The organism is Nocardia sp. NPDC049737 (assembly GCF_040674755.1).
GTDB lineage: Bacteria > Actinomycetota > Actinomycetes > Mycobacteriales > Mycobacteriaceae > Nocardia.
Genome location: NZ_JBFANH010000002.1, coordinates 1 through 55,022, shown reverse-complemented (window position 1 = coordinate 55,022; position 55,022 = coordinate 1). Strand labels below are relative to the sequence as shown.

Genomic DNA, 55,022 nt, shown 5'->3' with positions numbered 1-55,022 from the left:
ATCGCGACCCGTTCACCGGGCCGGATACCGGATCGCGCCAGTGCCCGGGCGATGCGCCACGACAACTGTTGCACCTGCGCATAGGTCAACGTGTGCCCGTTCATGGTCAGGCAGGGCGCAGTGGCGCCGAGCGAGGCGCCCTTGTCGAGATAGTCGGTCAAACGCACGGCAATCCTCTATGGAAGCTGTTGTGGAAATGGCTAATTCGGGCCACGGGGGGCAAATTCCCCCGCGGCCCGAGGCCCTGATCAGCGGTGCACGTTCAGTACCGGTTCACCGACCAGCCCGAAACCGCGCAGCACCCCCAACAGCTCCCGATGGCCGAAGGCCTGGCACGCCGATGCGAACCCGGTTCGCATCGGTGCGGTCTGCAGCAGCGCGTTCGCGGCGAACGCCTGCAGCACACCGGTCTGCTTGTAGTTGCAATTCCCGTGGATCACGCAGTGGGCACGCCCCAGCGGTCCGGACGCGTGCACGGAATCGAGCGAGGTGTTGATGCGCGGATTCTCCCGCGGCGGCATCTCGTCGCGAACCAGTGCGGCCTGTTCGGCAAGGACACGGTATTTCTCCTGCACCGGAAGGTCTTTTACCTGTTCGACGACCGCCTGCACGATCTGCGGCACGCCCTGCATCAACGGCCGATTGAATACACCGCCGAGCACCTTCACATTCGCGACCCGCGGATCGCGTTTGAACCACACCGGATGGGAGGTGCCGCCCCAGGGCAATGCGAGCCCGATCTCATGCTGACCGGGCACGACCACATCGTAGAGTCCACCGTCCGCGGGCCACTCCACATACTGGTTCTGTTCGAGGTAGTAGGCCTTGGACAGTGCGGCATTGACCAGGATCGTCTTCGTGGACGCGACCGTCGGGAATCCCTTCCAGAAGACCTGGATATCGAGGGTGTCCAGACCGGGTGTTTCCAAGCAGATGTTCGCGGCGATCTCACCGGTGGTGTACATCTGCGCGACGCCCGGCGCGAGCAGCAGCCCTCGCGCGGCCATCTCGGCGCCGTATTGCTCATCGCAGTCGATCAGCCAATCCTGTTCGCCGGTGGTGTCGAGGTAGTGGGTCCCCGCGGCCACGCAGGCCTGCACCACCTCGTGGCCGTACTGCGCGAACGGCCCGACGGTATTGCAGACAACCGCGGCGCCACGAAACAGCTCGCTCAAGGGTGCGACCTCGTGCGCGACCTCGACAACCTCATGCGCCACGGTGTCGATGCCGGGAATCTTGTCGATCGCCTCCTGCAGCCGGGTCTTGTCCCGGCCCGCGGCAACGAACGGAATATTGAATTCGCGGAGGTACTCACAGACCAGTCGGCCGGTGTATCCGGATGCGCCGTAGACGACGACGGGCTTATCGGTGCTCATGGGATCTCGAACCTTTCGTTGTCATCGGTGCTCACATGCCCATGCCGCCATCGACCGGCAGACCAGCACCGGTGATGAAGCGCGCGGCATCGGAGGCGAGGAACACCACCGCGTCGGCCATATCGGTGACCTCGCCCAGCCGCCCCTGCGGTGTCTGTTCGATGACCGCGCCGACAGCCGCTTCGGCACTGGGGAACAAGCCGATCCGAGCGACATCGTCGGCCAGCCGGGCACCCATCTCGGTCGGCACGAGTCCCGGGTACACGCAGTTCACGCGCACGCCGTAGCCGAGTTTCCCGGACTCCATCGCCGCGACCCTGGTGAGCCGATCCACTGCGGACTTGGTCGCCGAGTACACCGATATGCCGGGAAAGGCGATGGTCGCGGCGACCGAGGCGATATTCACGATGGCGCCGCCGCGGCCCGCCGCGCCGCCGGGGCGCATCGCGCGCAACGCGTGCTTGATGCCCAGCGCGGTGCCGAGCACATTCACCTCGAGCATCCGGCGCACTTCTTCCGGGTCGAGATCGACTATGAGGCTGGTGATTTCGACACCGGCGTTGTTCACCACGATGTCCAGACCGCCGAGCGTGGCGACGGTATCGGTGACCGCCTGGGCCCAGTGCGCGTCGTCGGTGATATCGAGCGGCACGAATTCAGCCGTCGCGCCGCTGGCCCGCAACGCCTCAACCGTGTCTTTGCCCAGATCCTCGCGCACATCGCCGATCGCGACCGCCGCTCCGGCGCGGGCCAGCGCCTCGGCCATACCCGCGCCGAGCCCTCGCGCACCACCGGTTACCAGGGCCGTGCGCCCGGTCAGGTCGTACCCACTCATCCGCCCACCTCTTCCTCGAGATCGTCCATTCGGCTTTCGCATTCGACTGATCGGATGCGACGTGGATCACAGTGTGCGCCCATCCTTGACAACCGTCAAGAATTTTTTTGACAGTCGTCAAGCTTTTCTTGCACGACCGTCAAACCAGCTGGTCGCCCGTTCCCGATACCGCGATACACTGGGCGAATTCACATGAGCGGTGACGGAGAGAAGCCACGATGACCGAAATCGTCGAGTCCAGGCGGGCTCGCATCGCGCGCCGGCAGGTCGACAAGTTCGGCGAGCGGCGCGCACAGCTGGCCGCCGCCGCGCTGCATACCCTCGCCGAACTCGGCTACGCCCGGACCAGCCTGCGCGAGATCGCGCAGAAATCCGAGTTCACCCACGGGGTGCTGCACTACTACTTCAACGACAAGGTCGAACTGATCACCCACGCGGTGCGGCAGTACGAGCAGGTGTGCGTCACCCGTTACGACGACATCGTCGCCGCCGCGACAACGGCCGAGCAGCTCCGGCACGACTTCGGCGCCGCGATGGCGGCCACGCTGGACGCCGACGCGCTACTGCACCGGCTCTGGTACGACTTGCGCAACCAGAGTCTGTTCGAGGAGTCCTTCCGCGATGACGTGCTCGAAATCGACGGCCATCGCGAGGAGATGATCCGCAACGTCGTCGACCGCTTCGCCGAACTGTCGGGTCGACCGCTCCTGGTCCCCTCCGCCACGGCCTACGCCATCTTCGACGGTTTATTCCAACAGGCGCTGCTGCGCAAACTCGCCGGACACGGCGATGCCGTCGACATGCTCGCCATCGAAGCCGCCGCCCTGCTCGACGTGGTGATCGGACAGCGCAAGCCCTAGCCAACCTCCGGAATTGCACTGTTGCACAGCCATTTACGGCCGCACATAAGGCGCTGTCCGCGCGACGCGTCCGTTACGTCATTCGTTTACGGGGGGTCAAGGCGCACCGGGGATGATCAGGTCCACATGGTCGCGTGTGTGTTCGGTGGCGAAATGGGCGTCTTCGGCGGCCATCCACTGCTCCCACAAGGGCAGGGTGTGCGCGCCGTCGCGTTCGAGACCGCGCGCCAGGCGCACCGCGCGCGGGGTGTCGATCCATACCGCGAGCGATAGCCGATCGCGGACGACAGCGCGAGCCGAGGAGACACCTTCGAGAATGAGCACTCCCCCGGGCCTGACATCGTGCCATTCGGCCAAATCCCGCTTGTTCCAGTCGTATCGCTGATATCGACCGACTCGGCCCTGGGCGATCGGCACCAGCACCTGCTGTTCGAGCCGCGGCCACCAGGGGAGTTCGTTGTTTCCGGCCGCGAAGTCGTCGGCGTGTACCACCTGGGCATCGCACAGTGCCGCCAAAGACGCTGCGAACGTTGACTTTCCAGCTCCAGCCGGCCCGTCCACCGCTACCAGGCGGGTCGAACCGAGTCGCGGCGCGAGAACGGCGACCCGACCCGCGATCTTCTCGACCACCGGACTCCTACCCAGCGGCACAGGCCGACCGGTCGGTCACAGCTCGTGGACGAGTTGCACCAGGGCGCTCAGCACGCCCGGATCGGTATCGGGCAGCACACCGTGTCCGAGGTTGAAGATGTGACCCGCCGCACCCATGGTGATCGCCTCGTCCGCCTCGTGCGCTATGCGCCGCGCTTCAGCCTCGACGGCGGCGGATCCGGCGAATAGCACGGCGGGATCCAGGTTGCCCTGCAACGCTTTTCCGGGTCCAACCCGGCGCACCGCCTCGGTCAGCGGCACCCGCCAATCGACGCCGACGACATCGGCGCCCGCCTCCCCCATCGCACCGAGCAACTCACCGGTCCCGACCCCGAAGTGGATCCGCGGGACACCGGCCTCGGCGACCTCCGCGAACACCCGCTCCGAATGCGGCAGCACAAATTCGCGATAGTCGGCCAGCGAGAGCGCACCGGCCCAGGAATCGAACAATTGCACCGCGTCCACACCGGCGGCCAACTGCGCCTGCAGGAAGGCGATGGTGATATCGGTGAGAACGCCGAGCAACTCGTGCCAGGTCGCCGGGTCGGCGTGCATCATCGCCTTGGTGCGCTCGTGGTTCTTACTCGGCCCACCCTCGACCAGATACGACGCGAGCGTGAACGGCGCACCGGCGAATCCGATCAGCGGCGTGTCGCCGAGCGCGTCGGTCAGCAGCCGCACCCCGTCGGTCACGGCGCCCACCTCTTCGGGCCGCAGCCGCGGCAGTGCGAGCACATCCGCGATGGTGCGCACCGGCGCGGCGATCACCGGTCCGACGCCAGCCACGATATCGAGATCGATACCGGCGGCCTTCAGCGGAACGACGATGTCGGAGAACAAGATCGCCGCATCGACACCGTGGCGCCGGATCGGCTGCATGGTGATCTCACACACCAGCTCCGGATCGAAGCACGACTCCAGCATGCCGATGCCCTTGCGCAGTTCGCGGTACTCGGGCAGCGACCGTCCGGCCTGCCGCATGAACCACACCGGACGACGGCTCGGTGCGGCGCCGGTGGCGGCGGCCAGGAACGGGGCATCGGTCAACCGGCGACGGGTATGAGTGCTCATCACCGCCTATCGTATGCGGCCCGCAAGGCCATCTAGCGGCGCGCCTCCGACTGCGCCGGGCACGCAAGGTCTACCGTCGCTTCCGTGACACCGCTCGACTTCCGCGACGGAGCCGCACCGACCGAAGGACCCAACGGCGAGCCAGCTCAATTTCGCGCCGCGGTCGATGCGATGGGCACCGCAACCGTGCATCCTCGAATCGAGCTGGCACCGATCCGACCGCCACAACGCCTGGCACCGTTTTCCTACGCACTAGGCGCGGAAGTCAAACACCCCGAAACGAATGTGGTGCCGGTCGATTCCGAGGGCGATGCCTTCGGCAGGCTGATCCTGCTGCACGATCCCGATGGCGCCGAGGCCTGGCACGGCATCTTCCGCTTGGTCGCCTACATCCAGGCCGATATCGATGCCGCATTGGCCACCGACCCACTGCTGCCGGAGGTCGCCTGGAGCTGGCTGGTCGACGCGCTCGAAACCCGCGGTGAGCCGTTCACCGCGCTCGGCGGTACCGTCACCTCCACCAGTTCGGTGCGCTACGGCGATATCGCCGGACCCCCGCGCGCACACCAGTTGGAGCTGCGCGCCTCCTGGACCGCGATGACCACCGATATGCGTCCGCATGTGGAAGGCTTCTGCGAAGTGCTGGCCTACGCGGCCGGTTTGCCGCCCGCCGGAATCACTCATCTGCGACCGGAGTCGTATACCAGCAACGACCACACCTGATCGCCACGTAAAGTTCAGGTTTATGTCGTTAGCAGACGAGTCCGAGCAAAGCAACACGCCACCAGAAAGCACGGCAGAGCCGCTGCTCATGCCAGCTGACGGTGTACCGCCCGTGCTCGTCACCGCCGATGAGGTCGCCGATGCCGCCGCGCGGCTCGCAGCGGGGACCGGTCCGCTGGCCGTCGATGCCGAACGCGCCTCCGGTTTCCGGTATTCGGCGCGCGCATACCTGATCCAATTGCGGCGGGCGGGTGCGGGCACCTTCCTGATCGATCCGATTCCGGTCACCGACGCGCTCGAACCGCTGGCTGCCGCGATCAACGATCTGGAATGGGTACTGCATTCGGCGGACCAGGATCTGCCCGGGCTCGCCGAACTCGGTCTGCGGCCCGCGCGCCTGTTCGACACCGAATTGGGGGGCAGGCTGGCCGGATTCGAGCGCGTCGGACTGGCGGCCATGGTGGAGCGACTGCTCGGCCGGGCGCTGCGCAAGGGTCACGGCGCGGCCGACTGGTCGACCCGGCCGCTGCCCGACGATTGGCTGAACTACGCGGCACTCGATGTCGAATTGCTGCTCGAGCTGCGCGACGAGGTGGCCGCCTCGCTCGAGGCCCAGCACAAGACCGACTGGGCCACACAGGAATTCGAACACGTCCGGATCACCGAACCCGGCACGCCCAAGGCCGACCGCTGGCGGCGCACCTCCGGCATCCACACCCTGCGCCGCACCCGCCAACTGGCCATTGTGCGCGAACTGTGGACCACCAGGGATACCCTCGCGCGTACCCGCGATGTCGCACCCGCCCGCATTCTCCCGGATGCCGCGATCATCGCCGCCGCGAATGCCGAACCGCGCACCATCGCCCAACTGCGCACCCTGCCGGTCTTCGGCGGACCACGCCAACGCCGCTATTCCCGCGACTGGCTCGCCGCCGTCGACCGCGGCCGCACCCTTCCCGACACCGATCTACCACCCCTGACCCAACCGTTCGAGGGTCCGCCGCCGGTCAACCGATGGGAGCGCCGCGATCCGGCCGCCGCCGCACGACTGCTTCGAGCGCGCGCGGCAATGGGTGAACTGTCCACCGAGTACGCGATTCCAGTCGAAAATCTGGTCTCCCCCGACCTGGTGCGCCGCTTGTGCTGGGACGGACTCCCCGATTACGACCGTGTCGGCGATCCGGACGACCTATCCGCTGCGATCGACGGGTTCCTCAAGTCGGGCGGCGCCCGGCCTTGGCAGCGCGAGCTCGCAGTCCCCCGGCTCGCCGCCGCCCTTACCCCGACCCCCGAGTAGGCCAACGACTTAGTTGGTGGCGGGCCATCATCGAGGCGATTCAGCTCGCCAGGCGCTGACAACGCCCGTGTCCCTCACCTCGAACGCCGCGTCGCCCGGTGCACGCGGAGCGTCGTCGACGCGCGAGTCGAAGGATTACCCCCCAGGCGTGCGCTCCAGGCGCGCGCGGCGCTCCTCTACACGTCGATCGCCCGGGCTGAGCGGCGACCGAACTCTGCTCTCAGGACGAGGTCGAGGCGGCAGTCTCGACGGTCTGCTTGAAGACCTGCAGGCCGTGCTCCATGGACGCCCCGAATGCGTCGGCGAGTTCGTGCGGCAGGGTGTCGTGGATCCAGACGAAGCGGCTGCCGTCGGCGTGCGGGAAAACCTGCATGGACGAGTTGTCGTGCGCCGGGGTGACGCTCCCGCCGACGATGGAGAACACGATCCGGCGTTCGGTTTCGTCGAGTGCGATGAACCGTTCGTGCAGCACCGTGCCGTTCGCGAAGGTGACGACGCGCAGGTCCGGATCATCGAGGGTGCTGTCGGTGACGAAGCCGGGCGCCATTCGGATCGGGCCCTGTGCGAAGTCGCCGATGATCTTCCACAACTCCTCCGCAGGCGCCTCGACGATGATCTCCCGCTCGACCGATCCCATGACTGATCCTCCTGTGCCGGAGCGGAGTCCCGCTCGGATAACTACTGTTCGATAAACGGTAGTTATGTAACTAGCCATCGTCAATGGACGGTTATTATGGATTTCATGTCCGACATGGTCGATGCCGCACCTGCGGCGCTCGCTCGTCTGGTGGAATTCGTCAACACCCGCCGCGCGGACGGCGACACCATCGGGACACCCGAAGAATTGACGAGTTGGCTACACGCCCACGAATTGCTGCCAATAGGCGCGGCCGACACGGCCGCACAAGAGCGAGCCGTCCGTGTCCGCGAGGGGCTGCGTGCCCTGCTCGCCACGAACAATGCCGAACCTGTCACCAGCCCGCGCCCGGACGGCCTGAACCCGAGGGCCCGCGCCGAACTGGCCGCCCTCACCGCGACGCTACCGCTGAGTTTGGACGTGACCAGCACCCCACCCCGCCTCGTCCCCAACACCGACGACGTGGTCGACCACGCCCTGACCACCCTGCTCGCCGACGTCGCCACCGCCGTCGCGGCGGGCACCTGGTCACGCCTCAAGACCTGCCGAGAACCGAGCTGCCGCTGGGCCTTCTACGACCATTCCCGCAACCGCGGCCGTACCTGGTGCTCCATGGACGTCTGCGGCAATCGCGTGAAAGTCCGTGCATCCCATCGCCGTAACGCCACGCGTTAGTCGCCCGCGCACAGACGCAGACAGACAATCGCCGATGAAATGGCGACCAGAGCGTGCCGAAACGGAACGGCACCGAGGACCCGTCGTGCGATCCCGCAATCACCAGCCGAAGCACCGAATCATGCCGCCCGGCCCCAGGCCCCGGGCGGCGTGCGCGCTCAGCGTGCGTCGAGCCAGCCCGAGATGCGGCGGGCGATATCGGGAGCCGTCAGACCGAGCTCCTCGTGCACCTCATTGCGCGACGCATGGTCGAGGAAGTGCTGCGGCACACCGAGATCACGGGTAGGCACATCCAAACCCGCACCGCGCAACCGAGCGGAAACGGTGGACCCGATCCCGCCGTGCAGTCCGCCGTCTTCCAAAGTCACCACGAGACGGTAGTTTTCGGCGAGCTTGACGACGGTATCGGAAACCGGCAGCACCCAACGCGGATCGATGACAGTGACCGAAATACCTTCCGGTTCCAATAAATCCGCGATCGCGACCGCGGTCGACGCGAAGGGCCCGACCGCGACCAGCAGCACATCGCCGCGCTGAGCTCGAGCAGAGCCGCCCTCGCGCTCGGGCAGCCGCAGCACATCGACCCCATCGAGCCGCTCGACGGCCGAAATATCCTCGGCCACACTGCCCTTCGGGAAGCGGATGGCGGTCGGCCCGTCGCTCACCGCGAGCGCCTCGGCCAACTCCTCACGCAACGTCGCCGCATCACGCGGGGCCGCGACGCGCATGCCGGGAATGATGCCGAGCACCGACAGATCCCACATACCATTGTGCGAGGCACCGTCCGGACCGGTGATCCCGGCACGATCGAGCACCACGGTAACCGGCTGCTTCAGCAGCGCGACATCCATCAGCAACTGGTCGAACGCACGGTTGAGGAATGTCGAGTAGATCGCCACCACCGGATGCATGCCACCGAGAGCGAGTCCGGCCGCCGAGGCCATCGCGTGCTGTTCGGCGATGCCGACATCGAACATCCGTTCCGGGAAGCGCTCCCCGAATGCCGCTAGACCGGTCGGTCCGGGCATGGCCGCGGTGATCGCGACGATATCGTCGCGCTTCTCCGCCTGCGCGATCAGCTCCTCCGAGAACACCGACGTCCACCCGAGCGCCTTCGGGCCGCCCAGCGGGCGTCCGGTCAGCGGGTCGATCGGATCGCAGGCGTGCATCTGATCGGCGACGTGGTTCTCGGCGTGCGAGTAGCCGCGCCCCTTCTGCGTCACCACATGCACGACCACGGGCCCGCCGAAATCCTTCGCCCGACGCAGCGCCGCCTCCAACGCGACGGTGTCGTGACCGTCCACCGGTCCGACATACTTCAGCCCGAGATCACTGAACAGCTCCTGCGGGCTCACCGCATCCTTGATCCCGGCCTTCACCGCATGCACCATCGAGTACGCGGATTCACCGACGCGCGGAATGCTCTTGAGGATCCGCTTACCCGCATCCAACGCGTGCTCATAGGCGGGCTGGGTGCGCAGCGCGGTCAACCGGTCGGCGAGACCGCCGATGGTCGGGGCGTAGGAGCGCCCGTTGTCGTTGACCACCACGACGACGGGCCGGTCCGGTGCGGCGGCGATATTGTTCAGCGCCTCCCAGCACATACCTCCGGTGAGCGCGCCGTCGCCGACCACCGCGACCACATGCCGGTTCTGCCCGGTCAGCGCGAAGGCCTTCGCCAGACCGTCGGCATAGGACAGCGAGGCCGAGGCGTGCGAGGACTCGACCCAGTCGTGGGCGCTCTCGGACCGGCTCGGGTAGCCGGACAACCCACCCTGCTTGCGCAGCGTGTCGAACTGATCCTTGCGACCGGTCAGGATCTTGTGCACGTAGGCCTGATGCCCGGTGTCGAAGATCAACGGATCGGCCGGCGAGTCGAAGATCCGGTGTAGTGCGATCGTCAGCTCGACCACGCCGAGATTGGGGCCGAGGTGCCCGCCGGTGACGGCGACCTTCTGCACCAGGAACTGGCGAATCTCCTCTGCCAGTTCACCCAATTCGGCAACGGCTAGCCGTCGCAGGTCTTCGGGCGTATCGACCCGGGAAAGCACTCCCACCTGAACTCGCTCCCTCCGGAAAGCGCATCTGATCCGATCAGTCTACGGAGCCGCGCCAGTGGCTCCGCACGACATTGCCCCGCCACCAGCCGACTTCGCGCGGAAGTGTGAGCCTCCACACGAATCGCCAGCCCATCCGCAGACACGCTCGGGCGGACGAGTTCGCCTGTCACCTTAGAGCGTATCCGAGGACGCGGGACGGAATCGTGTGGCACAGTCGGTCACCCGGGGTTCGCCGTTGCTGTCGGTGGCCGGTGTCACACTCGCCGGTGATGAGCCGCCACACCACGTTCCGGTACTGCCCCGACTCTGTGCGTGTCTGCCGGAACGATTCGACGTGCTCACCCAGCAGGCACCGCAACTGGAACTCGCTGTGCTCGAGCGCCTCGCCGCGGGTGCGTATGCGCAGATGGATGCGGCGGTACGCGCGAGCGCCGTGCGCGGCGGCGGCTATCGACCGGTTTCACCCGTCCCGAGGGACATTTCCGAAGCATCGACCGTTGCATCTGCAACCGAGGAAGTCAGGAGAGCGCCGTGAGCAAGAAGAAGTCCGACGACACCGCTGGCATGGTCACCACCTTCGGATCCGGCAGCGCCCGCGCTACTGCGGATCTGATGCGCGTCACGATCTCCATCGAGACCCGGGCCAGCAAGGTCGCGCTCGCCTACGGCCAGGCCGGCGAGCGCGTCGCCGCCGTCACCGATTCACTGCGCTCCGATGGCGTTCCCGGCACCGATATCGCCACCAGCGGACTGTCGGTGCGCACCGAAACCGTCTGGCTCGAAGGCGGCGGCTCCAAGATCACCGGTTACGTCGCGACCACCGACCTCACCGTCGTGCTGCGTGAAATCGGCGAAACGGCTGATCCGGGCCCCGCCACGATCATCGCCAACTGTGTCGAGGCCGGTGGTGACGATGTCCGTCTCGGCGGCCTCAATCTCGGTTTCGCCGATCAGGAGAACCTGCTCATCCGGGCCCGCGATGCCGCATGGGACAACGCGCTCGCCAAGGCCGAGCAGTATGCGGGCCGCGCACGGCGCAGCCTCGGCGCGGTTCTCGAAATCACCGAGAACGCCACCGCTACCCCGCCCACCACACCCCGACTCATGGCCATGTCGGCCCCGATGAACGAGTCGTACGGCGGCGCTCCCGTTCCGGTCGAACTCGGCGAATCCGAAATCTCGGCGACCATCCGCGCGACCTGGCAGCTCGACTGATTGCAGCTAACCTAACGCTTGCTTGGGTATAGTGAGGACCTCATCGCGTCTGATTAGGGGTCCCGCATGTCGTTCGTGCTCATCGAGAAACCGCGACCGCAGGTCGCGCTGGTCACACTCAACCGGCCGGAACGGATGAACGCGATGGCCTTCGATGTGATGATCCCGCTGCGCGAGGCCCTCGAAGCGGTCAGCGCCGATAACGAGGTACGAGTCGTGGTGCTCACCGGCGCGGGCGACGGCTTCTGCTCCGGCGCGGATCTGCAGAACGCGGGCCGGATTCCCAATACCGAGGGCCTGACCAAGACGAGCGTCGCGCGGCGCTCGATGGATCTGCTCAACGATGTGATGATCACGCTGCGACGAATGAACCAACCGGTCATCGGCGCGATCAACGGCGCGGCGATCGGCGGCGGATTCTGTCTCAGCGTCGCCGCCGATATCCGAATCGCGGGCGAGGACGCCTACTTTCGTGCGGCGGGCATCAATAACGGCCTCACCTCAGCGGAATTGGGCATCAGCTATCTGCTGCCGCGCGCTATCGGCGCATCCCGTGCCTTCGAAATCATGCTGTCCGGGCGAGATGTCGACGCGGTCGAGGCCGAACGCATCGGTCTCGTCTCGCGCGTCGTGCCCACCGCCGAACTTCTCGACACCTGCTATGACCTGGCCGAGCGGATCATCAGTTTCAGCCGGGTCGGCACCGAGCTCACCAAACGCATGCTGTGGAGCGGTATGGAGGCAGGCGGTTTCGAATCCCATATGCAGCACGAGGGCATGTCCCAGCTCTATGTCCGCCTCACCACCGAGAATTTCGACGAGGCCATCCGGGCGCGGCGCGACCGTCGGCCACCGGTGTACGAAGACTGACCTTCACGAGCGCCGATCGATGCCCTTGACCAGCAGCGTCACCGTATCCGAGCCCGCATGTCGGTCCTTCGAGATCTCCTGGTACTCAGGGGAATCCGCCCACTCACGAAACGACGGCTCGTCCGGGAACGACATCAGCACGACCTTCTCGCGATCCGAATCGCCCTCGATCACCTGCGGGGATTCGTCGGAGGCAAGCAGGGTGCCGGAGTAGCGGGTGAACACCTCGAGGAAGCGTGCACGGTAGCGATCGTAGGCGGCGCGATCGGTGAACGTCAGCTGTGCGACGACGTACACGGTCATGGTGCGACTCTAAGCCGCGCGCGTTACAGGTCTCAACGCTCCAATAGGGCGAGGCATTCGACATGATGGGTGGCGGGGAACGCATCGAAGGCGCGCAGATCGGCGAGGTGGTAGCCCGCCGATTGGTAGAGGCCGAGGTCGCGGGCGAATGAGGCCGGATCGCAACCGATGTGGATGATGCGCGACGGGCCGCTGGTGGTCACGGCGGTGACGACCTCCTTGCCCGCGCCCGCGCGAGGTGGATCCAGGACGACCACCTCCGGGGCGGCGCTGCTGGCATGTTCGGCCAGCCAGTGTTCGACGCGCTGGGCGCGCAGGTCCAACCAGGACAGATCGCGCAGCGCGGCATTGCCGTCGGCGACCGCGGACCGCGTCGATTCCACCGCGAGCACCGAACCGGTCCGACCGACCTGTCCGGCCAACCGGGCCGCGAAAACCCCGACGCCGCTGTACAGATCCCACGCCCGCTCCCCGGGACCGAGCCCGGCCCACCCGGCGACCACATCCGAATAACATTGCGCCGCACCACGATGCGCCTGCCAGAACCCGGTCGCCGCCAGCTCCCACCGACGCCCGGCCACGTATTCGACCGTCCGACCGCTACCTCCCATCACCCACTCGTCCCGGGCCGCATGCGTCGCCGCCCGCCGCGCCGCCGCCCGCCGCCGTTCGTCGCCGAGTCCACGTGCACCGGCACGCGGCCCAGGTCCCCGCTCGGCGGTACGACGTTTCCCCGCGCGCCGATCTGTCTCCCGCCTGCCACGCCGATCCTCACCGCGCGCCGAGGGCCGTTCACCCCCATGCTCAGCTGGTCCCGCAACCGCCGACGGAGCCAACTCGACGATGTGCCGCATCCCGTCGCCGTCCACCGCGACCACCAGATCCGCACCGGGCGTCCACATTCGGTCCGCGATACCGTCCATCGCGCCCGAAACCGGTTGGGGGCAGCGCAGATCGGCGATCACCTCGGTACTGCGATACCCGTGCACTCCGGCTCGGCCCGCGGCGTCGACGGCCAGCCGGACGCGGCTGCGCCAACCGCCGGTGGCGTCGGCCGTATATCCGGCGATCGGCTCCACGGTGATATCGCGTTCGATTCCGGCGATGCGGCGCAACTGCTCCGCGACCACCGCCGCCTTCAGCGCCCGCTGCGCGGCGGGGGTGGCGAAGGAAAAATCGCAGCAGCCCGCGCCACCGGGACCGGAGACGGGGCAGGTAGCGGGGACGCGATCCGGGGATGCCTGCAGAATCTCGATCACATCGGCCCGGCAGAACGAACCCCCGCGATCCTCGGTGACCCGCACTCGAACCAGTTCATCAGGCAGCCCGTGTCGTACGAACACAACCCGGCCCTCGTGCCGGGCGACACAGAACCCGCCGTGCCCGGGTGGTCCGAGCCGGACCTCGAAGGTGTTCGAACGCCAGTCGGTCACCCTCGGTCCTCGTACCCACGCCGCACCGCACCCGGGGCGTTCACCACGCCCGCCTGCCTGGCCTTCGCGGACGACGTCAACTGCCACGGCACACTCGTCACCATGACTCCGGGCTCGAACAGCAATCGGCCCTTGAGCCGCAACGCGCTCTGGTTGTGCAGAATCTGCTCCCACCAGTGTCCGACAACGTATTCCGGAATGAATACGGTCACCACATCGCGCGGCGAATCGCGCCGCACCCGCTTGACGTAATCCAATACCGGCTTGGTGATTTCGCGATAGGGCGATTCGATCACCTTGAGCGGCACCGTGATATCGCTGCGCTCCCATTCCCGCACCAGCGACCTGGTATCGGCCTCGTCGACGTTCACCGTCACCGCCTCCAAGGTATCGGGGCGGGTCGCGCGCGCGTAGGCCAGCGCCCGGCGCGTCGGCAGATGCAGTTTGGACACCAGCACAATCGAATGCGACCGACTCGGCAGCACGCCGTCCCACTCCTGCTCATCGAGTTCGCGGGAAACCGAATCATAGTGCCGCCGAATGAGTTTCATCACAATAAAGATCGACACCATGGTGCAGATCGCGATCCAGGCACCGGCGAAGAACTTGGTGATCAACACGATGACCAGCACCGTCCCGGTGGCGCTGAGCCCGATCGCGTTGATCACTCGGGACCGCTTCATCCGCGCCCGCTGCGCGGGATCGGTTTCGGTGCGCAACAGCCGGGTCCAGTGTCGCAGCATGCCGGTCTGGCTGAGCACGAACGAGACGAACACCCCGACGATGTAGAGCTGGATGAGCTTGGTCACCTCGGCACCGAACACCACGACGAATGCGACGGCCGCGCCCGAGAGGAACAGAATGCCGTTGCTGAACGCCAACCGGTCGCCGCGAGTATGCAACTGCCGCGGCAGGTAACGATCCTGCGCCAGAATCGAACCCAGCACCGGGAAGCCGTTGAACGCGGTATTCGCCGCGAGCACGAGGATCAGCGCGGTCACCGTGGTGATGAAGAAGAAGCCGAGCGGGAAGCCGTGGAATACGGTCTCTGCCAGCTGTGCGATCAGCGTCTTCTGGTGGTAGTCCGCGGGCGCGCCGATCAACTCGGATTCGTTGTGCGCGTACACGATCCCGATCTTCTGGGCCAGCACGATAATGCCCAGCAGCAGTGCGATCGCGATGCTGCCGAGCATCAGCAGCGTGGTCGCGGCATTGCGCGACTTGGGTTTCCGGAATGCGGGCACGCCATTGCTGATCGCCTCCACGCCGGTCAGCGCGGCACAGCCGGAGGAGAACGCCCGCGCGATCAGGAATGTGAACGCGAGTCCGTATAGGTGCTCGTCCTCGGCATTGAGCTGGAAGCCGGCCGATTCGGCGCGCAGGTCGTCGCCGAGTACGAAGATGCGGAACAGGCCCCAGCCGAGCATCGCGAACATGCCGACGATGAAGGCGTAGGTCGGAATCGCGAAGGCAACACCCGATTCCCGGATGCCGCGCAGATTGATCGATGTCAGCACCACGATGGCGACCACCGCGAACAACACCTTGTGCGTGGCGACGAACGGAATCGCCGACCCGATATTCGACGCCGCCGAGGAGATCGATACCGCCACCGTGAGCACATAATCGACCAGCAGCGCACTGCCGACGGTAAGCCCGGCATTGGGCCCGAGATTGGTGGTGGCGACCTCGTAGTCACCGCCGCCGGAGGGATAGGCGTGCACATTCTGCCGATAGCTGGCCACCACCACCGCCATCACGAATGCGACGGCCAGACCCACCCAGGGCGCATAGACGTAGGCAGAAATACCTGCCACCGAAAGGACGAGGAAGATTTCCTCCGGAGCGTAGGCCACCGAGGACATCGCATCGGAGGCGAACACCGGAAGCGCGATTCGCTTCGGCAGCAGGGTATGGCCCAGCGCATCGCTACGGAAAGGCCTGCCCAGCAGCACACGTTTGGCTGCCGTCGTCAACTTGGACACTGGAGCGAGCATAGATCCCCGCAGGATGGAGCGCTCCCTCGGCCGGTTCGCGTCGTATGTTTGGTTGACGGGCGGAGGGGAAATTGGGCCATGGAAACATCTGGCGGGTACGGTTCGATGCCGAGGTAAGCAAACCGAACGCCCTGCGGCGTGAGCTCAGGGCCGGAGGAGGAAGCTTGCGTAACCACGTAGGGCCCGCGAGCGCCGCCAATTGAACACAGTTTCCAGGAACGAGGTTGCGGTGTACGTAGTGATCATGGGTTGCGGACGGGTCGGCTCATCGCTGGCACGCGCCCTGGTCCGGGTCGGCCACGAGGTCACCGTGATCGATCGGGACCCCAGCGCCTTCCTGCGCCTCGGCGAAGACTTTCCTGGCGAGCGGGTGGTCGGCGTCGGTTTCGACCGGGATGTGCTGACCCGCGCGGGAATCGAGCGGGCCGACGCCTTCGCCGCGGTCTCCTCCGGCGACAACTCCAACATCATCTCCGCGCGGGTGGCCCGGGAAATGTTCGGCGTGCAGCGCGTGGTCGCGCGCATCTACGATGCCAAACGCGCCGCCGTCTACGAGCGCCTGGGCATCCCGACCATCGCCACCGTGCCGTGGACCACCGACCGCTTCCTCACCACGCTGATCGGCGACGGCGGCACTACCACCTGGCGCGATCCGACGGGCACCGTGGCGGTAGCCCAGTTGCCGCTGCACGAGGAGTGGTACGGGCGCACCGTGCGCGATCTGGAGAGCAATGTGGGCGCCAGGGTGGCCTTCATCATCCGGTTCGGTCAGGGCCTGCTCCCCGAGAGCAAGACCGTGGTCCAAGCCGACGACATCGTCTATGTCGCAGCCACCTCCGGCTCCGTCGGCGAGGCCGTCGCCTTGGCCGGTAAGCCCCCAGCAAGCGAGGACTGAACATGAAAGTGGCGATCGCCGGAGCCGGCGCCGTCGGCCGATCGATAGCCAGGGAGCTATTGCGCGGCGGCCATCGGGTGATGCTGCTCGAGCGCCAGCTCGACCACATCGACCCCGCCGCCATCCCGGATGCCGTCTGGGTCCATGCCGACGCGTGCGAACTCGCACTACTGGAGGACGCCGGTCTGCAGACCTACGAAGTGGTCATCGCCGCCACCGGCGACGATAAGGCGAATCTGGTGCACAGCCTGCTCGCCAAGACCGAATTCGGCGTGCGCCGGGTGGTGGCGCGGGTCAACGATCCGCGCAACGAATGGCTCTTCGACGCGTCCTGGGGCATCGATGTCGCGGTGTCGACACCGCGGCTGCTGGCCTCGCTGGTGGAAGAGGCGGTATCGGTCGGCGATCTGGTCCGGTTGATGACGCTGCGGCAGGGGCAAGCCAATCTGGTCGAGATCACCCTGCCCAGCGATACCGCCTTGGCGGGCAAGCCGGTCCGCACGCTCACCCTGCCGCGCGACGCCGCCCTGGTGACGATTCTGCGTGGCGGCCGAGTGATCGTGCCGCAGCCCGACGACCCCTTCGAGGGCGATGACGAGCTGTTGTTCGTGACCTCCGTGGAGGCCGAGGAAGACCTGCGGGTGGCGCTGGCCACGCACGGCATCAAACCCTGACTCCCCGACAAGGCTGACACGATCAGCGCCTTTACCGACCTCAGGCTGCGGCCGCGAGCTCCGCGCGCAGCTTGTTGAGCGCGCGATGCTGCATCACTCGAACCACGCCGGGACTGGTGCCAATGGCCTCGGCGGTCTGCGCCGCGGTCCAGCCGAGCACGATCCGCATCACCAGGACCTTACGATGCGCGGGCGCCAGGATCTTCATCAATTCCCGGGTGGCCTCACGACGTTCGGACGCGATCGCCCACTCCTCCGGACCGGCTGCGGTCGACGCCCTATCGGGCACGTGGTCGACCGGGTACATCGGGTGCAGCTGCGAACGCCGGAACGCGTCGGCTACCTTATTGGCCGCGATGCCGTAGACGAAGGCCAGAAACGACTTGCCCTGATCACGATAGCGCGGGATGGCGTTGACGGTGGCCAACAGGATCTCCTGCACCACATCGTCGGCCGTGACGTGCAGATGTGCGGTATTGCCAAGGCGCGCACCGCAATACCGGCGCACGAGCGGGTGGACCAGCCGGATGATCTCGGAGACCGCCGAACGGTCGCCCGCGGCCGCCGGAGCGATCAACTTTTCCAGTTCACCCGATACCCGACGGCTCTCCGACAGGGCCGGGTTGTGGTGGGCTTGGTTCTTCGACAGTGTCGCAATGTTGTGCTCGGTAGCCAACGTCCGAGTCCTTCCTCGCCGATCGTGCATTTTTTGCTTGCACTGATCGTCTGATGAACTCGGTCGCCCAACCAGGCACCCCAGGGTGCGTACTCCCCCACCTCCGGCTGCGATTCGTTAACACCCTAGCGAAATTGGGGCCGGAATTCCTAGGCCGTTTCGGCGGCCGCACCCCGGCTCACCGGCAGATGTCCGGCCCGGCGCACAGCCCACACCGTGACGGCCAGCGCGACGGCGGTCAGCGGCCAGCCCATCGCGATGCGCGCGAAGGCCAGCCAGCCGGTGCGATCGGTGTCGTAGAGCTGGGACTGCACCAGGTAGCGCGCGCCGAATACGATCACCCAGGTGGTGGTCGCGAGGTCGTAGAGGCGCACGATGCGGCGGTCGGACCGCCATTCGGTGCCGTGGCCGTTGAGCACACCCCAGATCACGCCGACCAGCGGCCAGCGCACCAGCATCGAAACCAGGAACACCCCGGCGTACACCAGGCTGGTGTAGATGCCGAACAGGAAGAAGCCTTTCGCCTCACCCATGCGGTAGGCGATCAACGCGCAGATGCCGACCCCGAGGAAGCCTGAGATCGCCGGCTGGATCGGACTGCGCCGCACCAGCCGCCACACCAGAATCGCGGCGGCCACACCGAGTGCGGACCAGATCGCCGCAGTGAGCCCGGCGAAGGTGTTCACGGGCACGAAGACCAGCACCGGCAAGGTCGAGTAGATCAGGCCGCTGAAGCCGCCCAGCTGCTCGAGGAGGGTTTGTTCGGCCTCTTCGGTTTCGGCGTCTACGGAGCGATCTACGACGTCGGACGGGCCCTTGTCGATCGGCTCACGACCTGCGGTGTGGATCTCGGCGGCGTTCTCGTTGCTCGATGGCATACGTCAGCTGTTCTCACGCAATTCGTAGTAGGGGTTGTAGATCACCTTACGACCATCCCGGTCACCCACTCGACCGCGGACGAGGATCTTGCGGCCCGGTTCGATACCGGGAATGCGGCGGCGGCCGATCCACACCAGACTGATGGCATCGGTGCCATCGAAGAATTCTGCCTGAACACTGGCACCGACGGACTTCGGACACGCCTCGACGCTGCGTAGTCGGCCGAGCATGGTCGCCTCGTCACCGCGCTGACAGTCCGAGGCCCGGCAGGCACCCGACGCATCGGCCGATTCGGCGAGTTCCTCGGCGTCCAACTGATCGATATCCTCGGTCAGCCTGCGGCTCAGACGGCGAAAATAACCTGAGGCGGCTGATGACATTTGACGCTCTCCTGCATGGAGCAAGACGACGTGGGTCACACGCCATCGTGGTTGTTCCGGTGACGACCGGCTTAAGGCCGTATACCCGCCACTGTAGATGGGCAACCCTCCCCCCGCTACGCTCGGACCGGTGTTCGACTCCCCACATTTCGCGCCGGACCGCAGCGGCCCCGCCCCGATCGCCGTGGCGTTGCCGGGAACCGGATCGGATGCCGACTTCGCCCGCCGCGCCTTCGGACTGGCTTGTGCGGCACGCGGAATCGAATTCATCGCCGTCGAACCCGACCCGTCCGGCGTGGTTGCCGGGTACCGTGCGGCGCTCGATCAGGCCGCCATGCGCGGGCCGATTCTGGCCACCGGGATCTCCCTCGGCGCGGCGGTCGCGCTCGAATGGGCGGCTGAACATCCCGAGGCAGCAAGCGGCGTAGTGGCGGCGCTACCGGCCTGGACCGGCCCCGATACCGCCGCGTGCCCGGCCGCGCTCAGCGCCGCCGCCACCGCGGCCCAGTTGCGTACGGAGGGGCTCGACGCGGTGGTCGAACGCATGCGCGCGAGCAGCCCGCGATGGCTCGCCGACGCGCTCACTCAGTCCTGGCATTCGCAGTGGCCGCGGCTGCCCGAGGCGCTGCAGGAGGCCGCCGACTACAAGTGGCCCGACGCGGAACGGCTCGGCACTGTCGAGGTACCCGTCGCCATCGTCACCGCCGTCGACGATCCGGTGCATCCGCTGTCGGTCGCCGAAGAATGGGCCGAGCTGATCCCGCGCGCCGAATTGATCCGGATCACCCTCGATGAACTCGGCGCGAATCCCGCGATCCTCGGAAACGCGGGACTCGCGGCGTTCTAGTTCAGTCCGAGCTGCTGCATGGCCGAGCCGTCCGCGCCGCGGCGCGGTTCATTCGGCATGCGCGGCGGGACCAGCGGCTGTGGTGTGGGCTGGACCGCGGCCTGCTGGGCGGCCATTGCCTGCTGCTGGGCCTCCACCTGCGCCTGATGCGCGGCGGCCAGCTGCTCGGCCAGCTCCGGTGGCAGCACGACGGCCAACGGCTCGCGCACCGGCATCGGCTCGTCGCCACGCCGAATCACGGTTTCGGTCAAGATCGCTCGCGCGGCCCGCACCAGCGGCGCACCGTCATCGGCGGCGCCCTGCGGCCCCGCGGCCACCAGCCGCACCATCCACCGCGGACCGTCCACCCCGATGAAGCGCAGATCCGCGCCCTCGGTGATGGCGAGCAGTTCCCGGCCCCATGGTCCGGTCTCCACGGCGACCCTGGCGCCGTCCTTGCGTAGCGACTCGGCGAGATCGGCTGCCACCGAACGCCATTGGCCCGCTGACTTGGGTGCGGCGTAGGCCGCGACGGTGATCCGACCGTGTTCGGTCGCCAGGTGCACCGCCTGCGGCGTGCCGTCCGGGGTCATCTCGACCTGCAATTGGCCGCCCGGCGGCACCGGCAGGATCACCGAACCCAGATCGAGGCGCTGATCGGTGACATTGTCCAACAGCTCGGCCACTTCGTCGTAGTCGTAGGGGCCGGATTTGGGCATTTCCACGACGTCGTCATCGTCGTAGTCGGCCTCGTCGTACTCGGGCTCGCCGTACTCGGGCTCGCCGTACTCGGGTTCGTCGTGGTGGTGCGCTGCGACGTACTCGGCCGGGACGATCGGATTCTCGTCGGTGATCGGATCGATGATGGGATTCTCATCGGTGATCGGCTCATCGTCGTAATCCGCGTCGCCGTAGGCGCGGTACTCATCGGCGTATTCGTCGTTGTAGCGGTCCTCGACGTATTCGTCACGTCCGCCGGACTTGCGTCTCTTTCCGAACATTCTCGTCATGCCTCCTTGCCGAGAGTGCCCGCCTCGTCGGCCGACGCGGCCAGACTCGCGTGGCCACCGCTCGACCCGTAACCGCCCGCACCCCGCGTGGTGTCATCGAGTGCCTCGACCTCCACGAAATCGACCAGTTCCACCCGCTGCACCAGCAGCTGCGCGATCCGATCACCGCGACGCAGTTCGATCGGGGTGCGCGGATCGTGATTGATCAGGCACACCTTGATTTCACCTCGATAGCCCGCATCTACGGTGCCCGGCGTATTCACCACGGACAGACCGGTTTTCGCGGCGAGTCCGGACCTGGGATGGATCAGGCCGACCGTGCCGACCGGCAGTGCCACCGCGACACCGGTGCCGACCAGCACACGCTCCCCCGGCTCGATGATGACGTCCTCCGTAGTGCACAGGTCCACGCCCGCGTCTCCGTGGTGAGCACGCGTTGGCACGGGGATGCCGGGATCAAGCCGCAGCAAAGGTATGGGTGAAAGGGCGCTCATGACCGCGCCTCGCTGACGCTCGGCTCCGTCATGACCGCCCGGGCTGCGGTGTTCAATATTCGCTCGCTGCGCTCGCTCACGTTGTCCGAGCCTACGCGTAAGCCCTCGACCTCCGTGAATTAGTGTTGAGTCGTGTCGGACCAGCCCAACCCAGTGCCTATGGACGAACAACAGCGGAGCTTCGAGCCCTATCGCGAGCGCCTCTGGGTGCCGCTGTGGTGGTGGCCGATCGCGTTCGCCATCGCCGGGTTGCTGGCCGCCGAAATCCATATGGGCGCACCGGGCCTGCGCGCCTGGTTGCCCTACGCGTTGCTGTTTCCGGTGCCGGTGTGGGTGCTGTTGTGGCTGAGCCGCCATCGGGTGGAAGTCGCCCGGGAAGCCTCCGGTATCCGCGAACTCCGCGCCGATCGCGCGCATCTGCCGGTGAACTTCGTGGCCAGATCGGCCACGGTGGCCCCCACCGCCAAGAGTGCGGCGCTGGGCCGCCAACTCGACCCCGCCGCCTATGTCCAACATCGGCCTTGGGTGGGGCCGATGGTGCTACTTGTACTCGACGACCCGGACGATCCGACGCCGTACTGGCTGATCAGTACGCGACGGCCGGACCGGGTCTTGGCCGCGCTTGGCATACCTGGCTGAAGCCGGGCGTGCCGAGCGCGGGCTGACCATTGATCTCGGCTGGAGATCAGATCTCGCGCCGCAGATCAGGCTGCGCAGTCCATGCAGATCAGCTGACCGCCACTCTCACTGGCCAGCCTGCTCCGGTGATGGACCAGGAAACAGCTGGAACAGGTGAACTCGTCGGCCTGCTTCGGGATCACCCGAACTGTCAGGACTTCCTCGGACAAGTCCGCGCCGGGAAGCTCGAACGACTCCGCGGTATCGGATTCGTCGATATCCACGACGGCGGACTGTGCCTCGTTGCGACGAGCCTTCAGCTCCTCCAGCGAATCTTCCGACACTTCGTCGGATTCAGTGCGCCTCGGTGCGTCATAGTCGGTTGCCATGTCGTCTTCCCCTCGTCCTTACTCCGTATATCCCGGACCGGGCCACTCACACCGATTCCCTCGAATCGGAATGACCAGCACCGCCCCGCCGGTGGTGCACGTCACACGTACACCGGTCCCCTATCAGGGCGGATCATGCGGACCCACCTTTGATAGCGCTCGGTAAACGCAGGACATGCCCTTCTTGTTCCCGCGACCGACCACCGATTTGGGCTGCGATGTTTCGATCTGGGCCGCCAGACAATAGCGGACGCCAGAGCAAAAGTCGCAATCAAAACACAGACGATTCGAAACTGAGGGGTAATCGACATCAACCGTGAACTCGCCGAGACCTTACGCACCGCATTCACACCCAGCTCGCCCGGCCCGCCGTCGCCCTGGCGCGGACACATTTTCGTAGAGTATGCCCGTGGTTTCACTCATCACCGAAGGCAGCGCAACGGATCGAACGGGTCAACCCTTCCTCCGGCGACGCAACCAGCCATGGTTGATCTTGGTCGGCGTCCTACTCCTGATCTGCACCGTGGTGTGGATCAAGGCCCTGACCACCGAGGACAGCAGCGGAACCGCGATGGCGTGCAATTCGCCGAGCCCGGCTACCGACGCGAAGTCGCCCCAACCCGCCCCGATGGGGCAGCGGGTCGGCCAGTCGCGGCTGACCGACGTCGAACCGGCTGCGCTGGCCTCGTCGAAGGTCCGCGTGCTGAACGCGAACAACAAGAGCGGGCAGGCCTCGCACATCGCCTCGGCGCTCGGCGACCTCGGCTTCGCGAGCGGGCCGGGGCAGCAGTTCGGTAACGATCCGGTCTATGTCAACGGCGACCTGAACTGCACTGGCCAGATCCGCTTCGGTGTGAACGGCCGACCGGCCGCCGCCTCGGTTCAGCTGGTCGCGCCGTGCGCCGAGCTGATCGAGGATCAGCGCAACGACGACACGGTGGACCTGGTGCTCGGTTCGGTATTCGGCGAGTCGCTGCGGCCGAGCCCGGACGCCGAGGAAGTGCTGAAATCGCTGAAGAATCCTGCCCCGGGCGGATCGACGTCCATCGATCCCAAACTGCTGTCCGCGGCACGCACGGCACGCTGCTGACCTCGCCTGACCGACCTTCATCGCCCCGGTGTGCCGCTTCGGCAGACCGGGGCGATCCGTTTCAGGCGTCCGGAATCGCGGTTGTCGCGCCGACGCGTTCGAGCAGTTCGGTCAATTCGTTCGCGACACCCGGTGCGGCGGCGACGACCAACTCACCTGCCGTACCCGGGCTGGTCGCCGCGGGCAAGCGCAGCTGCGCACCCGCCTCGGCGGCGATCAACGCGCCCGCGGCCCAGTCCCAGACGTTGAGTCCGTGTTCGTAGTACGCGTCTATGCGACCCTCGGCGACGAAGCACAGATCCAGTGCCGCCGCGCCGAGGCGACGGATATCGCGGATCTGCGGCAGGATCTGCGCGACCAGTTCCGCCTGCTTGGCCCTGCGGTGCTTGCCGTAGGCGAATCCGGTGGCCACCAAGGCCATCGACGCCGATCGCACCGGTGTGCAGCGCAGATGTTCCACCGCGCCGTCACCGGTCACCTTCGTGGCTCCCATCCGCACCGCGGCGCTATAGGTCGCGGCCCGCGCGACATCGACCACCGCACCGGCGATGGGCTGTCCGGCGCGCACCGCGGCCACCGAAATCGCGTAGCCCGGAATGCCGTACAGGAAGTTCACGGTGCCGTCGATCGGGTCGACCACCCAGTGCACGGTGTCCTCGTCACCGCCGGCCAGGCTGCCGCCGCCCTCCTCACCGAGGATCGGATCACCGGGGCGCGCTTCGGCGAGCAGGCGCCGGATCAGCTCCTCGGTCTCGGTATCGACGATGGTCACCGGGTCGGTAGGGTGGCCTTTGGTCTGCACGGCACCGTCGCGCGCACCCTCCGGACCGAATATCTCGGGGCGGCGCGAGCGCACATGCGCGGCCGCGGTTTCGGCGAGTTGGACCGCGATCCGACGCAATTCGGCAACATCCTCGGATGGCGTCGCGGTCGGTCGGTCGGTAACTGACGCTCTGGTCTCCGGCATGCCCCCATGCCATCACAGATCCTCGGCGAACGGGAACCGATACCCGCCCATTACTCTTGTCGTGCACGACACAACGCCGTCGTCGGGCACATCGCCGCATGCTCCGCGACCAGCCGGTGGTGAGCTCCTGTGCGGCGGCGCGTTCATCACATCGGCCAGCACAGGGAACGAGGGAACGTCATGTCCGCTCGGGGGCACGCATTCGGTATCGATATCGGTGGCAGCGGCGTCAAGGGCGCCGCGGTGGATCTGACCACCGGAGCATTGGTCCACGAGCGGATAAAGATTCTGACACCGCATCCCTCGACACCGCAGGCGGTCGCCGACGCTGTCGCCAAACTGGTCGCCCAGGCCGATTGGGAGGGCCCGGTCGGCATCACACTGCCCTCGGTCGTGCTAGGGGGCGTCGCGCAGACGGCCGCCAATATCGATAAGGCGTGGATCGGTACCGACGCGCGGGCGCTGTTCTCCACCGCGCTCGACGGTCGTGCCGTCACCGTGCTCAACGACGCCGACGCGGCCGGTCTGGCCGAAGATCACTACGGCGCGGCAAAGGATTTCGACGGCCTGGTGCTGCTGCTGACCTTCGGCACCGGCATCGGCTCGGCGCTGCTGTTCCACGGCACGCTGGTGCCCAATACCGAACTCGGCCATCTGGAGATCGGCGGTATGGAGACCGAACATCGCGCCGCCGCCTCGATCAAGGATCGCGACGGCCTGACCTACGAGCAGTGGGCCGCACAGGTCAGCATTGTGCTCAGCGGGCTGGAGAATTTGTTCTGGCCGAAGGTCTTCGTCGCAGGTGGGGGCATCAGTCGAGATGCCGAGCAATGGATTCCGTTGCTCACCAACCGAACCCCCGTGATTCCCGCGCGGCTGGAGAACACCGCGGGCATCGTCGGCGCGGCCATGGCGATCGATGCCGGCATCGCGCCGTAGACGCGCGGAGGGTATGGCATTAGCCGTTGCCGGGATCGTGCCGTAGGTACCCTGGTTCGATCGTTACAATGGAACGTACTCCGGCCGCGAGCCGGAAACCCCAGACCCGGCGCTCAGCCGGTGAAACCCGACAGACCGCTCCGCCGGAACACCACTCTGGCGTGACGCCGCACGAGACCGTCACGAAAGGGCGTACGTGGTAGCCACGACCCGTCAGACCGCCGAATCGGCCGACGCCGACTCCGCAGATGTAACCGAAGCACGGCCGGTCCGCAAGGCTGCCGCGAAGAAGGCTCCGGCCAAGAAGGCCGCCGCCAAGAAGGCCCCGGCCAAGAAGGCCGCCGCCGCGAAGGCGACGAAGGGCCCAGCCAAGAAAGCCGGACCGAAGAAGGCCGGTCCGGAGGGCGAACCCGGCGACGAGAACGCCGAGACCGAGGATCTGGATCTGGAGGATCTCGGCGATCTCGAGGTGTCCGAGGACGATCTCGCCGATGAGGCCGAGGAACTCGTCGAGGAAGTCGCCGAGGGGGTCGAGGAGGGCGAGGCCGACGAACCGTCCGCCGCGGACAAGGCCTCCGGCGACTTCGTCTGGGACGAGGAGGAATCCGAGGCGCTGCGCCAGGCCCGCAAGGATGCCGAGCTCACCGCATCGGCCGACTCCGTGCGTGCCTACCTCAAGCAGATCGGCAAGGTCGCACTGCTCAACGCCGAAGAGGAGGTCGAACTCGCCAAGCGGATCGAGGCCGGACTCTATGCGGCGGAGAAGGTGCGCGAATTCGCCGAGCAGGGTGAAAAGCTGCCGGTCGCTATGCGCCGCGACTACACCTGGATCGTGCGCGACGGCAACCGTGCGAAAAACCACCTGCTGGAAGCCAACCTGCGTCTGGTGGTCTCGTTGGCCAAGCGCTACACCGGTCGCGGTATGGCATTCCTGGACCTGATCCAGGAGGGCAACCTCGGTCTGATCCGCGCGGTGGAGAAGTTCGACTACACCAAGGGCTACAAATTCTCCACGTACGCCACCTGGTGGATCCGGCAGGCCATCACCCGCGCCATGGCCGATCAGGCCCGCACCATCCGCATCCCGGTGCATATGGTCGAGGTCATCAATAAGCTCGGCCGCATCCAGCGCGAGCTGCTTCAGGATCTGGGCCGCGAGCCCACCCCGGAGGAGCTGGCCAAGGAAATGGACATCACGCCGGAGAAGGTCCTCGAGATCCAGCAATACGCGCGTGAGCCCATCTCGCTGGATCAGACCATCGGCGATGAGGGCGACAGCCAGCTCGGCGACTTCATCGAGGACTCCGAGGCCGTCGTCGCGGTGGACGCGGTGAGCTTCACGCTGCTGCAGGATCAGCTGCAGTCGGTGCTGGAGACGCTGTCCGAGCGCGAGGCGGGCGTGGTCCGGCTGCGCTTCGGCCTGACCGACGGTCAGCCGCGCACCCTCGACGAGATCGGCCAGGTGTACGGGGTCACCCGTGAGCGCATCCGGCAGATCGAGTCGAAGACCATGAGCAAGCTGCGCCACCCGAGCCGCTCACAAGTCCTGCGCGACTACCTCGACTAGTTCGTTCTGCTCGATTTTCGCCAAGCGCCCGCGCCCCACAGCGCGGGCGCTTTGCTTTTCGCACCCGGCCTCCTTGTCGTCGTATCGACCGGCAACTCTGCCCGCATTCAACCCGCCTGCGACCCGGCTACCGTCGAATCAGACTGTGCCCATTGCGGTTTTCCACACTATTGAGCCGAACTGCTTCTGCCACAGAATCTTTCGGCGTTCTGCGGGGCAATCGATCAGCCATGTAGCGGCAACCGAGACAGCGTCCGTTCCGCTAACCAATTCGGGTTTCAATCAAACCTAAAAGTGACCGAAACCACTTCTGCTAACCCAAATTTCGGCCCCCGTTGGTTCGATCGCTGTCGTATCGTCTGACCCTCTGTTGTTTCAATCGCCGATGTTGTTCTTCGGCAGTGGGGGCGTGCGTGCTCGATATCTACCATTTCAGTTACGGTCTGCTGACCCCGCTGCTGGCCTACACCATGTCGGTGACCGGATGCCTGCTCGGCTTGCAGTGCGCCGCGCGCGGCCGCACCGGCAAGGACCGGATCGGCTGGCTGCTCGGCGCGGCCGTCGCCATCGGCGGCACCGGCATCTGGGTTATGCATTTCATTGCGATGCTGGGCTTTTCGATCCGCGGCAGCGAAATACGGTTCGACATTCCACTCACTCTGCTGAGCGCGATCACCGCGGTCGCCGTGGTCGGCATCGGACTTTTCATCGTCGTCAAACCCGAACCGTCGCTGCTCGGCCTGCTGGCCGGCGGTGCGGTCACCGGATTCGGCGTCGCGGCTATGCATTACATGGGCATGTACGCGATGAAGTCGAATGCGATGATCAGCTATGACATGCGCCGCGTCGGGTTGTCGGTGGTCATCGCGGTGGCCGCGGCGACAGTTGCGCTCTGGTTCACGTTGCGGGTCAAGGGATTTCCCGCGACCGTCGGCGCCGGACTGATCATGGGCGTGGCGGTCTGCGGTATGCACTACACCGGGATGTCGGCGATGCACGCGCACACCGGAAATACCCAGACGCCCGATGGAGCCGGCGCCATGGACCTGATCGCACCGCTGATCGTGGTGGCCAGTGTGGTGACCATGCTGCTGCTTATCAGCGTCAGCCTGACCGAGATCGACCGTAATATCGAACTGCCGCCGCTGCGCATCGCACCGCGCGCCAAACTCGATCCGCTACCGCCGCTGCCGCCGGTGGAGTCGGAGATAATGCCGTCGGCGACCGCGTACTGGCCGACGCGGACCGAGGTGCCGCGCCACTGAGCCTATCGAAATCGCCTGTGCGACATGCCCTCCGGGCTGAGCGGACTCAGTCCCTGGTCGGCCAGTAGCGCGTCGAGCGCGGTCCGCGCGCACCGTCGTATGCCGGATCGTCGACATCGGTGATGCCGATATGCAATAGCAGCATCATGGTTACCATGCCGACGCCGACCGTCAGCGGAGTCAGCAATTGGGTCGCGCCCGCGCCCGTGGGCGAGTGCATATGGTGGCCGTCCTGCACATGCATCGCGAACATGCCGGTGTAGTGCATGCCGCAGACCGCGACGCCCATGACCAGTGCCGCGCCGATGGTGGCGAGGGTGCCGCGAATATGCAGCGCGAACCACAGTGCCGCCGTCGCGGCGATCACCGCGATCACCATGGACAGCAACACGATTCGTCCGTCGTATTCGATGACCGCATCGGATTTCATCGCATACATGCCGGAATAGTGCATGGCGCCGACGCCTACACCGGTGATCGCACCGCCGATGTACAGCGCCACCGGCGCCAAGCCCGGCATCTGCGCGACCCGTAAGCCGATCCACACCACCACCATCGCGATCACCGCGCTGAGCAGGGTGATCGGCACGTCGTAGCGGATCGAGGCGCCGTGGATCGAAAAGCCCAGCATGGCAATGAAATGCATGACCCAGATACCGGTGCCGCCGATGGCGACCGCCGCGGCGACGAGCCATCCGGCGTGTCCGCTACCGGCCCGCGCTCGGACCACGCACCGCAGCCCTAGCAATGATCCGGTGAATGACATCAGATAGGCCACAACCGGCGTGAGCAACCCGTGGCTGAAGTGGTTGATTTCCAGCACGCGAACTCCCTCGTTGGGCAGACCTCGGCCACTATCTCGACAGCGCGAGCCCGCCCGCTTGTACAAACCAGCAGGTAGGCGATTTACAGTACTACCGTCCGCTAAATTTGTCATGGGATGAATCCGGTCAGTAAGACGGCGCCCGCTACTCGGCGGTGACCATACATACCGCACGGTTCCTCGCCCCCGAATCTTGTAGATTGCCGCTTCCGGCAATCGATCAGCACCGATATTGCTGGGACACAATGCATCTCGCGAATACGACAGTCCACGGCGGGCGTTCGCACATCTGCAAGAACATCGCAGCAATTTCGGTACACATGCCGACTCTCATTGCGCCCCAGGACCGCCGAGCCGGATCAGCCTCAGTCGCCAACCGGACTTGACCGGCGTCGTGTGCTCGGCACCCGTCGGCAGTATTCGCGTGCGAACTAGCAGAGGTTGCCAAAGGTGGTGGACATCAGGGGCGTGCCTTCGACGATCCGTCGCCCGGGGTCACCGAGCAGGATGTATTCGCGGTCGGAATCGTCATACCCGGCATAGAAGGCCGATCGCATGTCGCCGAACGAGCGGGCGCCGTCGGATCGGGCGGGCAGCGTCTCGCCGGTTGCTGATCGTGCAGCAGCCGAGGCCAGTGCGACCGCTAATGCGCGCAGCGGCGAGGACAACGGTCCAACAGGAACTACTCGGTCACCCCCTTGGTCGGCGGACCGACTCTGCGGAGCCGGACATGAATCGCCAACAGGTCCGAAAAGACCAGCTCAGGTGAGCCAGGACACAGACCGGGCGGGTCTACGGGCAGAAGAGCCCTGGAACCGGCAGACTTGTGTATGTGGTTGCCCCCACTTTGCGCCGAATCCACTCCCCCTGGACGCAGACCGTAGACCTCGGTGACGAGTCACGCGCGGTCTGGTCGTGGGCACGTCGACCCCGGTTGCTGCGCCGACTGCTGCCCGAACTGCGCCAGCACCTGTCCGGCGCACCGGCCAGCACGGCCTACGCGTTCACTCTGTTCGTCACCTGGTGGACGCTGCGCGGGGTCGGCGATTCGGTGGAGCGCAGGCTGATCTTCTCGGCCTCCACCAATCTCTACAACATGCAGCACAACCCGATCCAGGTGCTGGTGGCCTCGGCGTTCTGGACCCAGGGCCAATTTCCCTGGGTCACCATCGCCGAGATCCTGGTGGTGATGGGCTTCGCCGAACGTTGGCTCGGCACCAGCCGCTGGATTCTGCTGTTCGCGACCGGGCATATCGGCGCGACGCTGCTCACCGTCACGGCGATCGACCATGCCATCGATCATCACGTCATCCCGGTGCGCGTGCAGTACGCGGCGGATGTCGGCACCAGCTACGGATTCACCGCAGTGCTGGCGGCGATGGCCTTCCACTTCCGCGGTGTGGTCCGCGCGCTGTGGGCCGGCGTCATCGTCGTCTTCCTCGCCTCGGCGCTCTTGATCGGACCGACCTTCACCGACTACGGGCATATGTGCGCGGCCCTGATCGGTTTGGCGGTCGGACTCGTCGCATCGACCTTCTGGCGACGGATCGAACGCCTGCGTGCCGAACGCGAGGCGACTTCCGCCGCGCCGATACCGGTTACGGCGACGAATCCGCTTGCGGCCGCCCGGATTCCCGCGGCCGGTGGCGATTCCGAGCCGAGTTCCGTCGCGGCGCAACCGCTATCCGGTGCTGACGGCGGGGTTGAAGCGGCGCTGCACCACGCCGATGACCGGTTCGACGACGCGGGCCGCGATCGGGCCGAGCACCGCCATCAGTAGCACATAGGCCGAGGCCAGTCCGGCGATTTGGGCGTCTACCCCACCCACGCTCACCGCCAGACCCGCGATGACGATGGAGAATTCACCATGCGCGACCAGCGCCGCGCCCGCGCGTGCCCGACCCATCCGGCGGATGCCCTGTCGACTCGCCGCCCACCAGCCGGTCGCGATCTTGGTCACCACGGTGACGACCGCGAGCAGGATCGCCCAACCGAGCACGGGCGGAATGGCACCGGGATCGGTGCTGAGTCCGAAGGCCACGAAGAAGATCGCCGCGAACAGGTCCCGGATCGGTTCCAATAGTTTCGTCGCCTCGTGGGCGGTCGAACCGGAAATAGCGATGCCGAGTAGGAATGCGCCGACCGCCGCCGAGACATTCAGCGCCGACGCCAGCCCGGCGACCAGCAGCGCCGCGCCCAGCAGCTTCAATAGGAAGACCTCGCGGTCGGCGCTGTCCACGATCGCCGAGACGTACCGGCCGTACCGCAGCGCGACGACCAAAACGACGGTCACGCTGGCCAAGGCCAGACCGAGCACGGTCAGCCCACTCAGCAAGCTCGTACCGGCCAGCACCGCGGTGAGGATCGGCAGATACATCGCCATCGCGAGATCCTCGAAGACCAGAATCGACAAGATCACCGGGGTTTCCCGGTTACCGAGGCGTCCGAGGTCGTTGAGCACCTTCGCGACGATGCCCGAGGACGAGATGTAGGTGACTCCGGCCATGGTGATGGCTCCGGTCATTCCCCAGCCGAGCAGCAGGGCGACTACCACGCCAGGTGTCGCGTTCGCGACGAGATCGACCAGACCTGCGGCCCAGGAGCGACGCAATCCGGTCACCAACTCGACCGCGGTGTACTCGAGGCCGAGCAATAGCAACAGCAGCACCACACCGATTTCGCCTGCGATATGGCCGAATTCGTTCGCGGCGCCCAGTTCGATGAAACCGCCCTGGCCGAAGGCCAGCCCACCGAGCAGGTAGAGCGGAATCGGGGACATGCCGAATCGTGCCGCCACTCTCCCGAGCATTCCTAGGGCGAATAACACCGCCCCGAGCTCGATGAGGGCGAGCGCGGTTGCGTTCACGCTCTCACCCGTGCGTCAGGATCTTCGCGGCCGCGTCCAGACCGTCGGGGGTTCCGACGACCACGAGTATGTCATCGGTGGTGAAGGTGAAATCCGGTCCCGGCGAGGGATGCAGCTGCCCCGCGCGCATCACCGCGACAATGGAAGCCTTGGTGCGCGTGCGCATTCCGGTCTCGCCGAGGGTGCGGCCCTCGTACGGCGAATCCTCGCCGATGGGTAGCTGGCGGGTGGTGATCCCGGGTAGGTCGCGGTGGTCCTCGCGTAGCTTCGCCACCAGCTGCGGCGAGCCGAGTAGGTTGGCGAGTACCGAGGCCTCGTCGGGAGTCAGCGGCACTTGCGCGGCGCAGGAGTCCGGGTCATCGGGTTTGGAGACGATCAGATCGATGCCGCCGTCGCGGTGATCGACCACACCGATCCGGCGACCCGACCGCAGCTGGAAGTCTTTGCGTACCCCGATCCCGGGTAGGGCGGTGACATCGACGTTCACACCCTCCACCCTAACCGGCAAAAAGGGCTGACCGCCCGAGCGGGTCCGATCAGGTCGGTCGTCGGATCGACCGGAACTCATTCCTTCGGCGGACCCCGGAACGCGGGGCATGTGCTGTGATGGGGCGATGCGACGGCAGTGGGAAGCTTTGTCGGCGACCGCGCAGGACGCGCTGGTCGCCGCCTTCGCGCTCGTACTCGGCGCCGCGCTCTATCTGACCGGGCTGTCCGAGATGGCCAGTGACCTGAGCCGCCACCCGTCACTGCCGGTGCGGTTCGGGGTGCTCGCGCTGATCTGCGTGACGACCTTCCTGCGGCGGCGCGCGCCGATGTCGGCTCTCGCTATCGGGCTGATCCCCTTCGCCATCGATTTCGCACTCGGCCCGACGGTGCCGGTCTGGCTCATCTATTCGGATCTCATCTATGCCGGCGTGCTGTATGCCGCACCCGCGCGTTCGCGCTCGCTGGTCACGGTGTGTGGGGTGGTCTCGGCGGTACTGACCGTGCTGGCACTGGTGCTCGGCGACTGGCGGGTCGCGGTGATCACCATCGCCGCGCTGTTCGCCTTCGTCGCGACCCCGCTGTGGTGGGCCCTGGCGGTGCGCGGGCACAAGGAGATCGCCGAAGCCGAACGCAAACGCGCACAGGCGATGACATTGGTCGCCGAATTGGACCGACGTGCCGCCATCACCGATGAACGCAAGACGATGGCGCGCGATCTGCACGATGTGATCGCAGGACATCTCTCGGCCATCGCCATCCAGTCCGAAGCGGCGCTGGGGGTGCTGGCCCGGCAGGACACCGATCCCACTGTCGCCGGGATCATTTCGTCGATCCGGTCCAATAGTGTCAGCGCGCTGCAGGAAATGCGCACCATGATCGGTCTGCTGCGCCGTGACGACGGCGCCGAGGACGATGCGGCCGCACCGCGCAAACTGGCACAGCTGCGGATTCTCGTCGATGCCGCCCGCGCGGCCGGAATCACCGTGCGTGTGCGGGATGCACTGAACGGGACGGCGCTGCCGAGCGCGGTCGACCAGGCCGCGTACCGAATCGTCCAGGAAGCATTGACGAATGCCATGAAACACGCACCGGGACAGGAGGTCGAGATCGACGTGCGCACGGAGGCAGCGGATTTGGCCCTCTCGGTGCGCAATCCCATACTTGTGCGCAACCGACCGACCGACGACGCGCGCCACAGCGGCCTGATGAATATGCGGGAACGGGCGGTGGCGTTGGGCGGCACCTTCACCGCCGGACCCGGCGCCGACGGCTGGGAAGTCCTTGCTCGGCTGCCGATCTCGACGACGGAGGCGCGATGATCCGGGTACTGATCGCCGACGACCACGGCGCGATCCGGGCCGGACTGCGGATGATCCTGGAGACCGCCGATGGCATCGAGGTGGTCGGCGAGGCCGCCGACGGCGATATCGCGGTGGCACAGGCCAGAGCGCTGCGCCCGGATGTGGTGCTGATGGATGTGCGCATGCCGGGCGTCGACGGCATCACCGCCACCGGCCGCATCACCGACGACGGCCTGGCCAGGGTGCTCATCCTGACTACCTTCGATCTGGACGAGTACGTCTTCCGGACGCTGCGCGCCGGCGCATCCGGCTTCGTGCTGAAATCCGCGTCGGGACAAGCAATTGTCGATGCGGTGCGCGCGGTGGCCGCGGGTGACGGCGTACTCGCCCCCGAGGTGACCGCCGCGGTGATCAATGCGTTCGCCTCGACCGATGGCGAATCGAGCCGGCCCGCACCGGACGGTCTGGACGAGCTGACCGAACGCGAACGCGAGGTGCTCGACTGTCTCGGCGACGGTCTGTCCAATGCGCAGATCGCCGCGCGGCTGTTCATCGGCGAGACAACAGTCAAAACGCATGTCTCGCGGGTACTCACCAAACTCGGTGTGCGGTCCCGCGTTCAGGCCGCCATCGTGGCGCGCGAGGTCAGGGACCGGTAGGTCATCAGGACGCCGGAAACTTCGGATCGAGTGCGGCGAAGGTGCCGTCCGGGCCGGGCTGGTACTCGACCACGGCGATGACCGCGCCGACCGGCAGCGGACCGTACAGATGGGGGAACAGCATCGAGTCGGGATCGGTGGGCACGCCCGGTTCCCATTTCACCGGCGCGCCGACGCGGGCCGGATCGATGCGCAGCAGCACCATGTCACGCCTTCCGCCGAAAAGTCGGTTGGCGGGCAGGTGCGCCTGCTGTGGGGTGGAGAGATGGATGAATCCGATCTCCTCGAACGACTCCGGGCGGTACTCGCCGGTTTGCCGGGCGGTCAGCCATTCGGCGAGAGTGCAAATGTGAACGAGCGTGTGAGTGTCATGGATCACGGGTAATCTCCCGGTAGACAACTGGATAGGCCTGTTCGTGATCGTGGTCGAGTGGAGTTCGATACCAAACCAGCGATGTTCGCCAGTAGCGAAATCCCAGGTGGTGTTATCGAAAACACACAGAATCACTTCCGGGAACAAAGCCCCCGTCCCGAACGTCTGACAGAGTAGTCATACCCCTGCTGGGAAGTAGCGGTAGCGAGCCCGCGGAGTGACCACGGGCCCCACACCAGGTGAACGGACTGTAGTGCCGGGAGCCAGGACGGAGGAGTCATGCCAGGAACCCTGACAAGCACCCCACTGACCGCGGTCGATCGTTGCGACCGCTGCGGTGCTGCCGCACGAGTTCGTGCTGTATTGCCCGCAGGTGGCGAGTTGCTCTTCTGCCAGCACCACGCGAATGAACACATGGATCGCTTGCGTGAGCTCGAAGCCGTGATCGATACGGAATCGGCTCCCGCGCTCTGACCTATCCTCGCGTCCCGACACAACAGCATCGAACAACAGAACAGCGCTGATAGACGACAGCGGGCGACCTACAGGTCGCCCGCTGTCGACGTGTCCGGTCCCGCTACTCCGGACAGGATGCCGTCGAGCAGTTTTCCGAGGCCGAAGGCGAAGTCGCCCTCCGGGTCCGACGGCGCTTGATAGCGTTCGCCTACCGCCGCACCTACCCGTGAGGCGATCGGAAACTCCTCGGCCGACATGACCTCGGTCAACAGCGGGCCGTGCTGCTCCCACCACTGCGCGTCGGTCAGCTCCGCAGTACTGCGGATTCCGGCGATCGCCATCCGCGCGTTGCCGGTCGCGAATTCCGACAGCACCGCGATCACCCGATCCATAGCCAGATCGGATAACCCGATCCCTTCGATCGCGGCCAGCTGTTGTTCATAGCGGCGCATCCGGCCCGGACCGAGCACCAGCCGCCACGGTGGCACCTCGAGCAGCCACGGATGCGCCATCAGTTCCGCACGGACCTGCTCGGCGATCGCGGACATGCGGTCACGGACCGGGATATCGGTCGGGATGGGTACGTCCTCCAATGCGACCGTATCGACCATCAAAACGGTCAAAGCCTCTTTGCTCGGCACATAGGTGTAGAGGCTCATCGGGCGCAGGCCGAGTTCGGCGGCGACCGCGCGGATCGACACCTTCTCGTACCCCTCCCGATCGGCGAGGGCGATCGCGGCGGCGATGACCGCATCGACACTCACCGTCTGCTTCGGGCCTCGCCCTCCCGGTCGCGGCGGCACAGCATGCCGCCAGAGCAGGCATATCAGCTGTTTCGCCTGGTCGGTCACGTGATCCTCTCGGAATTAATTCGGTACGCTGTACGTTGTTATAATACTCCGTACGCAATACGACGATTTAGGGGACCGCTCTGCCCAGCACACAGGCCACCTACCTACCCGACCGCCATATGTTCGCGCTGTGGACTTGGACCGGCTCCACGCCCGGCCGCGCGCCCGATGGCGATCGAGAAACGCTCTCTTTAGCGGTGCCCACGGGAACTCGGGGCGCGATCGCGGTCATCGATGTCGAGTGCGCACTCGTTGATCCCGACGAACTGTTGAAGCTGGACCTCGGTAACGCGGGCCCATCCGTACATGCTTGGCGCGCGGTGCTGCTGGATGGACTCGAACCATGCGCTACACAGCCGGATTCAGGGATTGCCACACCGACCCAGCACACCCCAGCCCACAACACGTCTCGTCGCGAAGCCGCGGCACCATCCGGCTGCCCGGCCGCGTCTGATCAGGCGGGCGGCATATCGCCGCTGCGATCCGAGGCGGAGGGTCGTCTGGACGATTCGGTACTGCTGCCCATTGCGGCGCACGCTGTCCCTGACGCCGCCGGGACGTCGATCGTGTCCGCCGCGCGAGCGGCGCGGGTGTTGCGTGAAACACGGTGCGTCGGGGCGGAATTGCGGGCGGGGCTGAAGGCGGAGCTGCGGCCCTATCAAGTGCGGGGCGCGGGGTGGTTGCACGAGACCGTCGCGGCGCACGGCGGGGCGGTATTGGCCGACGAGATGGGGCTCGGGAAGACGGTGCAGACCATCGGGTTTCTGCTCGGGCGGGCCGAGCGTGGGACGCAGCTCGTGGTCTGCCCGACGTCCCTGGTCGGGAACTGGGCGCATGAGATGACACGGTTCGCACCGGGACTGCGGCCGGTGCTGTGGCGTGGGGGTGAGGTCGCGGATGAGGCCGGGACCATTGTGGTGACCGGGTATCCGATGTTGCGGTTGCACGGTGGCGTGTTGGCCGATCAGTCCTGGGCGACAGTAGTTTTCGATGAGGCGCAGGCGTTGAAGAATCCGCGCACCCAGGTGTCCAAGGCGGCGCGGGCGTTGACGGCGGAGGCGAAGGTCGCGCTGACGGGTACGCCGGTGGAGAACCATCTCGAGGAGCTGTGGGCGCTGCTGAATCTGGTGGCGCCGCGGCTGTTCGGACATCGCACGCAGTTCCGGCGTAGGTTCGTCCGGCCGATCCACGAGGGTTCGACGGCCGCGGCTTCCCGGCTGCGGGATGCACTCGAACCGGTGCTGTTGGCGCGTAAGAAGGCGCAGGTCGCCGCCTCGCTGCCCGCGAAGATCCACAGCGATCTGCTCTGCGATCTGACAAATGAGCAGGAACGGCTGTACGACCAACTGCTCGACAAGGCAATCGATGACGGCTTCGGCCACGGCGTGCAACGACAGAGCCGAGTGCTCGCGGCGCTGACCGCCCTCAAGCAGGTCTGCAACCATCCGGGACTGATCACCGGTGAGCTGGGCGAATTGGCGGGCCGATCCGGAAAGCTGGACCTGTGCACCGATATCGTGGCCAACAATCTCGAAACCGGTGACCCGACACTGATATTCACCCAGTATCGTGCCACCGGCGACCTGCTGGTCCGCCACCTGCACGAACAACTCGGAGTGCGGGCACCGTTCTTCCACGGCGGACTCGACCAGGCCGAGCGCGCCGAGATCGTTTCGGGCTTCCAGGCCGAAGACGGTCCGCCCGTGCTGATCCTGAGTCTGCGGGCCGCGGGCACCGGGCTCACCCTGACACGTGCCGCCGATGTCATCCACTTCGATCGGTGGTGGAATCCGGCCGTGGAAGCCCAGGCCTCCGACCGGGTGCACCGCATCGGGCAGACCCGCACCGTGACCATCACCACCCTGACCTCGGGCACCACCGTCGAGGAACACATCGCGGGCATGCACGACCGCAAATCCGCGCTCGCGGACCTCAACGATTCGGCGGGCATCGCCGCACTGGCCCGCCTCGATGACGACCAGCTCATCGAGATCCTGCGCCGCAAGAGGGAGAACTGATGGCGGACAACGAATTCGGATACACGGCATGGGGCATGGACTGGGTCCGGCTCGCCGAACCGCTGCGCCAGACCCGACCGGACTCGCTGCTCCCCCGTGCCCGCAGCATCGCCCGCAACCACGGTGTCCAGGCGAGCATCGAGGGCCGCATCGTGCGCGCCGCCATCCACCGCGGTGGGCAAGCCTCGGTAACCCACCTGGAAGTCGCGCCGCTGCCCCGCTCAGCGATCACCGCGATCGCCGAAATCATTCCGGACACAACAGTCCTCACCGACGAGATGCACCGTGCGTTGGTCAACGCCGGCACCACTCCGGCGCCGAATCCGGCCGGGACGGACTGCTCCTGTTCGGCTCGCACCGCGCGGTGCGTGCACGTCCTCGCGGTGTACTACGACATAGCCCGGCGCGTGGACGAGAACCCTCGACTAGCCCTGGAAATCCAGGGCTATTTCCAAGCGGCACCTGAAGATTCGGCGTCACCGGTCGAGTCACCCCGCTGGACGCCGATAAATGCACTCGACCCTGCGGAATACTTCGAGGCCGCAATAACGATGCGCTGAAACGATTCCGGCGGACGCCCTGGGGCGAGCCACCGATGATCAGTTCGACATCGAACACGAGCAGGTCGCGAACGGCCACGCGCTTGTCGGTGACTGGTCTGACGTGCACTATTCGCGCTGATGTGGCGATAGCTGCCGGATTCGACGGAAAGTGCACGCCAGAACGCTCGACCTCCTCACTCGGGACAGCGGGCGCGGAAGCGGAAACTGCGTTCGCCGGATTCGATCTCGACATCGGTGAAGCCGACTCGGGTGAGCCGGTCGGCGGCATGCTCCGGCGGAACCGGCACGCAGGTGTCGCCGAGGTGCAGCAGACGGAATACCCGGCCGTCGAGACCGTCGCTGCCCGCAAATACACCGCCGGGACGCAGGACGCGTAGGGCTTCGGCGAACAGAGCGTCCTGTGCGCCGACGGCGGGTACGTGGTGCAGCATCGTGAGGCACACAACGGAATCGAATTGCCCTGGCGGCAAGGGCATATCCGCGCCGTCGCCCTGGATCACCGTCATCGCGGCACCGTGTCGGGTACGCAGCCGATCGACGAGCACCGGATCGATCTCGATACCGGTCAGTTTGCCGGTGCGCTCTCGCAAGGCGCGGATATTGGCACCGTAGCCGGGGCCGATCTCGAGTGCGGACGCACCGAGGTCGAGGCCTGACAGCGCCCACGGCACGATCCGCGTCGTACTCGTACGCTCCCACGCCGCCGATCGGCACATCAATTTGTGGAGGTAGTTCATCGCCATGCGACTCACGCTAGGAGCGACCGACAGTGACCGCGACAGGCTACGGTGACAAGTTGTGTCGCGAAACGGCCAATCCCTGGTACCCGGCCAGCCCGGGACACCCCAGCCGAACGACGGATCCGTGGTATTACCCGCCGCGATCGGTGATACCGCCATGGTCTTCGGCGCGGGCGTCATGTCCGCAGGCCACTGGTTCGACACCCATGAACATCCGCAGCACCAAATAGCCTGGGCAGCAAGGGGTGTCATCGCCGTCGAAATCGGCGACGGGTACTGGGTGCTGCCACCGACACGCGCACTGTGGATCCCCGGCGGCACCCGACACCGAACCGGCACCACCCAGGGCGCGATCATGCGTGGCATCTTCGTAGCACCCGATCGATGCCCGGTCTCATTGACCACCCCGACGATGCTGCGAGTATCGCCATTGCTGCGCGAATTGTTCGACCATCTCACCGGACCGGACACCGCCCTCGCGCGAGCAGCGGATGCGAAGCGGCTCGAGCACGTCGACGAGCCCACTCGCAGCGCCCACCCGCTCGAGGGCACTCATGCCGAAGGGTCCGCGGCGCCGACCCGCAACCCCGCCGACAACGTCGCCACCGAACGACGCGAACGCGCGGAAGCAGTTCGATTCGAGCGCGTCGACGAAACTCCGCTCAGCGCCCGCCCGCCCGAGGGCACTCATGCCGAAGGGTCCGCGGCGCCGACCCGCAATCTCACCGATGACATAGCGTCCGCACGACGCGAACGCGCGGAGGCAGTCGTCTTCGACCTTCTCGAGCCGGTCGAGGTGATTCCCGTCGGCGCCCGCCGACCGGTGGATGGCCGAGCCGGACAGGTCGCCGACGCCCTGACCCGAAACCCCGCCGACCCCCGCACCCTCGCCGAATTCGCCGCCTACGCCGCCACCAGCCCCCGCACCCTGGCCCGACTGTTCCTCACCGAAACCGGGATCTGCTTCGGCCAGTGGCGAACCCAGATCCGCCTGGCCGCCTCGCTCCCCCTGCTCGCCGAGGGCCTGCCGGTCGCCCGCATCGCGGGCCGGGTCGGCTACGCCACCCCCAGCGCCTACGTCGCCGCCTTTCGCCGCACCGTCGGCGTCTCTCCCGGCCGCTACTTCGCCGGGTAATCGCGACGGAATCAGGCGTTGGTGCCGCCATCGACGGTGAAGGTCGCGCCGGTGATGCTGCGGCCGGAGGGGCCGGCGAGGAAGGTTACGGTGGCGGCGATGTCGTCGGTGGTGCCGAAGCGACCGAGGGCGGTCAGGTCGATTTGGTGCGGGGCGTGGTCGCCGTCGGCGGGGTTCATATCCGTGTCGGTGGAGCCGGGCTGCACCAGGTTGACCGTGATGCTGCGCGGGCCGAGTTCGCGCGCAAGGGCTTTCGTGAATCCGTTGAGTGCGGATTTACTCAGGTTGTACAGCGCGAGTCCGCCGAATGCGGCGCGCTCGGACAGGTTGCTGCCGATGCTGATGATCCGCCCGCCCTCGGTCATATGTTCGACCGCTGCCTGCGCACCGACGAATGCCGCCCGCGCGTGGATATTCAGCGCGCGGTCGATCTCCTCGACGGTGAATTCCTCGAACGGCTTGGCCGGGAAGATACCCGCGTTATTGACCAGCACATCAAGCCTGCCGAGTTCGACCGCGGCCCGATGCACCGCCGCGACGACCGCGCCCGCGTCGGCGCTGTCCGCCTGGATGGCGATCGCGCGCCGCCCCAACGCTTCCGCCTCGGCTACCACCGATTTCGCCTGCAACTCGTTGTGCTGGTAGGTCAGCGCCACATCCGCGCCCGCGGCGGCCAGGTGCCGGACGATAGCCGCTCCGATCCCCCGACTGCCCCCGGTCACCAGTGCCACCTTGCCCGTCAGATCCGACATCGCAACTCCTCCTAATTCTGTGTCGATCAGTACATAAATAGCTAAGCGCATGGGCGGCGATGCCGTCAAGGGGTATATTTAACGATCGACACAGAAAGGATCGGGCCATGGCCGAACGGGGACGCCCACGCGCGTTCGATCGCGACGTCGCGCTACGTCGCGCCATGGAGGTGTTCTGGGAGCACGGCTACGAGGGCTCGTCGATGAGCGATCTCACCGCGGCGATGGGCATCAACTCACCGAGCCTTTATGCCGCCTTCGGCGGGAAGGAAGAACTATTCCGCGCGGCTGTGGAGCTGTACGGCGAGACCGAAGGCGGCTACACCGCACGCGCCATGCGCGAGGAACCCACAGCCCGTGCGAGCATCGAAGCCATGCTGCGCGACAACGCCATGGCCTACGTCCACGAGGACAAACCGCACGGCTGCATGGTCGTGCTGGCGGGTTCCACCTATACCACCCGCAGCGAAACCATCCGCGACTTCCTGGTCGAAAAGCGCCGCCAGACAACCGAAGACATCCGCGAACGCCTCGAGCGCGGTGTCGCGGAAGGTGATATACCGCCGGAAACCGATACCGCGGCCCTCGCCAGCTTCTACACCACGGTGCTGTACGGACTGTCGATCCGAGCCCGCGACGGGGCATCACACGCCGAACTCACCCAATCCATCGACTGCGCCATGGCGGCGTGGCCCGCATCGGCCATCGCGCGCTGATATCTATCGCTACCCGACCGCGTAGCGCTGTTGGCCGCAGCGATCGCACTTGCGCGGTCACCGAAGCCATTGTGCCGTACTCGACGGCGCCGCGATCACTTCCCGCGCAGGGCTGCGATGCGCTCACCGAGTTGGTCCGCGGTGGCCAATGCCGTTGGCGGACCACCGCACTCGCGGCGCAACTCACCGTGGATCACACCGTGCGGCTTGCCGGTGCGATGGTGATGCATGGCGACCAGGCTGTTGAGCTCGCGACGCAGCTCACCGAGCTTATCCGCGGTCGCCACCCGCTCGGCGGCCGAGGCGACCTGCGGACCAGGGTCGGGCGTCGCCGTCGAACCGCGTTCAGCGAGCTGCTTCGACTGACGTTCACGCAGCAGCGCCCGCATCTGCTCCGCATCCAATAGTCCGGGAATCCCGAGGTAGTCCGCCTCCTCGGCGCTGCCCGCGAAAGTGGCTGTGCCGAAGGAGGATCCGTCGTAGATCACCTGGTCGAGTTCGGCGTCGGCGGCGAGTGCGACGAAGGGCTTCTCGTCCTCGCCCGGCTCGTCCTTCTGCTTGTTCGCATCGATCAGCAGTTCGTCTTCGAGGCCGTTCTGCTCGCGGTGCGGCTTGCCGATAACGTGATCGCGCTGCAGCTCCAGCTGCGCGGCCAGATCGAGCAGCACCGGCACCGACGGCAGGAACACACTCGCGGTCTCACCGGGCCTGCGCGCACGCACGAACCGGCCGATGGCCTGGGCGAAGTACAGCGGTGTCGAGGCACTGGTCGCGTAGACGCCGACCGCGAGACGCGGCACGTCGACGCCCTCCGACACCATGCGCACCGCGACCATCCAAGGCTGGGTGTTCTTGCTGAATTCGGCGATCCGGTTCGAGGAGGACGGATCATCCGACAGCACCACCGCGGGCCGCTCGCCCGAGATGTGTTCCAGCAGTTCGGCGTAATCGCGGGCCCGCTCTTGATCGGTGGCGATCACCAGCCCACCGGCATCGGGCATGCCGGTCGCGCGCAACTGCCGCAGCCGAGTGTCCGCGGCGACCAGCACCTTCGACATCCAGTCGCCGGCCGGATCCAATGCGGTGCGCCAGGCACGGGCGGTGTGTTCGGCGCTCAGCGGCTCACCGAGGCGGGCCGAATACTCCTCGCCCGCACTATCGCGCCAGTGCGCCTCGCCGGAATACGCCAGGAAGACCACGGGCCGGACGACGCCGTCGGCCAATGCCGCCGCGTAGCCGTAGGTGTGGTCGGCGCGAGAGCGCGGGAAACCGGCCTCATCGGGTTCGTAGGTGACGAACGGGATCTGGCTGTCATCGCTGCGGAACGGGGTACCGGTCAGCGCGAGTCGGCGGGTGGCATCACCGAAAGCCTCGGCGGTCGCCTCACCCCAGGACTTCGCATCGCCCGCATGGTGGATCTCGTCGAGAATCACCAGCGTTCTGCGTCTTTCGGTACGGACGCGGTGCCGCGCGGGATGCGAGGCGATCTGCGCGTAGGTGACCACGACGCCGTGATAGTCGCCGGAGGTCGCACCGGTCGCGTTGGAGAAGCGCGAATCCAGCTGAATGCCCACGCGGGCCGCGGATTGGGCCCACTGATGTTTGAGGTGTTCGGTCGGGGCGACCACGGTGACCTGGTCGACGGTGCGGTCGGCCAGCAGTTCGGCCGCGACCCGCAGTGCGAAGGTGGTCTTACCCGCGCCCGGCGTCGCCACCGCGAGGAAGTCCCTGGGCTTGGTGGACAAGTACTTCATCAGGGCCCGGCGCTGCCAGGCTCGGAGCGAACCACCTGTGGAACCCGCGGCGCTCGATTTTTGCGAATCGCCCGGTGTTTCCGCTTCTCCCGCCACAGCGGCGCCACCCGACACAGTCACGAAGACGACCCTAGCTGCCCCCCATGGCGTGTCGCCAAACCGACGCGGTGTGGGCGACGGGCATCACACGCCGAACCGTGCGCCACGCTGTGTTCACCTGGTTCCCATCGACTCGATGCCATGGCAAACCGGAACAATATGCCCGGATGCGCGATGCTGTTAAGCATCATGACCGACGAAAGTGCGCTACCGCGCAACACCCAGGGGACCGGCGACCAGCCGATCCACAGCGGCGGAGGCGGCACGGAACCCACCGCGGCGACCTATGTCCGCGACGTCGCAACGCGGGTTGCGCGACAGGGTGGCAAACTCCTCGTGCGGGTGGCGGTGAAGTCGTGGAACGATTCGATTTTCGCCAAATCCGCGGCCGCGGCGTTCTGGCAGACGATGTCGCTGGCACCGCTGCTGCTCGGGGTCCTGGGCAGCCTCGGTTACGTCGGTGAATGGTTCGGACCCGACACCGTGCAGATCGTCCAGCAGAAGATCATCGCGTTCAGCCGGGATCTGTTCAGCACCAGTGTGGTGAGCGACCTGATCGAACCGACCGTCAGCGATGTGCTCAGTCGTGGACGCGCCGCCTTCGTCTCGGTGGGTTTCGTCATGTCGCTGTGGGCCGGATCCTCGGCTATGTCGACCTTCGTGGATTCGATCGTCGAGGCGCACGGGCAGCAGGATGCCCGGCATCCGGTGTGGCAGCGCCTGTTCGCCTTGCTGCTGTATGTGCTGTTCCTGGTGGTCGCGGTGTTCCTACTGCCGCTGATCGCGCTGGGGCCGACTTTGATCGGTCGGGTGCTGCCGGATTCGTGGCGCGAACCCGGGCTGCGGTTGATCGACTCGTTCTACTACCCGGGCGTCGGCCTATTGCTGATCATCGGGCTCACCACCCTGTACAAGCTGGCGCTACACAAATCGCTGCCGTGGCATCGCTTGTTCGGCGGGGCGCTGGTCGCGGGCGTGTTCTTCATGGCCGCCAGCGAGGGGCTGCGCCGCTATCTGGCCTGGGTCACCAGGACCGGCGTCAGCTACGGCGCGCTCGCGACGCCGATCGCGTTCCTGCTGTTCACGTTCTTCCTCGGCTTCGCGGTCATCCTCGGCGCCGAATTCAATGCTGCGGTGCAAGAATTCTGGCCCGCCCGCAGCACCCGCATCGACCAGGTGAAGGAATGGTTGTCCAATCAGTTGGGCGGGGACGACACCGACACCGACCAGGATGATCCGGGCACAGCGAAGCCCCCGAACCCACCGGAGGCTCAGGGGCCGATCGAGCGGACAGACGACAACGGCGCCGATGCCGACCGGGCACGACTCAGCGCGCCCGGCGATCCATCACCGGCGTCGGCTCAGTCGCCCTTGCGCAAGCCGTCGTAGACCTTCTTGCACTCCGGGCAGACCGGCGAGCCGGGCTTCGCCGAGCGCGTGACCGGGAAGACCTCACCGCAGAGGGCAACCACATGGGTGCCCATGACGGCGCTCTCGGCGATCTTGTCCTTCTTCACGTAGTGGAAGAACTTCGGGGTGTCGTCGCCCGTCGTCTCGTCGGTGGTCGTATCCGGGCGAACCAGAGTGTCGGTACTCACGGATTCCATGATGCCGCATACTCGCGGGCTCGGCTGATGACGGTCGGTGTTCATCCAGCTGACCAGGCCATGTGCGGTGTGCCATCGACAGTGGAAGACTCAGGGTATGCAGCAGTACGGCGACACCCCCGACGCCGACGACATCGGCAGCGGTGATCGCCCGGACGTGACAAAGCCGACGCCACCTCACAAGTCCAGCGGCTACTTCCCCGGCAATGACGAGAAGCACCCTGTGCTGATCACCGAGGCCGCGCCGTCACTCGAGGATCAGCACCGAACCAGGGTCCGCCGCTACACCATCATCATGGCGTTCCGCATTCCCTGCCTGATCTTGGCGGCGATCGCCTACAGCGCCTTCAGCAATGCGCTGCTGTCGATCCTGATCATCGCCGCCTCGATTCCGTTGCCTTGGATCGCGGTCCTGATCGCGAATGACCGGCCGCCGCGCCGCAAGGACGAACCGAGTCGGTGGGACCGGCCGCGTACTGCGATCGAATCGCGGCCGCACCGGGCCATCGATTCCTGAGGGCGGTCTCGGGGCGAGGTTCCGGCGGCCGATGGGGGAAGGCGAGCCACGAGCCGAAGGCCTGGCAAGGGACACAAGCACGAGAAATGCCACCACACGGGCACCGACCCGCCGATACTCAGCTGGACGAGCGATCAATCATCATGCGCTGGTGTATGCAGACGTCAGCGCAATCTCAGGGCTGAGTTCAGGGGTGGCGGCGTTCAGGGGTGGCGGCGTTCAGGGGTGGCGGCGGATGCCTGCGGACATGAGGGCTGCGGCGGCGCAGAGGGCGCCGGCGATGTACCAGGCGAGGTTGTAGGAGCCGTGGACGTCGCGGATGATGCCGGCGCCGGTGGCAGCTACGGCGGAGCCGATCTGATGTGAGGCGAAGACCCAGCCGAAGGCGACGGGGCCGTCCGCGCCGAAGAGTTCACGGCAGAGCATGACCGTCGGCGGGACGGTGGCGATCCAGTCCAGGCCGTAGAAGACGATGAATACCCACATGCTCGGCTGGGTGTCCGGCGCGAACAGCGACGGCAGGATCAGCAGCGACAGCCCGCGCAGTGTGTAGTAGCCGACCAGCAGGTAGCGGGGATCGGCGCGGTCGGTGAGCCAGCCGGAGAAGATGGTGCCCGCCACATCGAAGATGCCGACCAGTGCCAGCAGACCCGCGGCGGTCGTGGGTGGCATGCCGTGATCGTGTGCGGCGCTGACGAAGTGGGTGCCGACCAGGCCGTTGGTCGATGCGCCGCAGATCGCGAATCCGCCCGCGAGCAGCCAGAATCCGGGACTGCGTGCGATCGTGGCCAGGACCGTCAGCGCGCGGGTCGCACCGTCGGTCGCCTGCACGCGCAGTCCCACGGTGCTGCCGGGTTCGGCACCATACGCCGAAACGCCTGCATCACTGGGGAAGTCACGGATGAACAGCAGGACCAGCGGCACCACGGCGAGCGCGACTCCCGCGACGATCAGCGAGGGCACCCGCCAACCGTGCGCATGTGCCACCGCGGATACCAGCGGCAGGAAGATCAACTGCCCGGTCGCACCCGCCGCGGTGAGTACGCCGGTCACCAGTCCGCGCTGGCGCACGAACCAACGGCCGGTGATCGTCGCCACGAACGGCATGGACATCGATCCGACCCCGACCCCGACCAACAGGCCCCAGGTCGCCACCAAATGCCAAGGCTGGGTCATGAATACGGTGAGCCCGCTACCCGCCGCGACGAGTACCAGGGCGCACGCCACCACCCGGCGGATACCGAATCGGTCCATCAGTGCCGCGGCGAACGGCGAAATCAGCCCGTACAACAGCAGATTCAGCGAGACCGCGGCCCCGATGGTGCCGTGCGACCAGCCGAACTCCTCGTGCAGCGGATCCAGCAGCACACCCGGCACCGACCGGAACGCCGCCGCGCCCAACAGCGCGATAAATCCCACACCGGCGACGATCCAGGCGGGATGCAGCCGCCTCGGCACGGAATCGACAGGTACCGGAGGCGTCTGCAGTTCAGTCACCCGCTGAGCGTGCCGGAATTTCGCTCATCGAACGAGTGGCCGGAATGCCATAAACCGCCAAGATCGTGCCAGTTTCGGCCCCATCCGAAACCGGCTCGACAGCATCGCGGGCGAACACTTACTCTGTGGCGGGGGTAAGAGACGGGAACTCTCTCAGCATCAGTGATGTGCGACACATCCGCGTCAACACGGCGCGGGCGGCTCCGAATCGCCGGAAGATGCGACAACTGCACGCTGGTGGCGGCGCGGGAACTCCCGCCAGGAAACAGGAGAAAGCATGATTCGGTGGGTCTGGGCCTTCCTCGACCGCCCGACGCAACGTTTCGACGAATGCGCGACATTCTGGTCGACGATCACCGACACCCAACTCTCGCCGCGACGCGGTGAGAACGACGAATTCCTAACGCTCCTACCGGATCCCGCACTCTTCGCCGATGCGGGGGTCAAGATGCAGGCGGTGACCGGACTCGGCCGGGTACACCTGGATCTCGACGTCGAGGATGTCACCGCCGCGGTCCGCATCGCACTCGATCTCGACGCGGAACTGGTCGCCAACCACAAGAGCTACGCCGTGCTGCGCTCGCCGGGCGGTCAGATCTTCTGCTTCACTCCCAGCGGCCGCGCGAAGGGCACCCCCGCTCCGGCCGTGCGTGCTCCGGACGGCCCGCTCACTCGCCTCGATCAGGTCTGCCTCGATATCGGCCCGACCGACTACGCCGCCGAAACCCGGTTCTGGACCACCCTCACCAACTGGGACCTGACGCAGGGCCGCCTGCCCGAATTCACCCGGCTACGCGCGAAGGAGCCGATGCCCATCCAGCTTCTGCTGCAGCGCCTCGGCGAGGACCGGCCCGCCAGCGCACACATCGACCTTGCCTCCGCGGATATCGACGCCACCGCAGCGTGGCACGAGTCCCTCGGCGCGACGCTGGTCGAGCGGCACGAGCACTGGATCGTCATGTCCGATCCGGCCGACGCGCCCTATTGCATTACCGGCCGCGATCCGAACGGCGTCTGAGGTCGCGCGCTGTCCATGTGACACGACGAGCACGTTTCGGTTGCTGGCGTGTCGCGGTGGCAGAGTACCGGTGTGCCTACCAACCAGACGACCACCGGATCGCTGCTCACCGCGCTGTGTCCAGATCTGCGGGCTGCGCTGACCCGCGTCGGTTACACCGCCGACACCCTGCTGGAAGTGCTCGGCCCCGACGTGCACGCCGCACTGGGCCGCTCCGAACCGGTACCGGTGCGACGGGCCGCTCGCCAGGCTGGCACGCTCGGCACACTGATCCGCCTGTTGCTGCTCGGTGACGCACTGCCCGAACGCGAGGTCGCGGCCGCTCTGGCACCGGTGGGTATCGACCGCGCGGTGGCCGCTGGCCTGCTCGCGTGCGACGGCGATGATGTGCGCGCGGCCCTCGACCTGCGTCCGCTCGATGCGGGCGAAGGCACTCGCTGGATTCTGTCCGACCTCGACGACTCGATGTTGCGGCCACCTGACACAGGTTCTAGTTTCATCGACGTGCCTCAGCAGACCTCATCATGCCTGGTCAAGCTCCCCATTCGCGTCGGGCGACCTGCCCGTCATGCCCTATCGAATCCGGGCAATTCCCATCAAAAGTGTGAGATTTTGGTGGGACGGATCGAATGACGGAATCGCGTCGCCCATCGCCGACACTCCCCCGAGCGAAGCGATCGACAAGTGAAGATCGGGGCACAACCCGTTCATTGCGAGCCAGCGGGCCAGACCAAATCCGATCACCGCTGTGCAGAAACAAATCGAAAGTCGGCGTGTCGCCAATCCGACACGCAAACATCTTCAACGACAGCTAACTTTCAGCTACAAAAGACAGTGGACCCTGGCCCTGCCGACCATGCATGGCACTCGGCCCGCTGGCCCGCCACCGGCCGCAACCGCAGCTCGACACGTCGACGAACTCCCCGCCGGCGCGGTCATCGAACTGGAAAGGGCCGTCGATACCAGCGGCACAACGAGACTCCGCAAAATATCGTGTCAAGATCGGATCCGCACTCGCCGGTCAGAGAGTCCTGCTGCGCCTCGACGGATGCGTTCGAGTACATTTTCCGCAAGTTCAACAAGGCCGCGAACGAGACCTCCAGCAACCACTACACCCCACGGGACGCGATCCGGCTGCTGGTCGACCTGCTCTTCGCCGAGAAGGACGCCGACCTGACCGAGGCCGGCATCGTCCGCACGCTGTACGACCCCACCGCAGGCACCGGCGGCATGCTCGCCCTCGCCGAGGAGCACCCGCTCGCGCGGATCCGCGTATCCGCCAGGCTCCGCCACAGTTCCAGGACACGATCAGCCCTCGATACCCTCCTCAGAGACGGACTTCCGGCCGAGTCCGGTTCGCCCGCGCGAGGATGTACTCCATCAACGTCAACAGGATGTCTTTGACCGAATCGCGGTGTCGTACATCGCACAGGCTTACCGGGATGTCGGGATCGAGGTCCAACGCCCTCCTGATCTCGTCCGGGGTGTACCGATCGGCACTGTCGAAGCAGTTCACCGCCAAGACGAAGGGCACATCATGGCGGCCGACAGGTTCTCGGGAAATCCGCGCCGGTCAGATGTCTCAGGTCGACGGCGTCGCTCAGCGCGTCGAGCCCGCGGCCGAGGACTGATGCGAACCCGACTTCGTGCTGCCGCCAAACTGTTCCTCAACTGGGACCTCTCCAAACGCGGGCAGCAAGTCTTCGCCGACATGGGTGAGTATTCGGTCCACACCGACATCGCCGCGCCCAAGGTGCGCGGCGTGCAACTGCCCGATTTCACCGACCCCAAGGTGCATCGCATCACCCCGGCCGAGTCGATCAGCAACGCCACCACCGACCAACGGGCCTGGAACGCAATCTTCGGTTACAACCAATAGATGCGAACCAGGACCGCCCACCGTGTCACGATCTGACGCGGTGGGCGGTTCCGATGCCGAGGAACGGCTCCGATCACTTGAAGTCGTTCATGCTCTTCCCGACATCGGCGAGGGTGGTCGCCTTGCCGTAATCGGCCTTGTACATGTACGGGGTCATGTCGCGGCGGTACGGACCCTTATCGGGTTTGAAGTCCGCGGCCTGCCACCCCTGCGGGGTCGCCTGCACGATATTGAAACAGGTTGATTTCGCGCCAGTGGGCGATTGATCGACCGGCGCGCATACTGGCCTGTCTCCAACCTGTCGTCGAGCTGCGGAATAGCAAGGAACTGGAAGGCGATAGCTGGTCCACCGCGGTCCCTGGCCCGCAGCGCAAGCGCGGCGCAGAGCCCACCCGCCCGCGCTTTCACCCCGGATCGCGATCCGGGACGGATCGACACCCAACTCGCCGGTGTGCGCGGCCATCCAGCACAGCGCCGCGTAGCAGTCGTCCAACCCGGCTGGGAATGGCGCCTCCGGTGCGAGCCGATAGTCCACCGCGACCACGACGACACCGAGATCCCTGGCAAGCCCGAGATTATTTACATGGTTGGTATCGAGGTCACCGGTGGTGTAGGCACCGCCGTGCACGTCGAGGATCGCGGCCGCCCCGGCCTGACGGTTCGGGAGATAGACGCGAAGCGGAATATCGGGCGCACCGTCCGGACCGGCGACGAGTTCGTCTCGGACCGTCACACCGCGGGTATCGGTCTCGCCGAACATCTCGGTGAGTGCCGCCTTCATCCGCTTCCGCGCGCCGGACAAGTCGGTAAGATCGCTGTTCGGCATCATCGCGACAACACCGGTGAGTTCCGGATCGAAGGCATATGTCATGGGTTCCTCTTTGCGAGGTCGGCAGAGCAGGCATTCGGGACAACGGTGCGCGGCCGCTATGCCGTAGCCGACGAACCGCCGCAACCGTGGGCTCCCGCATTACTGGACTGCGAGGCCGACGTAATAGCTGCCGAGCAGGCCAGCCGCGATCAGCAAAATCCACAGATCGGTGAGGCGGCACAGCAATGCGGGGGCGCGCCGCACTTCCATGAATTCCTGAAAGATGATGCGCACCTTGATGAGTGCCATGACGACCGCGGCCGATGTGATCACGGTGCTCGGCTCGAGTGTCCCGCCGTGATCGCCGGAGTCGACCAGCAGGTAGAGAAGCGTGATCGATGAGAGGACCAGCCAGCCGATCAGCAATCTCTTATTGAAAGCGGTGTGCATGGATCACCTCACGATATATAGCAATGAAAAGATGATTACCCAGAGGAAGTCAACGGTGTGCCAGTAGGTGGCGGCCGTTTCGACGAATTCCTGGGATCGGCGGGCAGGACCACGAAGTTGATAGATGATGACGCCCATGGCGACAAAGCCGATCAAGAGGTGTAGGGCATGGATCGCGGTCAGGAAGTAGTAGTAGGAAAAGAATTCGTCGTAGGAGAACCCGAAACCCAGATGGGTCAACTCGACCCACTCGAACACCTTCACGCCGAGGAAGATGACGCCGAAGAGCACGGTGAGATAAGCGTCCCTCAATGCAGTCCGGTACGCTCCGTCACGGGCTGCCTGGACGCATCGCGCCACGGACCAGGAACTCAACAGCAGAATGATGGTGTTGAAGACCCCGGTGGCAAGGCTCAGGTGTGCCTGGGAGCGCAGGAAGTCGTCGGGATGTTGCGTGCGGTTAAATAGATAGACGGCCAGATAGCTGGTGAAAATCAGTGTTTCGAAAAGGACGAAAGCCCACATGTCGGGCTGTCCGGGAATGAACTTGGCAGGCTTCTCCGTCTGCTCTGCCATAGTCTTCCCATCTATTTCTTCGGGCAGCGAACTGGCATCTGCTACGTCTGTCACTGTTCCGCCTTCGCTGAAACCGCAGGATCGAGTTCCTTTTTCGATGCGAGGTCCGGCAGCGGCCCGGTGCCGAAGTCTTCCCGCAGGATCATGTTCCGCAGCAGAGTTATGAAGCAGCCCGTGTAGATGCCGAACACAACCATGTCGATCCACCATGCGATCGTGCCGTTCCAGGCGAAGACGCCTCGTTCGAAGATGCAGGCGGGCGCCACTACTACCTCTGTGAGCGCGTTGCACAGATTGAGGTAGCCGAACCACTTCGGGAACACACGATTCTTGTCGAGCAGAATCGCCAGCATCCAAACCAGCGAACCGATGAGGAAAACGCCCATGGTTACGATGAAGGTAAGGAACCCGAAATCGTAGAGCCAGCTCATCAGTTTGGGATCACGGTCGGGCCGGATGGCTCCGACGGTCAGGATGATACACATCAGTAGCATGCCTGGAACCGCGCTCAGCGAGTAGAGAACGAGGTAGGTATAGGAGAAGGCGCGGCTCACCGACATTCGTCGGAGGGAATAGGCGATGAGCGCGTTCTGCGCCGTTGTCATGCCAGCGACGAGGAACACCATGGCGAATCCGATGAGCACGCCGTTGGTGTGTCCGTTGAACCACTGCGCGGCCTTGGATCCCGTCGACTCGGGGTGCCCCGGCGGCTGGGTCCGGGTGAGCACGAAGAACGCCACGGTGAACACATTGTAGAAGGCGACCGTCGTCCCCCAGGCGCCCCACAATTCGCGCTTCGGATTGTGGCGCCAATTCCAAGCGAGCCGGTGCAGCGGTGATGGGTGACGCGGCTCGGGCGGGATTATGGTCTCCGCCACCGCGGTACTCATGCGGCGACCTCTTCCTGTGCGGCGACCTCTTCCTCCTTGCCATTCTGGCGGAGAACAACCTGGCCGAGCACGACTCCCATGACCGCGATCCAGACTGCGATGGCGATATTCTTGAGCCAGAACGACAGCACTCCGTCCCAGGCAATAGGACCTTGCATTGCCAGCCCGACGAAGCAGGCCGGCACCAACGCGGCCGCGATGACAAGGTTGAAGTGGGCCACCCAGGGCTTGAAAACCGGCTGGGCCTGGCGGTCGAGATAGATCGCCAGGGCGAGGATCACACTTTGCGCGATGAGGAACGGAACACCGGCGGTAAAGGTGATCCACGCGAGATCATTGAACATTTGCGTCAGCGCCGGATCCCGGTCCGGACGGAATGCGGCGACGATCCACGTGAGGTTGGCGAAAAGGAAGACTGTGGGGCCGCCTGCCGCGCATCCGATCATGCAGTACTGGAGGATCGGTGTGCGCAGAGCCATCCTGCGCATTTGCATCACGATCAGCATCAGAACCGGGACCAGACACACGCCGAACCAGTTGAACAAGATCATGCTGTATCGAATCCGCGTGAGATTCGACGGATCCCGATAGAAAGCCGCGACTTCCTCCGCCGGCATCGTCGGCGACATCGGATGCACGAAGCCCGGGAACAAGAAGAACGCGATAATCCAGATTAATCCCGATACGGGAAGCGTCCAGAACAGGATCAATTCGCCATCGGCTCGTCTCATCGCCTCGAGTCCTCACAGGAAAGCGCTTTCGCCCAGCTGTTGCTGTCGGCGATCACGGAAAATGGTTTGCCCAACTGCTCATCGAACTCGAGCAGCGTCGGGTGCGATACACCACAGTGGGCACACAGGCTCACCCACTGTGCGCTGGCGATCGCGGTCTCGGACAGCTCTTCGGCGTCGGTGCGACTCTGCATCGACCACTCCTCGATCTGACTTAGATCAATCATGAACGGCGGCGAGCCGTAAACGACTCGCTTGCGACGCGACCACGCTAAGCGCTATACCAGCAGGTTATATGCCTCATGGGTGGTTAGCCACGCCAGAGGAAACTAACACGTCCGGTCGTGATGGGGAACCACTTCACTGACTTCAATCAGTAATGGCGTACCGCGGCGCAGAGAGTCGGACACTCGTACGTCCCGCCTGCCGGGCGCGCAGGCGCAAGCACGCCGGTTATGGCCTTCGGCAAGCCCTCGACTCACTCCGGATTGAAATCAACTGCACCGTATGAGATCGGGCGGTACTGTCGACATGGATGGCAAGGCTTGATCTGTAACCGAGTCAGGTCAGTTACCTGAGCTTCACTTCCGCCAATTGATCGTCGGGGGGAAGGCGAAGCCCCGCGATGATAGGGTGATAATCGCAGTTCACGACTTCCGGCGTAGCGCCGTGTCGGCCATGACGTAACCAACTCGAGTCAGGTTGCTCACCGGGAAGGGAAACGATGCCCGCCAAGGGAAAGGTCTCTTCCCGCGAAGCCAAGGGGCAGCAGACACGTG

General features: G+C 65.8%; 61 protein-coding genes and 3 pseudogenes (1 of these 64 running past the window's edge). 30 read left to right on the top strand and 34 right to left on the bottom strand.

The genetic code is table 11. The features are described from left to right. From AB0J47_RS03165 to AB0J47_RS03155, 3 genes are all read right to left on the bottom strand, one after another. Positions 1-167: the 5' portion of a long-chain fatty acid--CoA ligase gene (locus AB0J47_RS03165; RefSeq protein ID WP_364339927.1), read on the bottom strand. Its footprint begins 1,369 nt before the window's first position; 167 of the gene's 1,536 nt are visible here — the first part of the coding sequence; its start codon is at positions 165-167; its stop codon lies off the left edge, out of view. An 81-nt stretch (positions 168-248) separates the two neighbouring features. Beyond that, positions 249-1,376 carry a DUF5938 domain-containing protein gene (locus AB0J47_RS03160; protein WP_364339925.1) on the bottom strand — a complete coding sequence of 376 codons (1,128 nt, stop codon included), beginning with the start codon at positions 1,374-1,376 and terminating at the stop codon, positions 249-251. 31 nt (positions 1,377-1,407) lie between these two features. Then, positions 1,408-2,211, bottom strand: coding sequence for an SDR family NAD(P)-dependent oxidoreductase (locus AB0J47_RS03155; RefSeq protein ID WP_364339923.1), 804 nt, complete (start codon positions 2,209-2,211; stop codon positions 1,408-1,410). Positions 2,212-2,429: 218 nt separating this feature from the next. Between AB0J47_RS03155 and AB0J47_RS03150 the strand changes: the two genes are divergently transcribed. After that, positions 2,430-3,071 (top strand): TetR/AcrR family transcriptional regulator, encoded by a 642-nt coding sequence (locus tag AB0J47_RS03150; RefSeq protein WP_364339921.1) that lies wholly within the window; start codon positions 2,430-2,432, stop codon positions 3,069-3,071. 96 nt (positions 3,072-3,167) lie between these two features. Here the strand turns inward: AB0J47_RS03150 and AB0J47_RS03145 are convergent, their stop codons facing one another. Further along, the gene (locus AB0J47_RS03145; RefSeq protein ID WP_364339919.1) at positions 3,168-3,701 is read right to left on the bottom strand and encodes an aminodeoxychorismate synthase; all 534 of its coding nucleotides are present in this window, start codon (positions 3,699-3,701) and stop codon (positions 3,168-3,170) included. Between the two features lie 36 nt (positions 3,702-3,737). After that, a complete protein-coding gene (gene hemE, locus AB0J47_RS03140; RefSeq protein ID WP_364339917.1) occupies positions 3,738-4,793 on the bottom strand; it encodes a uroporphyrinogen decarboxylase in 1,056 nt (351 codons plus the stop codon). A 171-nt stretch (positions 4,794-4,964) separates the two neighbouring features. On the opposite strand from hemE, the gene AB0J47_RS03135 reads away from it, so the two are divergent. After that, complete coding sequence (locus AB0J47_RS03135; protein ID WP_364340696.1) at positions 4,965-5,516, top strand: DUF3000 domain-containing protein; 552 nt, start codon at positions 4,965-4,967, stop codon at positions 5,514-5,516. A gap of 22 nt (positions 5,517-5,538) precedes the next feature. After that, complete coding sequence (locus AB0J47_RS03130) at positions 5,539-6,813, top strand: ribonuclease D (RefSeq protein ID WP_364339915.1); 1,275 nt, start codon at positions 5,539-5,541, stop codon at positions 6,811-6,813. Between the two features lie 220 nt (positions 6,814-7,033). On the opposite strand, the gene AB0J47_RS03125 is transcribed toward AB0J47_RS03130, so the two are convergent. Continuing rightward, positions 7,034-7,450, bottom strand: a complete 417-nt coding sequence (locus AB0J47_RS03125) for an SRPBCC family protein (protein ID WP_364339914.1) — start codon at positions 7,448-7,450, stop codon at positions 7,034-7,036. A gap of 105 nt (positions 7,451-7,555) precedes the next feature. Here AB0J47_RS03125 and AB0J47_RS03120 point away from each other — a divergent pair, with 105 nt between their 5' ends. Further along, entirely contained in the window at positions 7,556-8,125 is a 570-nt protein-coding gene (locus tag AB0J47_RS03120) for a CGNR zinc finger domain-containing protein (RefSeq protein ID WP_364339912.1), read from the top strand. Between the two features lie 158 nt (positions 8,126-8,283). Here AB0J47_RS03120 and dxs read toward each other — a convergent pair whose 3' ends face one another. Beyond that, positions 8,284-10,182, bottom strand: coding sequence for a 1-deoxy-D-xylulose-5-phosphate synthase (gene dxs / locus AB0J47_RS03115; protein WP_364339909.1), 1,899 nt, complete (start codon positions 10,180-10,182; stop codon positions 8,284-8,286). 208 nt (positions 10,183-10,390) lie between these two features. On the opposite strand from dxs, the gene AB0J47_RS03110 reads away from it, so the two are divergent. The 3 genes from AB0J47_RS03110 to AB0J47_RS03100 all read left to right on the top strand — a co-directional run bounded on the left by AB0J47_RS03110 (position 10,391) and on the right by AB0J47_RS03100 (position 12,270). Further along, complete coding sequence (locus AB0J47_RS03110; protein WP_364339907.1) at positions 10,391-10,720, top strand: hypothetical protein; 330 nt, start codon at positions 10,391-10,393, stop codon at positions 10,718-10,720. Further along, complete coding sequence (locus AB0J47_RS03105; protein ID WP_364339905.1) at positions 10,717-11,400, top strand: SIMPL domain-containing protein; 684 nt, start codon at positions 10,717-10,719, stop codon at positions 11,398-11,400. The genes AB0J47_RS03110 and AB0J47_RS03105 overlap by 4 nt, the downstream gene beginning before the upstream one ends. 66 nt (positions 11,401-11,466) lie before the next feature. Then, positions 11,467-12,270: an enoyl-CoA hydratase gene (locus AB0J47_RS03100; protein ID WP_364339903.1), complete on the top strand. Its 804-nt coding sequence runs from the start codon at positions 11,467-11,469 to the stop codon at positions 12,268-12,270. 3 nt (positions 12,271-12,273) lie between these two features. Here the strand turns inward: AB0J47_RS03100 and AB0J47_RS03095 are convergent, their stop codons facing one another. Genes AB0J47_RS03095 through AB0J47_RS03085 form a run of 3 tightly spaced genes read right to left on the bottom strand, consistent with a single transcriptional unit; the run spans position 12,274 to position 15,991 of the window. Beyond that, a complete protein-coding gene (locus AB0J47_RS03095) occupies positions 12,274-12,573 on the bottom strand; it encodes a DUF1330 domain-containing protein (RefSeq protein WP_364339901.1) in 300 nt (99 codons plus the stop codon). Positions 12,574-12,605: 32 nt separating this feature from the next. Continuing rightward, entirely contained in the window at positions 12,606-14,006 is a 1,401-nt protein-coding gene (locus AB0J47_RS03090; protein WP_364339899.1) for a TRAM domain-containing protein, read from the bottom strand. Then, complete coding sequence (locus AB0J47_RS03085) at positions 14,003-15,991, bottom strand: APC family permease (RefSeq protein ID WP_364339897.1); 1,989 nt, start codon at positions 15,989-15,991, stop codon at positions 14,003-14,005. Before AB0J47_RS03085 ends, AB0J47_RS03090 begins: the two co-directional genes overlap by 4 nt. 241 nt (positions 15,992-16,232) lie before the next feature. Here AB0J47_RS03085 and AB0J47_RS03080 point away from each other — a divergent pair, with 241 nt between their 5' ends. After that, a complete protein-coding gene (locus AB0J47_RS03080) occupies positions 16,233-16,898 on the top strand; it encodes a TrkA family potassium uptake protein (protein WP_364339895.1) in 666 nt (221 codons plus the stop codon). A 2-nt stretch (positions 16,899-16,900) separates the two neighbouring features. Continuing rightward, positions 16,901-17,572, top strand: a complete 672-nt coding sequence (locus AB0J47_RS03075; protein WP_364339893.1) for a TrkA family potassium uptake protein — start codon at positions 16,901-16,903, stop codon at positions 17,570-17,572. Between the two features lie 40 nt (positions 17,573-17,612). Here AB0J47_RS03075 and AB0J47_RS03070 read toward each other — a convergent pair whose 3' ends face one another. The 3 genes from AB0J47_RS03070 to AB0J47_RS03060 form a co-directional block, all read right to left on the bottom strand. Further along, positions 17,613-18,248, bottom strand: coding sequence for a sigma-70 family RNA polymerase sigma factor (locus AB0J47_RS03070; protein ID WP_364339891.1), 636 nt, complete (start codon positions 18,246-18,248; stop codon positions 17,613-17,615). 149 nt (positions 18,249-18,397) lie between these two features. After that, positions 18,398-19,126, bottom strand: coding sequence for a DUF3159 domain-containing protein (locus tag AB0J47_RS03065; protein WP_364339889.1), 729 nt, complete (start codon positions 19,124-19,126; stop codon positions 18,398-18,400). A 3-nt stretch (positions 19,127-19,129) separates the two neighbouring features. Beyond that, complete coding sequence (locus AB0J47_RS03060) at positions 19,130-19,507, bottom strand: OB-fold nucleic acid binding domain-containing protein (RefSeq protein ID WP_040692536.1); 378 nt, start codon at positions 19,505-19,507, stop codon at positions 19,130-19,132. 130 nt (positions 19,508-19,637) lie between these two features. Between AB0J47_RS03060 and AB0J47_RS03055 the strand changes: the two genes are divergently transcribed. After that, a complete protein-coding gene (locus AB0J47_RS03055; RefSeq protein WP_364339886.1) occupies positions 19,638-20,354 on the top strand; it encodes an alpha/beta hydrolase in 717 nt (238 codons plus the stop codon). Here the strand turns inward: AB0J47_RS03055 and AB0J47_RS03050 are convergent. Continuing rightward, a complete protein-coding gene (locus AB0J47_RS03050) occupies positions 20,351-21,334 on the bottom strand; it encodes a DUF3710 domain-containing protein (protein WP_364340694.1) in 984 nt (327 codons plus the stop codon). The two genes, AB0J47_RS03055 and AB0J47_RS03050, sit on opposite strands and share 4 nt — an antisense overlap. 5 nt (positions 21,335-21,339) lie before the next feature. After that, entirely contained in the window at positions 21,340-21,837 is a 498-nt protein-coding gene (gene dut, locus AB0J47_RS03045; protein WP_364339884.1) for a dUTP diphosphatase, read from the bottom strand. A gap of 159 nt (positions 21,838-21,996) precedes the next feature. On the opposite strand from dut, the gene AB0J47_RS03040 reads away from it, so the two are divergent. Then, positions 21,997-22,476: a DUF3093 domain-containing protein gene (locus tag AB0J47_RS03040; RefSeq protein WP_364340692.1), complete on the top strand. Its 480-nt coding sequence runs from the start codon at positions 21,997-21,999 to the stop codon at positions 22,474-22,476. 65 nt (positions 22,477-22,541) lie between these two features. Here the strand turns inward: AB0J47_RS03040 and AB0J47_RS03035 are convergent, their stop codons facing one another. Continuing rightward, entirely contained in the window at positions 22,542-22,844 is a 303-nt protein-coding gene (locus tag AB0J47_RS03035) for a DUF4193 domain-containing protein (RefSeq protein ID WP_040692543.1), read from the bottom strand. A gap of 409 nt (positions 22,845-23,253) precedes the next feature. Here AB0J47_RS03035 and cei point away from each other — a divergent pair, with 409 nt between their 5' ends. Beyond that, positions 23,254-23,934, top strand: coding sequence for an envelope integrity protein Cei (cei, locus tag AB0J47_RS03030; RefSeq protein ID WP_364339881.1), 681 nt, complete (start codon positions 23,254-23,256; stop codon positions 23,932-23,934). A 61-nt stretch (positions 23,935-23,995) separates the two neighbouring features. Here the strand turns inward: cei and AB0J47_RS03025 are convergent, their stop codons facing one another. Further along, positions 23,996-24,901, bottom strand: a complete 906-nt coding sequence (locus AB0J47_RS03025) for an inositol monophosphatase family protein (protein WP_364339879.1) — start codon at positions 24,899-24,901, stop codon at positions 23,996-23,998. Positions 24,902-25,081: 180 nt separating this feature from the next. On the opposite strand from AB0J47_RS03025, the gene ppgK reads away from it, so the two are divergent. The 3 genes from ppgK (at position 25,082) to AB0J47_RS03010 (ending at position 28,672) form a co-directional block, all read left to right on the top strand. Next, positions 25,082-25,840, top strand: a complete 759-nt coding sequence (gene ppgK / locus AB0J47_RS03020) for a polyphosphate--glucose phosphotransferase (protein ID WP_364339877.1) — start codon at positions 25,082-25,084, stop codon at positions 25,838-25,840. 196 nt (positions 25,841-26,036) lie between these two features. Next, on the top strand, positions 26,037-27,407 hold the full coding sequence (locus tag AB0J47_RS03015) for an RNA polymerase sigma factor (protein ID WP_364339875.1): 1,371 nt from the start codon (positions 26,037-26,039) through the stop codon (positions 27,405-27,407). Positions 27,408-27,820: 413 nt separating this feature from the next. Next, the gene (locus AB0J47_RS03010) at positions 27,821-28,672 is read left to right on the top strand and encodes an MHYT domain-containing protein (RefSeq protein ID WP_364339873.1); all 852 of its coding nucleotides are present in this window, start codon (positions 27,821-27,823) and stop codon (positions 28,670-28,672) included. Positions 28,673-28,718: 46 nt separating this feature from the next. Here the strand turns inward: AB0J47_RS03010 and AB0J47_RS03005 are convergent, their stop codons facing one another. After that, positions 28,719-29,495 carry an MHYT domain-containing protein gene (locus AB0J47_RS03005; RefSeq protein WP_364339871.1) on the bottom strand — a complete coding sequence of 259 codons (777 nt, stop codon included), beginning with the start codon at positions 29,493-29,495 and terminating at the stop codon, positions 28,719-28,721. A 431-nt stretch (positions 29,496-29,926) separates the two neighbouring features. Then, positions 29,927-30,163: a hypothetical protein gene (locus AB0J47_RS03000; RefSeq protein WP_364339869.1), complete on the bottom strand. Its 237-nt coding sequence runs from the start codon at positions 30,161-30,163 to the stop codon at positions 29,927-29,929. Between the two features lie 164 nt (positions 30,164-30,327). Here AB0J47_RS03000 and AB0J47_RS02995 point away from each other — a divergent pair, with 164 nt between their 5' ends. After that, complete coding sequence (locus AB0J47_RS02995; protein WP_364339867.1) at positions 30,328-31,275, top strand: rhomboid-like protein; 948 nt, start codon at positions 30,328-30,330, stop codon at positions 31,273-31,275. Here the strand turns inward: AB0J47_RS02995 and AB0J47_RS02990 are convergent. Next, the gene (locus tag AB0J47_RS02990) at positions 31,177-32,361 is read right to left on the bottom strand and encodes a cation:proton antiporter (RefSeq protein ID WP_364339865.1); all 1,185 of its coding nucleotides are present in this window, start codon (positions 32,359-32,361) and stop codon (positions 31,177-31,179) included. The genes AB0J47_RS02995 and AB0J47_RS02990 overlap by 99 nt on opposite strands. 4 nt (positions 32,362-32,365) lie before the next feature. After that, positions 32,366-32,848 (bottom strand): cation:proton antiporter regulatory subunit, encoded by a 483-nt coding sequence (locus AB0J47_RS02985; protein WP_364339863.1) that lies wholly within the window; start codon positions 32,846-32,848, stop codon positions 32,366-32,368. A 127-nt stretch (positions 32,849-32,975) separates the two neighbouring features. Here AB0J47_RS02985 and AB0J47_RS02980 point away from each other — a divergent pair, with 127 nt between their 5' ends. Together AB0J47_RS02980 and AB0J47_RS02975 are read left to right on the top strand one after the other, a co-directional pair. Next, positions 32,976-34,169, top strand: coding sequence for a histidine kinase (locus tag AB0J47_RS02980; protein ID WP_364339861.1), 1,194 nt, complete (start codon positions 32,976-32,978; stop codon positions 34,167-34,169). Next, positions 34,166-34,810 carry a response regulator transcription factor gene (locus tag AB0J47_RS02975; RefSeq protein ID WP_364339859.1) on the top strand — a complete coding sequence of 215 codons (645 nt, stop codon included), beginning with the start codon at positions 34,166-34,168 and terminating at the stop codon, positions 34,808-34,810. The genes AB0J47_RS02980 and AB0J47_RS02975 overlap by 4 nt, the downstream gene beginning before the upstream one ends. Positions 34,811-34,814: 4 nt before the next feature. On the opposite strand, the gene AB0J47_RS02970 is transcribed toward AB0J47_RS02975, so the two are convergent. After that, positions 34,815-35,189: a DUF952 domain-containing protein gene (locus AB0J47_RS02970; protein WP_364339857.1), complete on the bottom strand. Its 375-nt coding sequence runs from the start codon at positions 35,187-35,189 to the stop codon at positions 34,815-34,817. 273 nt (positions 35,190-35,462) lie between these two features. Between AB0J47_RS02970 and AB0J47_RS02965 the strand changes: the two genes are divergently transcribed. After that, complete coding sequence (locus tag AB0J47_RS02965) at positions 35,463-35,657, top strand: hypothetical protein (protein WP_029903635.1); 195 nt, start codon at positions 35,463-35,465, stop codon at positions 35,655-35,657. A gap of 68 nt (positions 35,658-35,725) precedes the next feature. Here the strand turns inward: AB0J47_RS02965 and AB0J47_RS02960 are convergent, their stop codons facing one another. Further along, the gene (locus tag AB0J47_RS02960; RefSeq protein WP_364339855.1) at positions 35,726-36,490 is read right to left on the bottom strand and encodes a TetR/AcrR family transcriptional regulator; all 765 of its coding nucleotides are present in this window, start codon (positions 36,488-36,490) and stop codon (positions 35,726-35,728) included. 119 nt (positions 36,491-36,609) lie between these two features. Between AB0J47_RS02960 and AB0J47_RS02955 the strand changes: the two genes are divergently transcribed. After that, positions 36,610-38,508 (top strand): DEAD/DEAH box helicase, encoded by a 1,899-nt coding sequence (locus AB0J47_RS02955; protein ID WP_364339853.1) that lies wholly within the window; start codon positions 36,610-36,612, stop codon positions 38,506-38,508. Then, complete coding sequence (locus tag AB0J47_RS02950; RefSeq protein WP_364339851.1) at positions 38,508-39,068, top strand: hypothetical protein; 561 nt, start codon at positions 38,508-38,510, stop codon at positions 39,066-39,068. The genes AB0J47_RS02955 and AB0J47_RS02950 overlap by 1 nt, the downstream gene beginning before the upstream one ends. A gap of 176 nt (positions 39,069-39,244) precedes the next feature. On the opposite strand, the gene AB0J47_RS02945 is transcribed toward AB0J47_RS02950, so the two are convergent. Then, positions 39,245-39,814, bottom strand: a complete 570-nt coding sequence (locus tag AB0J47_RS02945; protein ID WP_364339849.1) for a class I SAM-dependent methyltransferase — start codon at positions 39,812-39,814, stop codon at positions 39,245-39,247. Positions 39,815-39,869: 55 nt separating this feature from the next. Between AB0J47_RS02945 and AB0J47_RS02940 the strand changes: the two genes are divergently transcribed. Continuing rightward, positions 39,870-40,946, top strand: a complete 1,077-nt coding sequence (locus AB0J47_RS02940) for a helix-turn-helix transcriptional regulator (protein WP_364339846.1) — start codon at positions 39,870-39,872, stop codon at positions 40,944-40,946. 11 nt (positions 40,947-40,957) lie between these two features. On the opposite strand, the gene AB0J47_RS02935 is transcribed toward AB0J47_RS02940, so the two are convergent. After that, on the bottom strand, positions 40,958-41,698 hold the full coding sequence (locus AB0J47_RS02935; RefSeq protein ID WP_364339844.1) for an SDR family oxidoreductase: 741 nt from the start codon (positions 41,696-41,698) through the stop codon (positions 40,958-40,960). 107 nt (positions 41,699-41,805) lie between these two features. Between AB0J47_RS02935 and AB0J47_RS02930 the strand changes: the two genes are divergently transcribed. Next, positions 41,806-42,414 carry a TetR/AcrR family transcriptional regulator gene (locus AB0J47_RS02930; protein WP_364339842.1) on the top strand — a complete coding sequence of 203 codons (609 nt, stop codon included), beginning with the start codon at positions 41,806-41,808 and terminating at the stop codon, positions 42,412-42,414. 95 nt (positions 42,415-42,509) lie between these two features. On the opposite strand, the gene AB0J47_RS02925 is transcribed toward AB0J47_RS02930, so the two are convergent. Beyond that, positions 42,510-44,168 (bottom strand): DEAD/DEAH box helicase, encoded by a 1,659-nt coding sequence (locus AB0J47_RS02925; protein ID WP_364340690.1) that lies wholly within the window; start codon positions 44,166-44,168, stop codon positions 42,510-42,512. 288 nt (positions 44,169-44,456) lie between these two features. On the opposite strand from AB0J47_RS02925, the gene AB0J47_RS02920 reads away from it, so the two are divergent. Next, positions 44,457-45,656, top strand: coding sequence for a YihY/virulence factor BrkB family protein (locus AB0J47_RS02920; protein ID WP_364339840.1), 1,200 nt, complete (start codon positions 44,457-44,459; stop codon positions 45,654-45,656). Here AB0J47_RS02920 and AB0J47_RS02915 read toward each other — a convergent pair. Beyond that, positions 45,629-45,865, bottom strand: coding sequence for a DUF3039 domain-containing protein (locus tag AB0J47_RS02915; RefSeq protein ID WP_327100152.1), 237 nt, complete (start codon positions 45,863-45,865; stop codon positions 45,629-45,631). The two genes, AB0J47_RS02920 and AB0J47_RS02915, sit on opposite strands and share 28 nt — an antisense overlap. 106 nt (positions 45,866-45,971) lie before the next feature. Here AB0J47_RS02915 and AB0J47_RS02910 point away from each other — a divergent pair, with 106 nt between their 5' ends. Next, positions 45,972-46,391, top strand: a complete 420-nt coding sequence (locus AB0J47_RS02910; protein ID WP_364339837.1) for a DUF3099 domain-containing protein — start codon at positions 45,972-45,974, stop codon at positions 46,389-46,391. Between the two features lie 219 nt (positions 46,392-46,610). Here AB0J47_RS02910 and AB0J47_RS02905 read toward each other — a convergent pair whose 3' ends face one another. Continuing rightward, the gene (locus tag AB0J47_RS02905; RefSeq protein WP_364339835.1) at positions 46,611-47,888 is read right to left on the bottom strand and encodes an MFS transporter; all 1,278 of its coding nucleotides are present in this window, start codon (positions 47,886-47,888) and stop codon (positions 46,611-46,613) included. A gap of 277 nt (positions 47,889-48,165) precedes the next feature. Between AB0J47_RS02905 and AB0J47_RS02900 the strand changes: the two genes are divergently transcribed. The 5 genes and pseudogenes from AB0J47_RS02900 (at position 48,166) to AB0J47_RS02880 (ending at position 50,785) form a co-directional block, all read left to right on the top strand. Then, positions 48,166-48,906, top strand: coding sequence for a VOC family protein (locus AB0J47_RS02900; protein WP_364339833.1), 741 nt, complete (start codon positions 48,166-48,168; stop codon positions 48,904-48,906). Between the two features lie 72 nt (positions 48,907-48,978). Continuing rightward, positions 48,979-49,374: pseudogene (locus AB0J47_RS02895) on the top strand (SAM-dependent methyltransferase); the annotation flags it as partial. A 579-nt stretch (positions 49,375-49,953) separates the two neighbouring features. Continuing rightward, positions 49,954-50,172 (top strand): annotated as a pseudogene (locus tag AB0J47_RS02890) (N-6 DNA methylase); the annotation flags it as partial. 176 nt (positions 50,173-50,348) lie between these two features. After that, positions 50,349-50,537: a hypothetical protein gene (locus tag AB0J47_RS02885; protein ID WP_364339831.1), complete on the top strand. Its 189-nt coding sequence runs from the start codon at positions 50,349-50,351 to the stop codon at positions 50,535-50,537. Further along, positions 50,537-50,785 (top strand): hypothetical protein, encoded by a 249-nt coding sequence (locus AB0J47_RS02880; protein WP_364339829.1) that lies wholly within the window; start codon positions 50,537-50,539, stop codon positions 50,783-50,785. Before AB0J47_RS02885 ends, AB0J47_RS02880 begins: the two co-directional genes overlap by 1 nt. 300 nt (positions 50,786-51,085) lie before the next feature. On the opposite strand, the pseudogene AB0J47_RS02875 reads toward AB0J47_RS02880, so the two are convergent. The 6 genes and pseudogenes from AB0J47_RS02875 to AB0J47_RS02850 all read right to left on the bottom strand — a co-directional run. Then, positions 51,086-51,545 (bottom strand): annotated as a pseudogene (locus tag AB0J47_RS02875) (alpha/beta hydrolase fold domain-containing protein); the annotation flags it as partial. Positions 51,546-51,755: 210 nt separating this feature from the next. After that, positions 51,756-52,046, bottom strand: coding sequence for a cytochrome C oxidase subunit IV family protein (locus AB0J47_RS02870; RefSeq protein WP_364339827.1), 291 nt, complete (start codon positions 52,044-52,046; stop codon positions 51,756-51,758). Positions 52,047-52,049: 3 nt separating this feature from the next. Next, positions 52,050-52,622 carry a cytochrome c oxidase subunit 3 gene (locus AB0J47_RS02865; RefSeq protein ID WP_364340688.1) on the bottom strand — a complete coding sequence of 191 codons (573 nt, stop codon included), beginning with the start codon at positions 52,620-52,622 and terminating at the stop codon, positions 52,050-52,052. Between the two features lie 50 nt (positions 52,623-52,672). Further along, positions 52,673-53,512, bottom strand: coding sequence for a hypothetical protein (locus tag AB0J47_RS02860; RefSeq protein ID WP_329406853.1), 840 nt, complete (start codon positions 53,510-53,512; stop codon positions 52,673-52,675). Next, a complete protein-coding gene (locus AB0J47_RS02855) occupies positions 53,509-54,243 on the bottom strand; it encodes a hypothetical protein (protein ID WP_329406851.1) in 735 nt (244 codons plus the stop codon). Before AB0J47_RS02855 ends, AB0J47_RS02860 begins: the two co-directional genes overlap by 4 nt. After that, the gene (locus tag AB0J47_RS02850) at positions 54,240-54,437 is read right to left on the bottom strand and encodes a hypothetical protein (protein WP_364339824.1); all 198 of its coding nucleotides are present in this window, start codon (positions 54,435-54,437) and stop codon (positions 54,240-54,242) included. The genes AB0J47_RS02855 and AB0J47_RS02850 overlap by 4 nt, the downstream gene beginning before the upstream one ends. Between the last annotated feature and the right edge of the window lie 585 nt (positions 54,438-55,022).

What these genes read in the sequence shown, in the direction of transcription:
- AB0J47_RS03160 (WP_364339925.1), bottom strand. Translation starts at nt 1,376, where the DNA reads ATGAGCACCGATAAGCCCGTCGTCGTCTACGGCGCATCCGGATACACC.
- AB0J47_RS03155 (WP_364339923.1), bottom strand. Translation starts at nt 2,211, where the DNA reads ATGAGTGGGTACGACCTGACCGGGCGCACGGCCCTGGTAACCGGTGGT.
- AB0J47_RS03150 (WP_364339921.1), top strand. Translation starts at nt 2,430, where the DNA reads ATGACCGAAATCGTCGAGTCCAGGCGGGCTCGCATCGCGCGCCGGCAG.
- hemE (WP_364339917.1), bottom strand. Translation starts at nt 4,793, where the DNA reads ATGAGCACTCATACCCGTCGCCGGTTGACCGATGCCCCGTTCCTGGCC.
- AB0J47_RS03135 (WP_364340696.1), top strand. Translation starts at nt 4,965, where the DNA reads ATGGGCACCGCAACCGTGCATCCTCGAATCGAGCTGGCACCGATCCGA.
- AB0J47_RS03130 (WP_364339915.1), top strand. Translation starts at nt 5,539, where the DNA reads ATGTCGTTAGCAGACGAGTCCGAGCAAAGCAACACGCCACCAGAAAGC.
- AB0J47_RS03125 (WP_364339914.1), bottom strand. Translation starts at nt 7,450, where the DNA reads ATGGGATCGGTCGAGCGGGAGATCATCGTCGAGGCGCCTGCGGAGGAG.
- AB0J47_RS03120 (WP_364339912.1), top strand. Translation starts at nt 7,556, where the DNA reads ATGTCCGACATGGTCGATGCCGCACCTGCGGCGCTCGCTCGTCTGGTG.
- AB0J47_RS03100 (WP_364339903.1), top strand. Translation starts at nt 11,467, where the DNA reads ATGTCGTTCGTGCTCATCGAGAAACCGCGACCGCAGGTCGCGCTGGTC.
- AB0J47_RS03095 (WP_364339901.1), bottom strand. Translation starts at nt 12,573, where the DNA reads ATGACCGTGTACGTCGTCGCACAGCTGACGTTCACCGATCGCGCCGCC.
- AB0J47_RS03075 (WP_364339893.1), top strand. Translation starts at nt 16,901, where the DNA reads ATGAAAGTGGCGATCGCCGGAGCCGGCGCCGTCGGCCGATCGATAGCC.
- AB0J47_RS03065 (WP_364339889.1), bottom strand. Translation starts at nt 19,126, where the DNA reads ATGCCATCGAGCAACGAGAACGCCGCCGAGATCCACACCGCAGGTCGT.
- AB0J47_RS03060 (WP_040692536.1), bottom strand. Translation starts at nt 19,507, where the DNA reads ATGTCATCAGCCGCCTCAGGTTATTTTCGCCGTCTGAGCCGCAGGCTG.
- AB0J47_RS03050 (WP_364340694.1), bottom strand. Translation starts at nt 21,334, where the DNA reads ATGTTCGGAAAGAGACGCAAGTCCGGCGGACGTGACGAATACGTCGAG.
- dut (WP_364339884.1), bottom strand. Translation starts at nt 21,837, where the DNA reads ATGAGCGCCCTTTCACCCATACCTTTGCTGCGGCTTGATCCCGGCATC.
- AB0J47_RS03040 (WP_364340692.1), top strand. Translation starts at nt 21,997, where the DNA reads ATGGACGAACAACAGCGGAGCTTCGAGCCCTATCGCGAGCGCCTCTGG.
- AB0J47_RS03035 (WP_040692543.1), bottom strand. Translation starts at nt 22,844, where the DNA reads ATGGCAACCGACTATGACGCACCGAGGCGCACTGAATCCGACGAAGTG.
- AB0J47_RS03025 (WP_364339879.1), bottom strand. Translation starts at nt 24,901, where the DNA reads ATGCCGGAGACCAGAGCGTCAGTTACCGACCGACCGACCGCGACGCCA.
- ppgK (WP_364339877.1), top strand. Translation starts at nt 25,082, where the DNA reads ATGTCCGCTCGGGGGCACGCATTCGGTATCGATATCGGTGGCAGCGGC.
- AB0J47_RS02980 (WP_364339861.1), top strand. Translation starts at nt 32,976, where the DNA reads ATGCGACGGCAGTGGGAAGCTTTGTCGGCGACCGCGCAGGACGCGCTG.
- AB0J47_RS02975 (WP_364339859.1), top strand. Translation starts at nt 34,166, where the DNA reads ATGATCCGGGTACTGATCGCCGACGACCACGGCGCGATCCGGGCCGGA.
- AB0J47_RS02965 (WP_029903635.1), top strand. Translation starts at nt 35,463, where the DNA reads ATGCCAGGAACCCTGACAAGCACCCCACTGACCGCGGTCGATCGTTGC.
- AB0J47_RS02955 (WP_364339853.1), top strand. Translation starts at nt 36,610, where the DNA reads ATGTTCGCGCTGTGGACTTGGACCGGCTCCACGCCCGGCCGCGCGCCC.
- AB0J47_RS02950 (WP_364339851.1), top strand. Translation starts at nt 38,508, where the DNA reads ATGGCGGACAACGAATTCGGATACACGGCATGGGGCATGGACTGGGTC.
- AB0J47_RS02945 (WP_364339849.1), bottom strand. Translation starts at nt 39,814, where the DNA reads ATGGCGATGAACTACCTCCACAAATTGATGTGCCGATCGGCGGCGTGG.
- AB0J47_RS02935 (WP_364339844.1), bottom strand. Translation starts at nt 41,698, where the DNA reads ATGTCGGATCTGACGGGCAAGGTGGCACTGGTGACCGGGGGCAGTCGG.
- AB0J47_RS02930 (WP_364339842.1), top strand. Translation starts at nt 41,806, where the DNA reads ATGGCCGAACGGGGACGCCCACGCGCGTTCGATCGCGACGTCGCGCTA.
- AB0J47_RS02925 (WP_364340690.1), bottom strand. Translation starts at nt 44,168, where the DNA reads ATGAAGTACTTGTCCACCAAGCCCAGGGACTTCCTCGCGGTGGCGACG.
- AB0J47_RS02920 (WP_364339840.1), top strand. Translation starts at nt 44,457, where the DNA reads ATGACCGACGAAAGTGCGCTACCGCGCAACACCCAGGGGACCGGCGAC.
- AB0J47_RS02910 (WP_364339837.1), top strand. Translation starts at nt 45,972, where the DNA reads ATGCAGCAGTACGGCGACACCCCCGACGCCGACGACATCGGCAGCGGT.
- AB0J47_RS02900 (WP_364339833.1), top strand. Translation starts at nt 48,166, where the DNA reads ATGATTCGGTGGGTCTGGGCCTTCCTCGACCGCCCGACGCAACGTTTC.
- AB0J47_RS02885 (WP_364339831.1), top strand. Translation starts at nt 50,349, where the DNA reads ATGTCGGGATCGAGGTCCAACGCCCTCCTGATCTCGTCCGGGGTGTAC.
- AB0J47_RS02880 (WP_364339829.1), top strand. Translation starts at nt 50,537, where the DNA reads ATGCGAACCCGACTTCGTGCTGCCGCCAAACTGTTCCTCAACTGGGAC.
- AB0J47_RS02870 (WP_364339827.1), bottom strand. Translation starts at nt 52,046, where the DNA reads ATGCACACCGCTTTCAATAAGAGATTGCTGATCGGCTGGCTGGTCCTC.
- AB0J47_RS02865 (WP_364340688.1), bottom strand. Translation starts at nt 52,622, where the DNA reads ATGGCAGAGCAGACGGAGAAGCCTGCCAAGTTCATTCCCGGACAGCCC.
- AB0J47_RS02860 (WP_329406853.1), bottom strand. Translation starts at nt 53,512, where the DNA reads ATGAGTACCGCGGTGGCGGAGACCATAATCCCGCCCGAGCCGCGTCAC.
- AB0J47_RS02855 (WP_329406851.1), bottom strand. Translation starts at nt 54,243, where the DNA reads ATGAGACGAGCCGATGGCGAATTGATCCTGTTCTGGACGCTTCCCGTA.
- AB0J47_RS02850 (WP_364339824.1), bottom strand. Translation starts at nt 54,437, where the DNA reads ATGCAGAGTCGCACCGACGCCGAAGAGCTGTCCGAGACCGCGATCGCC.